At 39.0% G+C, this 57,671-nt stretch carries 59 protein-coding genes and 7 tRNA genes (2 of these 66 running past the window's edge); 13 read left to right on the forward strand and 53 right to left on the reverse strand.

Features of this window, described 5'->3' with window-relative positions; genetic code table 11:
• From KJ593_07505 to KJ593_07545, 9 genes are all read right to left on the reverse strand, one after another.
• A protein-coding gene (locus tag KJ593_07505) for a restriction endonuclease subunit S (GenBank protein MBU2541734.1) crosses the window boundary here: on the reverse strand, positions 1 to 71 show its beginning. It extends 1,318 nt beyond the left edge of the window; the window shows 71 of its 1,389 coding nt (coding positions 1-71); the start codon lies at positions 69 to 71; its stop codon lies off the left edge, out of view.
• Positions 71 to 2,842: an N-6 DNA methylase gene (locus KJ593_07510; protein MBU2541735.1), complete on the reverse strand. Its 2,772-nt coding sequence runs from the start codon at positions 2,840 to 2,842 to the stop codon at positions 71 to 73. Before KJ593_07510 ends, KJ593_07505 begins: the two co-directional genes overlap by 1 nt.
• A 122-nt stretch (positions 2,843 to 2,964) precedes the next feature.
• Positions 2,965 to 4,533, reverse strand: a complete 1,569-nt coding sequence (locus KJ593_07515) for an ATP-binding protein (protein ID MBU2541736.1) — start codon at positions 4,531 to 4,533, stop codon at positions 2,965 to 2,967.
• 9 nt (positions 4,534 to 4,542) lie between these two features.
• Positions 4,543 to 4,725, reverse strand: a complete 183-nt coding sequence (locus KJ593_07520; GenBank protein MBU2541737.1) for a helix-turn-helix domain-containing protein — start codon at positions 4,723 to 4,725, stop codon at positions 4,543 to 4,545.
• Positions 4,726 to 5,275: 550 nt separating this feature from the next.
• Entirely contained in the window at positions 5,276 to 5,539 is a 264-nt protein-coding gene (locus KJ593_07525) for a hypothetical protein (protein ID MBU2541738.1), read from the reverse strand.
• Between the two features lie 212 nt (positions 5,540 to 5,751).
• Positions 5,752 to 5,931, reverse strand: a complete 180-nt coding sequence (locus KJ593_07530; protein MBU2541739.1) for a hypothetical protein — start codon at positions 5,929 to 5,931, stop codon at positions 5,752 to 5,754.
• Between the two features lie 33 nt (positions 5,932 to 5,964).
• Complete coding sequence (locus KJ593_07535; GenBank protein MBU2541740.1) at positions 5,965 to 6,246, reverse strand: hypothetical protein; 282 nt, start codon at positions 6,244 to 6,246, stop codon at positions 5,965 to 5,967.
• Positions 6,247 to 6,355: 109 nt separating this feature from the next.
• Positions 6,356 to 6,628 (reverse strand): hypothetical protein, encoded by a 273-nt coding sequence (locus KJ593_07540; GenBank protein ID MBU2541741.1) that lies wholly within the window; start codon positions 6,626 to 6,628, stop codon positions 6,356 to 6,358.
• A 17-nt stretch (positions 6,629 to 6,645) separates the two neighbouring features.
• Positions 6,646 to 6,930 (reverse strand): hypothetical protein, encoded by a 285-nt coding sequence (locus tag KJ593_07545; GenBank protein MBU2541742.1) that lies wholly within the window; start codon positions 6,928 to 6,930, stop codon positions 6,646 to 6,648.
• Between the two features lie 115 nt (positions 6,931 to 7,045).
• On the opposite strand from KJ593_07545, the gene KJ593_07550 reads away from it, so the two are divergent.
• The 4 genes from KJ593_07550 (at position 7,046) to KJ593_07565 (ending at position 12,028) form a co-directional block, all read left to right on the forward strand.
• Positions 7,046 to 7,459, forward strand: a complete 414-nt coding sequence (locus KJ593_07550) for a hypothetical protein (GenBank protein ID MBU2541743.1) — start codon at positions 7,046 to 7,048, stop codon at positions 7,457 to 7,459.
• Positions 7,460 to 7,892: 433 nt separating this feature from the next.
• Entirely contained in the window at positions 7,893 to 8,495 is a 603-nt protein-coding gene (locus tag KJ593_07555) for a sigma-70 family RNA polymerase sigma factor (GenBank protein ID MBU2541744.1), read from the forward strand.
• Positions 8,492 to 9,205: a hypothetical protein gene (locus KJ593_07560; protein ID MBU2541745.1), complete on the forward strand. Its 714-nt coding sequence runs from the start codon at positions 8,492 to 8,494 to the stop codon at positions 9,203 to 9,205. The genes KJ593_07555 and KJ593_07560 overlap by 4 nt, the downstream gene beginning before the upstream one ends.
• A 6-nt stretch (positions 9,206 to 9,211) precedes the next feature.
• On the forward strand, positions 9,212 to 12,028 hold the full coding sequence (locus KJ593_07565) for a M48 family metalloprotease (protein ID MBU2541746.1): 2,817 nt from the start codon (positions 9,212 to 9,214) through the stop codon (positions 12,026 to 12,028).
• An 8-nt stretch (positions 12,029 to 12,036) separates the two neighbouring features.
• On the opposite strand, the gene KJ593_07570 is transcribed toward KJ593_07565, so the two are convergent.
• Entirely contained in the window at positions 12,037 to 12,720 is a 684-nt protein-coding gene (locus KJ593_07570) for a hypothetical protein (GenBank protein MBU2541747.1), read from the reverse strand.
• A 743-nt stretch (positions 12,721 to 13,463) separates the two neighbouring features.
• On the opposite strand from KJ593_07570, the gene KJ593_07575 reads away from it, so the two are divergent.
• The 8 genes from KJ593_07575 (at position 13,464) to KJ593_07610 (ending at position 19,741) form a co-directional block, all read left to right on the forward strand.
• Positions 13,464 to 13,844, forward strand: a complete 381-nt coding sequence (locus tag KJ593_07575) for a hypothetical protein (protein ID MBU2541748.1) — start codon at positions 13,464 to 13,466, stop codon at positions 13,842 to 13,844.
• Positions 13,845 to 13,863: 19 nt separating this feature from the next.
• Positions 13,864 to 14,283: a hypothetical protein gene (locus tag KJ593_07580; protein MBU2541749.1), complete on the forward strand. Its 420-nt coding sequence runs from the start codon at positions 13,864 to 13,866 to the stop codon at positions 14,281 to 14,283.
• Between the two features lie 152 nt (positions 14,284 to 14,435).
• Positions 14,436 to 16,424, forward strand: coding sequence for a topoisomerase DNA-binding C4 zinc finger domain-containing protein (locus KJ593_07585; GenBank protein MBU2541750.1), 1,989 nt, complete (start codon positions 14,436 to 14,438; stop codon positions 16,422 to 16,424).
• Positions 16,421 to 16,693, forward strand: a complete 273-nt coding sequence (locus tag KJ593_07590; GenBank protein ID MBU2541751.1) for a hypothetical protein — start codon at positions 16,421 to 16,423, stop codon at positions 16,691 to 16,693. Before KJ593_07585 ends, KJ593_07590 begins: the two co-directional genes overlap by 4 nt.
• Before the next feature lie 7 nt (positions 16,694 to 16,700).
• Entirely contained in the window at positions 16,701 to 17,531 is an 831-nt protein-coding gene (locus tag KJ593_07595) for a hypothetical protein (protein ID MBU2541752.1), read from the forward strand.
• A gap of 34 nt (positions 17,532 to 17,565) precedes the next feature.
• Positions 17,566 to 17,820 carry a hypothetical protein gene (locus tag KJ593_07600; GenBank protein MBU2541753.1) on the forward strand — a complete coding sequence of 85 codons (255 nt, stop codon included), beginning with the start codon at positions 17,566 to 17,568 and terminating at the stop codon, positions 17,818 to 17,820.
• Positions 17,821 to 17,849: 29 nt separating this feature from the next.
• Complete coding sequence (locus KJ593_07605) at positions 17,850 to 18,035, forward strand: hypothetical protein (protein MBU2541754.1); 186 nt, start codon at positions 17,850 to 17,852, stop codon at positions 18,033 to 18,035.
• A gap of 53 nt (positions 18,036 to 18,088) precedes the next feature.
• Entirely contained in the window at positions 18,089 to 19,741 is a 1,653-nt protein-coding gene (locus tag KJ593_07610) for a recombinase family protein (protein ID MBU2541755.1), read from the forward strand.
• 371 nt (positions 19,742 to 20,112) lie between these two features.
• On the opposite strand, the gene KJ593_07615 is transcribed toward KJ593_07610, so the two are convergent.
• A complete protein-coding gene (locus KJ593_07615) occupies positions 20,113 to 20,703 on the reverse strand; it encodes a hypothetical protein (protein ID MBU2541756.1) in 591 nt (196 codons plus the stop codon).
• A gap of 100 nt (positions 20,704 to 20,803) precedes the next feature.
• Here KJ593_07615 and amrB point away from each other — a divergent pair, with 100 nt between their 5' ends.
• Positions 20,804 to 22,279, forward strand: a complete 1,476-nt coding sequence (amrB, locus tag KJ593_07620; protein MBU2541757.1) for an AmmeMemoRadiSam system protein B — start codon at positions 20,804 to 20,806, stop codon at positions 22,277 to 22,279.
• Here amrB and KJ593_07625 read toward each other — a convergent pair.
• From KJ593_07625 to KJ593_07830, 42 genes are all read right to left on the reverse strand, one after another.
• On the reverse strand, positions 22,246 to 24,591 hold the full coding sequence (locus KJ593_07625; protein MBU2541758.1) for a fused MFS/spermidine synthase: 2,346 nt from the start codon (positions 24,589 to 24,591) through the stop codon (positions 22,246 to 22,248). The genes amrB and KJ593_07625 overlap by 34 nt on opposite strands.
• A gap of 16 nt (positions 24,592 to 24,607) precedes the next feature.
• The gene (gene amrS / locus KJ593_07630) at positions 24,608 to 25,627 is read right to left on the reverse strand and encodes an AmmeMemoRadiSam system radical SAM enzyme (GenBank protein ID MBU2541759.1); all 1,020 of its coding nucleotides are present in this window, start codon (positions 25,625 to 25,627) and stop codon (positions 24,608 to 24,610) included.
• A gap of 225 nt (positions 25,628 to 25,852) precedes the next feature.
• Positions 25,853 to 26,467 carry a recombination mediator RecR gene (gene recR, locus KJ593_07635; GenBank protein MBU2541760.1) on the reverse strand — a complete coding sequence of 205 codons (615 nt, stop codon included), beginning with the start codon at positions 26,465 to 26,467 and terminating at the stop codon, positions 25,853 to 25,855.
• Positions 26,468 to 26,470: 3 nt separating this feature from the next.
• Positions 26,471 to 28,048 (reverse strand): DNA polymerase III subunit gamma/tau, encoded by a 1,578-nt coding sequence (gene dnaX / locus KJ593_07640; protein MBU2541761.1) that lies wholly within the window; start codon positions 28,046 to 28,048, stop codon positions 26,471 to 26,473.
• Between the two features lie 111 nt (positions 28,049 to 28,159).
• A tRNA-Ser gene (locus KJ593_07645) sits at positions 28,160 to 28,244 on the reverse strand.
• Between the two features lie 6 nt (positions 28,245 to 28,250).
• On the reverse strand, positions 28,251 to 28,736 hold the full coding sequence (gene tadA / locus KJ593_07650; protein ID MBU2541762.1) for a tRNA adenosine(34) deaminase TadA: 486 nt from the start codon (positions 28,734 to 28,736) through the stop codon (positions 28,251 to 28,253).
• A 12-nt stretch (positions 28,737 to 28,748) separates the two neighbouring features.
• Positions 28,749 to 28,822, reverse strand: a tRNA-Arg gene (locus tag KJ593_07655).
• A gap of 77 nt (positions 28,823 to 28,899) precedes the next feature.
• Positions 28,900 to 31,890: a tetratricopeptide repeat protein gene (locus KJ593_07660; GenBank protein ID MBU2541763.1), complete on the reverse strand. Its 2,991-nt coding sequence runs from the start codon at positions 31,888 to 31,890 to the stop codon at positions 28,900 to 28,902.
• Between the two features lie 120 nt (positions 31,891 to 32,010).
• Positions 32,011 to 33,741 (reverse strand): hypothetical protein, encoded by a 1,731-nt coding sequence (locus KJ593_07665; protein MBU2541764.1) that lies wholly within the window; start codon positions 33,739 to 33,741, stop codon positions 32,011 to 32,013.
• A 110-nt stretch (positions 33,742 to 33,851) separates the two neighbouring features.
• Positions 33,852 to 34,733 carry a hypothetical protein gene (locus KJ593_07670; protein ID MBU2541765.1) on the reverse strand — a complete coding sequence of 294 codons (882 nt, stop codon included), beginning with the start codon at positions 34,731 to 34,733 and terminating at the stop codon, positions 33,852 to 33,854.
• Positions 34,734 to 34,837: 104 nt separating this feature from the next.
• Positions 34,838 to 34,931 (reverse strand) — tRNA-Ser (locus tag KJ593_07675).
• An 88-nt stretch (positions 34,932 to 35,019) separates the two neighbouring features.
• Positions 35,020 to 35,169: a hypothetical protein gene (locus KJ593_07680; GenBank protein MBU2541766.1), complete on the reverse strand. Its 150-nt coding sequence runs from the start codon at positions 35,167 to 35,169 to the stop codon at positions 35,020 to 35,022.
• Between the two features lie 53 nt (positions 35,170 to 35,222).
• Positions 35,223 to 35,310 (reverse strand) — tRNA-Ser (locus KJ593_07685).
• A 46-nt stretch (positions 35,311 to 35,356) separates the two neighbouring features.
• Positions 35,357 to 35,965, reverse strand: coding sequence for a hypothetical protein (locus KJ593_07690; GenBank protein MBU2541767.1), 609 nt, complete (start codon positions 35,963 to 35,965; stop codon positions 35,357 to 35,359).
• Between the two features lie 342 nt (positions 35,966 to 36,307).
• Positions 36,308 to 36,889, reverse strand: a complete 582-nt coding sequence (locus KJ593_07695; protein MBU2541768.1) for a MarC family protein — start codon at positions 36,887 to 36,889, stop codon at positions 36,308 to 36,310.
• Complete coding sequence (locus KJ593_07700; protein MBU2541769.1) at positions 36,886 to 37,878, reverse strand: diguanylate cyclase; 993 nt, start codon at positions 37,876 to 37,878, stop codon at positions 36,886 to 36,888. The genes KJ593_07695 and KJ593_07700 overlap by 4 nt, the downstream gene beginning before the upstream one ends.
• A gap of 41 nt (positions 37,879 to 37,919) precedes the next feature.
• The gene (locus tag KJ593_07705; protein MBU2541770.1) at positions 37,920 to 39,212 is read right to left on the reverse strand and encodes a phosphoribosylamine--glycine ligase; all 1,293 of its coding nucleotides are present in this window, start codon (positions 39,210 to 39,212) and stop codon (positions 37,920 to 37,922) included.
• A gap of 20 nt (positions 39,213 to 39,232) precedes the next feature.
• Positions 39,233 to 40,255 carry a hypothetical protein gene (locus KJ593_07710; GenBank protein ID MBU2541771.1) on the reverse strand — a complete coding sequence of 341 codons (1,023 nt, stop codon included), beginning with the start codon at positions 40,253 to 40,255 and terminating at the stop codon, positions 39,233 to 39,235.
• A 106-nt stretch (positions 40,256 to 40,361) separates the two neighbouring features.
• The gene (locus KJ593_07715; GenBank protein ID MBU2541772.1) at positions 40,362 to 41,303 is read right to left on the reverse strand and encodes a hypothetical protein; all 942 of its coding nucleotides are present in this window, start codon (positions 41,301 to 41,303) and stop codon (positions 40,362 to 40,364) included.
• 25 nt (positions 41,304 to 41,328) lie between these two features.
• Entirely contained in the window at positions 41,329 to 41,727 is a 399-nt protein-coding gene (locus KJ593_07720; GenBank protein MBU2541773.1) for a hypothetical protein, read from the reverse strand.
• Between the two features lie 27 nt (positions 41,728 to 41,754).
• Positions 41,755 to 42,093 carry a metalloregulator ArsR/SmtB family transcription factor gene (locus tag KJ593_07725; GenBank protein MBU2541774.1) on the reverse strand — a complete coding sequence of 113 codons (339 nt, stop codon included), beginning with the start codon at positions 42,091 to 42,093 and terminating at the stop codon, positions 41,755 to 41,757.
• Positions 42,094 to 42,170: 77 nt separating this feature from the next.
• Complete coding sequence (locus KJ593_07730) at positions 42,171 to 43,328, reverse strand: glycosyltransferase family 4 protein (GenBank protein MBU2541775.1); 1,158 nt, start codon at positions 43,326 to 43,328, stop codon at positions 42,171 to 42,173.
• Between the two features lie 420 nt (positions 43,329 to 43,748).
• Positions 43,749 to 43,958: an MFS transporter gene (locus KJ593_07735; GenBank protein ID MBU2541776.1), complete on the reverse strand. Its 210-nt coding sequence runs from the start codon at positions 43,956 to 43,958 to the stop codon at positions 43,749 to 43,751.
• Between the two features lie 34 nt (positions 43,959 to 43,992).
• The gene (locus KJ593_07740) at positions 43,993 to 44,712 is read right to left on the reverse strand and encodes a hypothetical protein (protein MBU2541777.1); all 720 of its coding nucleotides are present in this window, start codon (positions 44,710 to 44,712) and stop codon (positions 43,993 to 43,995) included.
• A 91-nt stretch (positions 44,713 to 44,803) separates the two neighbouring features.
• Positions 44,804 to 45,199 (reverse strand): DUF2845 domain-containing protein, encoded by a 396-nt coding sequence (locus KJ593_07745; GenBank protein MBU2541778.1) that lies wholly within the window; start codon positions 45,197 to 45,199, stop codon positions 44,804 to 44,806.
• 39 nt (positions 45,200 to 45,238) lie between these two features.
• Positions 45,239 to 45,430, reverse strand: coding sequence for a LapA family protein (locus KJ593_07750; protein MBU2541779.1), 192 nt, complete (start codon positions 45,428 to 45,430; stop codon positions 45,239 to 45,241).
• A 13-nt stretch (positions 45,431 to 45,443) separates the two neighbouring features.
• Positions 45,444 to 46,382 carry a translocation/assembly module TamB domain-containing protein gene (locus tag KJ593_07755; protein ID MBU2541780.1) on the reverse strand — a complete coding sequence of 313 codons (939 nt, stop codon included), beginning with the start codon at positions 46,380 to 46,382 and terminating at the stop codon, positions 45,444 to 45,446.
• 350 nt (positions 46,383 to 46,732) lie between these two features.
• Positions 46,733 to 47,797 (reverse strand): magnesium/cobalt transporter CorA, encoded by a 1,065-nt coding sequence (gene corA, locus KJ593_07760; protein ID MBU2541781.1) that lies wholly within the window; start codon positions 47,795 to 47,797, stop codon positions 46,733 to 46,735.
• A gap of 316 nt (positions 47,798 to 48,113) precedes the next feature.
• Positions 48,114 to 48,200 (reverse strand) — tRNA-Ser (locus KJ593_07765).
• Between the two features lie 58 nt (positions 48,201 to 48,258).
• Entirely contained in the window at positions 48,259 to 48,906 is a 648-nt protein-coding gene (locus tag KJ593_07770; GenBank protein ID MBU2541782.1) for a hypothetical protein, read from the reverse strand.
• Positions 48,881 to 50,152: a serine--tRNA ligase gene (gene serS, locus KJ593_07775; GenBank protein MBU2541783.1), complete on the reverse strand. Its 1,272-nt coding sequence runs from the start codon at positions 50,150 to 50,152 to the stop codon at positions 48,881 to 48,883. Before serS ends, KJ593_07770 begins: the two co-directional genes overlap by 26 nt.
• 2 nt (positions 50,153 to 50,154) lie before the next feature.
• Positions 50,155 to 51,618 carry an RtcB family protein gene (locus tag KJ593_07780; GenBank protein MBU2541784.1) on the reverse strand — a complete coding sequence of 488 codons (1,464 nt, stop codon included), beginning with the start codon at positions 51,616 to 51,618 and terminating at the stop codon, positions 50,155 to 50,157.
• 10 nt (positions 51,619 to 51,628) lie between these two features.
• Positions 51,629 to 52,045 (reverse strand): archease, encoded by a 417-nt coding sequence (locus KJ593_07785; GenBank protein ID MBU2541785.1) that lies wholly within the window; start codon positions 52,043 to 52,045, stop codon positions 51,629 to 51,631.
• A 101-nt stretch (positions 52,046 to 52,146) separates the two neighbouring features.
• Positions 52,147 to 52,219: transfer RNA gene (locus KJ593_07790), tRNA-Lys, on the reverse strand.
• A 53-nt stretch (positions 52,220 to 52,272) separates the two neighbouring features.
• A complete protein-coding gene (locus tag KJ593_07795) occupies positions 52,273 to 52,743 on the reverse strand; it encodes a 4Fe-4S binding protein (GenBank protein MBU2541786.1) in 471 nt (156 codons plus the stop codon).
• Between the two features lie 38 nt (positions 52,744 to 52,781).
• Positions 52,782 to 53,006, reverse strand: a complete 225-nt coding sequence (locus tag KJ593_07800) for a hypothetical protein (protein MBU2541787.1) — start codon at positions 53,004 to 53,006, stop codon at positions 52,782 to 52,784.
• A 17-nt stretch (positions 53,007 to 53,023) separates the two neighbouring features.
• Positions 53,024 to 53,097: transfer RNA gene (locus KJ593_07805), tRNA-Arg, on the reverse strand.
• Positions 53,098 to 53,211: 114 nt separating this feature from the next.
• Positions 53,212 to 54,027, reverse strand: coding sequence for a UDP-2,3-diacylglucosamine diphosphatase LpxI (gene lpxI / locus KJ593_07810; GenBank protein ID MBU2541788.1), 816 nt, complete (start codon positions 54,025 to 54,027; stop codon positions 53,212 to 53,214).
• Positions 54,018 to 54,788 (reverse strand): acyl-ACP--UDP-N-acetylglucosamine O-acyltransferase, encoded by a 771-nt coding sequence (gene lpxA, locus KJ593_07815; GenBank protein ID MBU2541789.1) that lies wholly within the window; start codon positions 54,786 to 54,788, stop codon positions 54,018 to 54,020. The genes lpxI and lpxA overlap by 10 nt, the downstream gene beginning before the upstream one ends.
• A 20-nt stretch (positions 54,789 to 54,808) precedes the next feature.
• Positions 54,809 to 56,122, reverse strand: a complete 1,314-nt coding sequence (lpxC, locus tag KJ593_07820) for a UDP-3-O-acyl-N-acetylglucosamine deacetylase (GenBank protein ID MBU2541790.1) — start codon at positions 56,120 to 56,122, stop codon at positions 54,809 to 54,811.
• Positions 56,123 to 56,133: 11 nt separating this feature from the next.
• Positions 56,134 to 57,201 carry a UDP-3-O-(3-hydroxymyristoyl)glucosamine N-acyltransferase gene (gene lpxD / locus KJ593_07825; GenBank protein ID MBU2541791.1) on the reverse strand — a complete coding sequence of 356 codons (1,068 nt, stop codon included), beginning with the start codon at positions 57,199 to 57,201 and terminating at the stop codon, positions 56,134 to 56,136.
• 2 nt (positions 57,202 to 57,203) lie between these two features.
• Positions 57,204 to 57,671, reverse strand: partial view of an OmpH family outer membrane protein gene (locus KJ593_07830; protein MBU2541792.1) — the 3' portion only. Its footprint extends 39 nt past the window's final position; the window shows 468 of its 507 coding nt (coding positions 40-507); the start codon falls outside the window, past its right edge — the gene reads right to left on this strand; its stop codon occupies positions 57,204 to 57,206.

Below are 57,671 nucleotides of genomic sequence, written 5' to 3' on the forward strand. Positions count from 1 at the left end.
GGTTTATAAAATTCACTATCAATTCTTGTATACTGAATGTCGGATATTTTTACTTCACTCCAAACAGCCATTATTCCGTCCTCCAGAAGTCGAATTTTTGTTTTAATGCAAATTTGACAAAGGATTCGGCTATGCAGAGTTTGTCTTCTGATAATTTTTTTGCGTTGGCAAGGTCTTCTGGTGTTAAGTTGAAGTTGACCAAATCCTGATTAATCATTGGTTGCCCTTCTTGGGGGTGACCATTTGGAAATTCGATTAGGTTTCCGTCTTCATCGATTAGGTGCTCGTAGTCTCCAGAATTATTTTTACCACCCCGTTCACTCACAGCCATAAAAATAGAATAGTCCAATTTCTTAGCAACTTCAGCGTCGATGTAGCGGTTTTTAAGTGTTCCAATAAGGTCACTATCTAATAACACAAGTTCCAGCTTTCCGCGAGTAGTTAGGGCTTTTAGTTCGTATTCTGCTTGAGGTATTGCTTTTTCCAACGCTTTAATTTCAGCTTTAAGTCGTTTCTGTTGACCTTTTATCTTTTCTTTAAGCTTTTTTTCTTCTGCCCTGCTATTTTCTTTTAGCTTTTTCTTTTCTGCGCTCAGCTCTCCATTGGTTCCTTTCCATCCTTTTTCTAATGCCTTTATTTCAGTTTGTAATTTCAGTCTTACTGCTTCTATGTCCGATTCCGTGTCAGAAAGTTTTTGTTTGGCTTTAATTAGTTCGCTTTTTAACGAGTTGAGCTTTTCTTCGGCTTCCTCTTTTTTCTCTTCAATACTTAAGGGATTGACATCCTCTTCACTTTCCTTAACGTCTTCGACTTCGTTTTCTTCATTTGTTTCGTTAATATGGTCAGCTTCTTCCTGTTCACTAAAGGTTTCTAGTAATAAATCCGCAATTGCTTCAGGAATGACGTCTTCAGGTATATCCGTTGCTTTCTGATATTTCTTAAGCAATGAATTAATGATTGCTTCGTAATCGGGGCAGGATGCGGCTATGGCCTGTTTTGCTTTTTCAATTTTTGCCAATTCGTCTTCAGTATATTTCTGCACGAATAGTACTGATGTTTTGGTGCCTGTATGAGGTTTAAAAGTATTCTGATGAAGTCCCACAACTGCTAAGAGTCGAGCCTTTCGGAGTATCCATTCTCGAATAAATGCCAGTGATGAGTTGTTGAATTTTCCTTGCGGAAGGACAATTCCTGCGCGCCCTCCCGGTCTTAAAAATTTCAGTATTCGTTCAATGAATAGAACGTCTCGTTCTTCCTTTGCTTGCTTGTCTTTAGCTCTCTTGAGCGCTGGTTTTGCGAGGTCATAGTGAGCAAGCATTTTCTTGTCTTTCATTTCTCCTGCAAATGGGGGATTTGCAAGGACGACATCAAACTTTAATTCGTCAAAGTATTTCCATGCGAGGTCTTCTTCTTTAAGAAGATTTGATTCATCTTGAGCTATTAATCTATTTTTAAGTAGTTTGGCGTCTTTGAGGCCTTGCATGAGTTTTTGGCCTGATTGTGTGCTGTACCATGTTTTTGGGTCTAGACTATTTACGTCTGGTCCAAAGATATTGGTGTGACCGTCGCCAGCGATGAGCATTAATGCACGTGATGTCTTTGCGGCTCGCATTTCGAAATCGATTCCCCAAAGGTATTTTGATGCATAACGGTGTTTGCGGAGTTCGCGCTGTGCAGTGCCGGCTGCTGGATAGCACCATTCCATAGCGTGGATTAGAAATCCTCCTGAACCACATGCGGGATCCATGACGTATTCGTCTTTTTTTGGATTGAGCATTCGAACACACATTTCAACGACGTGCCGTGGCGTGAAAAATTGTCCTTTTTTCTTTTTTGCTTCTGTCGGTAGCAAGTATTCAAAAGCGTCATCCATAATCCTGAGGTTTGAGCCTAGTAGTCTTACCCCTTCAATGGGACCTACGCAAACTTGCAGGTGGTCTTTTCGAAGTTTAATATCCTCGTTTTCGTCAAATATGCCTGGCCATTCTTCACTTGATTTATGGAATAGTTTATTGATGCGGTCATAGGTTATTTCTGGGTCTATTGACTTCCTGAATTCGACTTCTTGATTCCTTCTTTTGGGGTTTTCTACGGCTTCTTTTTCATCCCATATCTTAGCGAAAATAAGTTTAAATATTTCGTTGAATTCGTCGACTCCGCTGTCTGCCAAAACAAGTTCTTCCAAATCTTGAACTATTTTTTTGAAATTAAAACTCTTTTTGAGGTGGGCTAATGTTTTCTTTGCTTCAAGTACATCTTTTGGTTCCTGGCCTCTGCGAGGTATGTCAAATAGGGTGTCGTCAAATTCTTTTGGATATGGACGATATAGTATGATACTGTCGCTTCCATTCGACCATACACCAACGGGTGAGCCTTCAGCATTTAAATAACTCTTAAGCTGTTCAATTCCGTCTTTGCGTTTTGGCTTTTTAACTTCAACTATAATTTTGGGTGTTTGCTTTGTTGAATCAGTATAAACGATGATGTCGGCAGCTTTCGTGTTAACTTCAGTCCCAAATTGAACGGACTTTTCCAGCTCTATCTCTTCTGGTTTATATTCATAGGAATATATGAGCTTGTACACCCAAAGCTGCCTTACTATTTCTTCAGGATGGGATTTGCCATCAGCTGAATAAACAAGAACTTCTTCTTTGCCTGAAGAAAAGGGTATCATGCTTTTAACATAATATTTTGTTTTTCCTGCCTCGCGCCCTGATTCGACTACTTTAGGGTAAATCTTGATTATTTCGTGTATTGGTTTTTCTAAATTCTCAAATTCTGTTAATTCATACTGAGTTTTAGGATCTTTAAAAACCTTATCTAGCACTTCTTTTGTGTTCATCATAAATCAACCTCTTTGTATATCGTGTGTTATATTTACTCGCCTCTCACTTATTAATAGCTATAAATTATTTCAGCATTAATAAACTTTGGCAGTGTTTGTAGCCTTTCTTAATATTTCTTCTATAACTGTAATTTGAAAAGTTTCTTTAGTACTTTCTGCACGGTTTCTTGATAATCTTCAATTTGGCGTTCATCAATTCCTACTGTGGCGCGTTCATGAATTAGTTTACATCGCAATCCGTAGTAGTGGTTAATCTTTTTCCAGAGTTTCTCGCTAATCTTGACGTATTTTTTTATTTCTTTCTCAACTTTATGCCTTGCATTAAACAGGTCTAACAATTCTCTGTCCGTATAGTGATGTCTCGATTCATTGACCAAATACTCTTTAAATGCGATTTCTAGGGTGCTATCTAATAATATCAGGCAGATGCGGTTCTTTTGCTCTAGCTTTTGATGATAGATGATATCTACAGCAATCATTCCTTCATAAAGACCGCTTGTCCAAGGTTTATCCTTTGCAATCTTTCGATTAGCTTGCTTAATAATGTCACTATATCTTAAGTTGGCTTTAGGCAAAGGGGGGAGATATGACCTTTTTGCCTCCGGAAAATTGTCTATCTTCTTTGCCACAATATGTCCGGAAGGATATTTAAAAACTTTGTCTGACCAGTCGCCCTCCCATCTCCTAGAAAGTGACGCAAAATCTTTCACAACCTGAACAAGCCAACCACGCAACGCAACAAAAATTGGATGATTTTGATTAATCCCTGACTTACTGCTATTCCATGGCATTAAGTCAGCCTCTCCTTTAAGCGAAACAATGACTCTGGTGAGGGAAATGCTGGGATGCGGTCGTCCTGCTAATCCTTTTGTAAAACCAACTTCATAATTTTTGAGAGCTTTCGCAATTAATCGGTCATTACAGTAGAAGTAGACCCCATACTCACCACTAGCAGGACTTGACTCCATGCTGAGACCAGCAAGAACCTCAACTTTAACAACCTTACCTTCTGCGCTTGGTAAATCACCATGATACCTATGTGGTAAATACTCCGGAGGGTATGCCCAATTTTCAAAGATATGTGGTTTTAAAACGTCTGCATTAAGCTGAATTTTTAACTGCTTATTAAATAAAAATTTGGCGTAGGTAGCTTCTAAATGCTCTCTAAGGTATTTGAGACTACCATCGGTTATTACAAAACGAAGTTTATGAAGTTCAATTCTAGTAGTTCCTTCAGTTATCTGATCAACCTCATAAACAGGTAGCTCCCAATCATCATTATCAAGCCAAGTTTCATCAAATTCTATACTATAAGTTTTTTCTTTAGCATACCGAGTTATTATTCGTATATCCTGAGACAAAGCTACAACCGCCCTTTTGCTTCCAACTCCAAAAATCCCTATTGTCTCATCTGTTGGCAAATTACTAGTCTGCCCGGGCCCAACAATTAAATTAAGTTCGGATTTCTTAATTCCCCCGGCACTATCAGAAACATTAATCAACTGCCTGTCTTTATCAATATCTATATGGATTTCTAAAGACCTCTTTCTGCCGATTTTCACCCATATATCAAGGGCATTATCAATTAGCTCACAAATGGAGCGATTAAGGTCATAATCCGCAATAATGGAAAGAAATATCCTTTTAGAAGGGACAGCATCTATCGTATCTACTTCTTTCTTTACCAAATTAACCCCCTATGAAACAATGTTACTCCTGCTCTTAATAAAGCTTTCCAAGTCCTCGGGATAAACCCGCCACCTGCCAATCTTTGTTGCCTTTATCTGCTTGGCCTTGATTAGGTCGCGCACCCATTTCTCGGTTACGTCCAGTTTCTTAGAGACTTGTTTTACTGTGAAATATTTTTTTAGGTCATCCATAGCTTTGTGGCTCCGGAATTGAGGCAGATTATGAGATATTGACGACTTATCTTTACTTATTATTACTTCCTATTGTACAGGAAGCGCTTTAAAAGTCAACAGAATACTGAAAACAGAATACTGAAAACACGATTTGCTATTTGTTTCTATAGCTTCATTTATATAATACCACACCCAGAAACAAACCCAACCAATCACAAATCAAGCACTTACGCAGTAGAAACAAATCTACCACCGTAGAAACAATACCCACCACCAACATCGCCCCCAAAAATAAACCCATATAATAAAAAGGGGCAACACACAAAACGCCTTCAAGCCCATAAGGCAAACAAGCACCAACCCAAAAAAGGCTACATCACCCCAGCCCCCCTAGAATAATGCCATATAAGATAAAGGGGGCACATCTAAACGCCCACCCAAAAATAAAACTCCACATAAAAACAAGGAGGGCCAAGAATACAGCGCCAGCAAGCCGAAAGGCAATACAGCGCATCCAGACCACCAAACAAAAAAGAAGAAACAATGAAAGGAAAAAAAGGAAGCAAACCTAAATCAAAAGCTCCTCCTCCTTAAGAACCAACCTCGAAACCTCCCTGAACTCCGCCTGCTCAGCCAACCCAACCAGCTCAGCCTTCAGAAGCTCCTGCTCCCACCCCGTGAGAACCGCACATACACCGTATGACGCCAGGACACCCTGCAAATCATCCAAGACATCCTCAACATCAAACCAGACATCAAACTGCCTCACATACTCCACGACACGATACACCAGCCACGAACCAGACTCACTGACAACTTTGTCTTTACACATATCGAACACCTCCGAATTTCTTTTTTATAGCGCCAGCTATTAGAAAAAAGAAATGGAGGACACCCAACCAAACAAAAGCCACCACAAACTATGTAATGTTTTAGACGGCCCCTAAGGGAAAAGGTTTAGGAACGGATTTTGCGAACGAGCAAAAGCCTCCATAAACCTTTAGGCGTGAAAAAAACACAAGAAATCAGACACAGAAAAAAAGATTAAAACAGAAAAGAAAAATACTCCTGCATCTCACCCAGAAGCTGCTTTCCCTGCTCACTTTCAAATTCAACAAACTCAATCTCTTTCCGTTCATAATCCACTTTCCTAAACTGCATAAGCACAGCATCAACAGTGAAACCCCTAAAAGTCGGCAACTGAAACGGAACATTTTGTAACATCCTCAACACCTCCAAGCAAAAAAAGAGGGGGATTCACCCCTCAACATCACCGTCCTGCTCTCCCTCCTTCAGCACCAAGTACTCAAACGCCTTCTCGAGAACAAGAACAGCCTTGGGCAAATCATTCACTCCTAAAGAACTCGAACTCTGCCAATCACCATTGTTATCCTTGTAACGCCTCTGCAACGTCACAGAACAATACTCAACATCTTTGCCCTTAATGTTCCTGGCATTCTTCCAGACAGTAGCACTTATAGCTCCTGTGCTAAACTTCTTCTCAGGCTTGTTTCCATCTCCCATTTTCATAAACTCCATTCCAGCTCTTCTAAACGAGAGCAAGAATTTTATTTCTGCCAAGAAATAATAAAATTCGTGCGACAAAACTTAAAAAGGAAAAAATAATTAGAAAAAAGGAATAAGGCAATCAGTACCGGGAATAATACCGTTTATCTGACAGAAGCTTCTTCTCAACACTGCCAACACCTTCAGCTTGGCGGGAACCGGCCTTGCACTCATCAATAATCTTATCAATAGTGTCGCCCCTCAAGTCAGCCAAGCTAGTGTTCGGCAGCCGAAGACACATCTCCTCAGATATTGAATACGTCTGCCTCGCATAAACGATACCGCTACCATAAGAACTACTGGAATCGCCAACAGGAATCCTCCTGATGCGAGTAACTTTCTTCTTCCGCCACACCCTCAACAACGCGTCAGTCATCTATAGCCACCTCGATAATCAGGGCCATCATAAAGATTAACAGGAACGTCAGCACACCTCATAGTCTTCTCAGCTTCTTTCCAGGCACCTTTCAGCAAACTGTCAAAATAACTGGCAGGATCCCACGCAATCCTATTATCCTCAGACTCCTTCAGCCAAGCATCAAGGTCAACAATATTCCTCAAAATGTCATAATCCCCATTAGGAAAAACCCTGGCGTAAACCACGCCAGGCCTTTCCAACTCCTTCACGGAATGTTTTACACAGTCATTAATCCCCATGGCACCAAAAAAACAAGAACATGCTTAAAAAGGTTACGAAAGAAAATCCGAAAGATTTATGCACAAAAACAATAAGCCTTAAATATCCCGCTAGTATTTCAGGAAATATTAGAAAATGTATAAGAAAAGCAATTACGGCATAGGATTTTCGCCACTAGAAAAAGCAACCTACAGTGTTGGACTTAGAGCATACGCTCCGGAATTACAGAGTCAAGAACTCTTATTTGCTAGAGTCAAGAATCCGCAGGCATACGAGTCAATCCTAGCAAAACACTACAACAAATTTTTGGACTACATAAAAGGCATGACAAGATACAACCCAACCAGCAACACGGAAGAGACAAGCACGCTGGAAAAAAACATCACAAACTACCATTCCGACATCAAAGACAAGAAGCAAATAGACCCGCGAACTCATTACGCATTCCCCCTCGGCCCAGAAGCAGCAATAATCGTAGACATCGGACTAAACCCAACCGGACTAAAAACAAACAGCCTCGGCAATATAGAACAAATTCGACTTAAATAATAAAGCAAGTTTCTTTTTCTACCCGAAACTGAATTACAAACCCGATTGCGCACTAAGAACGGTCTGGATACCCGCGAGAAGATGTGGTATCATAATAGCCAAAATATAAAAGTGGACAAAAGATATGCCTGACTATTACGATAAATATTCATATTTAGAAAAAGCTTTCAAAAACGACACTCGCTCATTAGATCTCCTATACGAATTCCACGACAAGTCACTAGACTACTTCAAATGTACACTAAAAACAAAATTCGACTATATCAAAGAACAGGAACTCCTTGATAAGATAGAAATATCCATCGGCAACTTGAACGATTATATTCGGCAAACCAACATAGCAATAAAACAGCTGCCAACGCCAAACAAACCCGGCAAAATAATGCGTTTCACGCAAGAATGTTATCGGCAGGAAGAATAAAAGGGATTCCGTATGGAAGAATCGCAATACGCTAAAGACTACGAATTTGCTCAACACTGCATAAAAAACAGTGACTTTGATGAATTCTACAAACGCTACAAAGCAAACATAGAAAAAACTATTAAAAAAAGATTGTACGGAGAAATGGCAACCTACCTAGAAGACATAAGCCAAGAAATCATAATGTACCTACTCTACAAAGGCGGACTTGGAAAATATCAAGGCAGATCTCGACTAAGTACATGGCTGTTCGTAGTAGTAAGGGGACGCACCATAGACTTCATCAGAAACATCACGAGACACAAAGAATCATCATATGACCCGGTAGTACTTAATGGCAAAGCAAAAAAAGACAGGTCAGTAACTCGCAAACTCATAGAAGAAGAAACCACAAGCCTTGTCTGGAAAACACTAAAAGAAATGCGAGATACGTGGAATCTTCAAAAAACGGTATTTATGGAAAAACACCACCTCGAACGACTCACATATAAACAAATCGGGCAGATGTTCAACATAAAACAGACAACAGTATACAACCACATACTCAAAGCAGAAGATAAGTTTAGAGAACTGTTTAGCGACCTAAATCCGGATTACGAGGAGGAACAAATATGAATAAATTATGCAAAATAAGCGGGCACCTCATACGATTCTACCCCCATCTCCCCGAGAAGCTAATGCAACACATTCACAGCTGTGCGGAATGCAGCGAAAAACTAAAAACAATAAAGCTATTTGCAAAACTGCAAGGAGACAAACCAGACTACGCCAAGATAGAAAAAGCACCCACCTGCCCCGATGACAACACCTTCGCAGCACTCCTTGACGGACAACTTCAAGGGAAAGAATTGCAAAAAATGGAAAGCCACCTCCTCAACTGCGCCCAGTGCTTCCACATAGCCGCAGAATACATCAAAGAACACCAACCAGCAACAGAAACCATAGAGCAACTGCTGGCAGATGCAGAACCAAGCCTTGAGGCAGCAGCTCTCTTGGACAAAGTTCGCGGGCTAAGCGAAGCATTCATCAACAAGTATTATCCGGCTATGCAGGAATGGTTTGATGGCGCATTCGGAGCGATAAGAGAAAGTATCTTGGCAGGAGAACAACTGGCAACAGTTCCAGTAAGGGGAATGGGTTTCTCTCAGAATAAGCAACAAATAATTGCGAAGACAGTGCTGATAATGCAGGAAGTCCTCAAAGAAGCCAAGCCGGACTGGACACGCGAGCAATACAAGAAATGTATCGAAAAACAGTGCAAAAAACTCAAGGCCGACAGAAAACTGAAAAACGCTCTACTGGAATATTGTGAGCACCTTAAATAAAAAACCATGTCTATTTCAGTTGAAACATTCAACTTCCTTTATTGCACCATTCTTTTCATTTTAATCGCATGGCATGGATTCTCAAAAAAATCCGTAACTATCGACCTTAGCGAATCTTCAATAAGAATTATCCTAGCCTATATCGTAACGGGGCTTATAATGACAAGCTCGCTCATAACCATTGCCCATTCCACCTTCATTCTCAACATGCGAATACCCACGAATCACCGACTGCTTCTAGCCGCGCTACCATGCCTCATATTAGTTACAACCCTGCTTGTCAGCTTAGTAAGGCTGTCAAAATATCTCAAAAAAATTATACGGACATCCAAAGATTACGAAGACGCAGAAATAGTTGAAAAAGCCAATGACCTATCCGATGCGATAGGCTTGCCAAAAGCACCAACCATCCTCTTTGCAAAAGAAAAAAACCGAACACCCGAAGTCCAATCTTACCCGTTACTCAGGAAAAGCTTTGTGATATTCCCCTCTAACTTACGACAATACATCGAAAGGTTTATGACAAAAGAAACCGGGATAGAACCCACAGATGCAAATTGGAAAAAACACTATGAAACATTTCGCGATTTTATAATTCTTCACGAGCTATCACACATAAAAAACAAGGACACCAGCTACTGGACACACTCATCGTCGCTTATAACTCAAAGTATCCTCTGGTTTCTGGCGTCTGTGATACTCTCTGCTCACGTATATTTTGGCAAAATAAATAAGTTTGGCATCTCACCCCTCACTTCTATATCAGGCATAGCATTACTCTTTTTGCTAACAGCATCATTTAGACGAACAAGGGAATACCTGTCTGACGCCTCAGCCATGCTCTACCTCTCTTATAGTAAAAGCAACTTGTTGTCCCAAAAAAAGCCGGGCACAAACAAAACGCTAATAGAAACTTTCCTGAATTGGCACGAACACCAACCCGAAACAGTAAGCCCTTCCCGCGGACCCGGCTTTTCCTCACTAAACAGGCTGGCACACCCCTCACACAAGAAGCGCTCGGAAGCTATAACCAAACAAGAGTATATATCACCCAAAATCCCATACCCGACCAACGAATCAATTATTTTCATAGCAATACTAAATGTCATATTAACATATGCCCTGCTTGAAGGCATTGGACAATTCTTCACTCATTTCATGCCATTAAAAAGTGTTATCGACGGCTGGGCGGGCTCAACAACCTATATGATAGCCTTCATTACACCACCCTTATTAAGCGCCATGTTCTTAACCCTCCCAATAAAGAACACCATAAGCCCACTAAATAACATGAATACGTACCTTAAACCAATCGTTGTTAAAACGCTGATTTTCACTGCAATCTCAACACTCACATTTATATTTTTAGGAAACACTACAAGAGCAATGGCATCTATTGCTGAATCCCGAGGCCCATATTTCTTCTGGTTCCTGACATCTTTCAGCGCGCTGACAGTCATAGCTGCCACACTTCTTCTTACATTAATAATATCCTTAGTTAACGAAACAAATCCTGCATCAAAAAAACTTCTTAAAACGCTATTAGCAGTAACACCCATTGTAATCGCATTCATAGTGGCGCCACCCCTGCTGCTGGGATTTCTTTTCAAACCCAATTATTTCCTTGCAATATTCTCATTCGTAATCGCATATGGCATATGGCTACGCATACCTCCCAAGAAAAATATCATCATATGGGATGACCGCTCTTTTTACCCAAAAATATTCAACCGCTCGATATGCTGCGAAGCTAAAGGACACGGCATATTATCCAGGCTTCGCTTTGCCGCACTTATAGCCCTTTTCGACTTCAGCATCCCTCTACTTTTATGCATACCAATATATTTATTCCTCAACACCATTCTAGACAGCAACACACTCGAATTCACGAGAAACCTAATTAGCGCATCAAGATCATCAGAGCTGTACTCTTCCAAACAATTTATTATTCTCGCAGTTTTCTTCATAGGTGCTTTTTGGACGCTGTATGCCCGGGAAAAAGACCACATTCCATCCAAGATAGTTAACTGCTCTGAAATGATAGGCATATCCGAACTCGTCCAACACAAAGATTTCTCAAGAATCTATAAAACAATTCTTGCCAAGACCAAAAACCACTTGGAAAAAAATAAATTCGTTGAATTCCCAAACAGCAACTTAGAAACCGCATATATCGCGTTTTGCGCAACAAACATCATCAAGCATGACACACATGAAACATCCCTAATAAAAGAACAAACGACACATTTCCTGACCTCACTTTACAACAACAAAGGAGGCTTTGGCGCAGCAAAAGGCGGGGAGCCCAGGCTAAGGGAAACATACTACGCGGTAGAAATAATCAGCGTGCTCCAGACCCTGAAAAGCATCGACAAGGACAAAATATCAGAATGGATAATATCATGCCAGAATATTAATGACGGCAATTTTGTCACACCGTACTTCGGCCAGCCAAGCATAGAAGAAACATTCTACGCGATTAACACTCTAAACCGTCTTTCATCCCACATCCCAAACTATGAAAAATGCAAACAATGGCTCCTGACAACATGGCGGAAAAAAGCCGACATCGAAAACACCTTCTACCTGACAAGCGCTCTCCCGCAACTTGAGCCCCAATACATCGAAGAAATCACAAAAAAATATCTTCACATAAACAATGACCGTTTTTTCCGATTCCGCTACGACAAGGACTTAAGAAAAATACGCATGCACCTGCATATAGCACGCCAGTGCTATGGGCTTAATTCAGACGAATTCAAGCAGTTAACCAAAAACACAGAAGAAGAAATTGAGAAAATAATAGCGTCGTCCCAATTTTAGCTGGTGAATCACAAAAGCGACATTAAATCATTCCTCATAAGCTTGCAAACCTCTATAATCCTGTTAGTAAACCGCAAACGATTATCTTTCACGTAAACAGCTTCTACAACAAGATCCTCTGCTGCAGCAATACCAGAAGCCCTAACATCATGCCTATCACACTGATACAAAGAAACTATCCGTTTCTTGTCATAACTGTTTACGGGCAACGATAAGTGCTCAACACTCTTACCCGCGATGTACTCACGTAAAGCTTTTACTCTAGAATCCCACCGCACTGCTTCATCTTTAGTCAAACGCACAATCCTTACTTCAAACAAATCAATATCCTTTAGTAATAACTTAATCGCGTCTTCCCCATTACCTTTCCTTATTAATACCGGAATGCGCCTATAAAGAACCACCATCTCACCCCAAAGCTTCTTAAAAAGCTTTTTTTCAAAATACAAAGATTTACAACCAGGCTCAGGCTCGTTTTCAGCAAAATGAATATGCGGACTGAAATAGTGATTAAAATACCTGATAAGTCCTCTAATAAAACTCTCATATTTAAGCTCGAGCAGGAAATCCTTATTCTTGTAACTCCCATCCCACTCCTGAATAAGTACCGCTAACTGCTTCTCAACCTTCTCTATAAGCCGCACTTCTTCCGGACTCAACTCGCGTCTCCTGCCAAACCATCCCATATTCATAACTCCTATATTAACAATATATATACTTATCTATCTGATCCCGTATTCCTACAAGTAGGCACACCCTTTGCTATTAGTCGTTCGGAAAGAACTATATTTTCCAAAGTTTCTGATAAATATTTCTCTCAAAAAAAGCACTTTTCTGGAAAATTTGGCTAATTCAACACGACTAAGGAGTAGAAAAATAAATGTGGAAATTGAAAAAAGTTTGGAAAATCTTGCGGAATGATTCGACTATTAGGTGAAGAACAAAAAGTCAAGCTGAAAGGGGGTAAAAATTCTTGGAAAAAAGAGGGTGTTCGATACAACAAATAGTTGGAACGAAAAAAGAGGAGGTAAAAATATGTACTGTTCATTTTGCAACTCTTATTCTTGTAAGTGCGATGACGACAAGTTCAGCCCGCTAACCCCGAATTATCTTTGGCCTGATAAACCAAAGAGTCACAAAAAAATCTTCGGTGAAACCTTTGATGACCCCGGAAGAAAGATTTTGCACGAGAAGAAACCAATAGAGCGTGAGCCAGTATTTCCTCCGAAGCCTGATTTGCATTACATGAGACCATTGCACAGACCTCTTGGGATAGATAGCATGCGGTGGCAGATGATGCCCACTCCCCCAGGGTTCATCAAATTCTAAACGTAGGATCAACGAAGCATCCAGCAGAAGGAACTACCAATAACCGGTTAGCTAGGGGGGCGCAAGCAGCCCCCCCCATTACTTTCTCAAGAAGGAAAAAGAAATCATGAAGGTAATCAATTACACAAATATTAAAGCAGTAGAAAGAATTCTGCGCATCCTAGCAACTGGCGTGGATACCGCAGACCTCGTCGTTTACATCACGTTCCCCAACATCGAAGAGGAAAAATTTAACGGATTGTTCATTGATGATAAGCCGCCTACAATAAAAATATTTATGCGCAAAAACAACAACGTCTACTACAAGCCTGCAAAACGCCTGATAGCGATAAGAAACTACTGCCAATTCATTGCATACATATTCCTGCACGAATTCTACCATTACGCAGCAAGACTCAAAAACTTTCGCTATGCTAATGAACGCGAAGAAAACCTTGCAGACCAGTACGCCTACGACACACTCAAAAAAGCAGGACTCACGCTATAAAAACGGGAGAAGTAAGACTATGGAAAAAAATAATGAGCTTGAAAAAATCATGCAGGAATCAATGGGACAGGATCTGAGCGAAAACACAATAAACACCATTCCTGTAGACGCTTATGTCCAGCAAAACTTCATTGGAAGCTCATTCAGAGACAAAGAAAAAACCGAAGCCGACGGCTCCAGCAACCGCACACGAAACTTTTTCATAAAAAAATTTCACTGCGGATGCTACACCGGCACCATCAAGACCTACGGAAGATACTGCGACAACCCCGTGCCACCAGGCAGAAAAACGTGGAAAGAACCCTACCACATCCTGTGCGTCAACTGCGCCAAAATCCTCGAATGCGAAGGGTGCGGAAAAACCGGCGACAGGATATGCTTTACCAAGCGCGGTCAGAAATGGTACTGCCTTGACTGCCTCAGAACGCTAAGACTATAAGAAAGGAGAAAAAAATTGTGAAGGTAAGCCCCAGATTCCAACAAGCGCGGAACACAATAGAATTCTTCGGCCTGCAAAACAACGAGGTCATACTTCGCCTTTTCAAAACTTTTGCAAGAAACCAGCGCAACACCACAGCATACCATACGCTAATGCGCGCAATCCACAACCACCCTTATGTAATGAACAAACAGATCAGCCAAAGCCCATTCGCCACGCCACCACCCCCCACAACACAGCAAGGCAAAATGCGCATCGGCTTAGACGAACACAACAGGCCATACCACCTTGAAATAAAAAATTTCACCAAACACCTCCTGATAACAGGAACAACAGGCTTTGGAAAAACATCATTTTTCCAAAACACAATGACCTTCCTGCACAAAATGGGAACAAAGTTCTTGGCGATTGACATAAAGAAAGACACGCGCGAACTGCTCCACCGCATTCCAATGCTCATCCTGCGCTTCAAAGAAAACACCAACTTCAAACTCAACCCCCTACAGCGACTGCCAGGCGTAAGCCAGATAGAACAGGACGACCTCTTTATCAGACTGCTCGCAGAAACCACATTCTTGGCTGAAGGCTCCACAAGCCTATTGCTTGACTCTCTCTGCGAACTACGAAACAAAAAAGGCGCCATAACCGTCTTTGACCTTTACCAATCAATCGAAGAAAAAGGAAAAAAATTCCGCACATTAAGACAGCTGGGATGGCGGGACAGCTGCCTCCGAAGCCTAAAAACACTAGTCCTATCATTCGGGCCAATGCTAGACTGCGCAGAAGGACTTCCCATCCACCGCATAATCCAAGAACACAACGTCGTAGCAGAGCTTGACTCGGCAGGCTCATACAAAAGCTTCTTCGGCACCCTCCTCCCAGCCTACTACCTGAAATGGAAAATCAGCAACAACATCAAAAGCCCGTTTCACGCAAACTTCTGCGACGAAGGAAACATGCTGCTAAGCAAAACCATAGAGTTCCACAGCGTCACAAAAAAGCTAAGCATCCTCACACTCATAGAGCTTGGCAGGGAATTCCAAGAATCATGGTTCATCTCAAGCCAAGAACCAAAAAAGCTGTCAGAAAGCGTGAAGTGCAACACAGCCACAAAAATCCTCCTTCCCCTGGAAGACGGGCCCAGCAGAAATTACATGAGCGATACCGTAGGCATGACACAAACACAAACAATACACACAACCCTGTTCGTCACAGGACAGTCAGTCGTAAAACAAGAAGGACAAAAACCACACAAAATAACCCTGGACCCCCCTCCTGAAAATGCCGGGCTCACAGAATTCAGCGACCAAGAAGCCGAACAAGAAAGCCAACCCATCATAAACCAGTACCCCACAAAAATGAAAAAACAGACAATAACTATCGAGGAATTCAAGCCGGCACAAAAGTGCCCCAGATGCGGAACCGGAGAACTAATAATTAAAGAAGGAAAATTTGGAAAATTCATAGCCTGCAATCAGTACCCAAACTGCAAACACACGGAGCAACTCAAAAACGAACAGCCACAAGAACTCACACAACAACAAAAAGAACTATTATGGCACATCAAACTACACCCCGAACTTTCCAAAACACAACACTACAAAAGCCTCAATCTCTCAGCCGGAAAAGCAGACAACCTTATGAAAAAAATGCGTCACCTCGTAAGAGAAATCACCATTCCCACACAACAGCGCGGCAGACAACCAATCCTACTCGCGCTCACCAAACAGGCATGCCAACAGCTCGGCGTAGAACAGCCTCGCACCAGAGGAGCAGAAATAGAACACGACTTCCACGTAGCCCGCTACGTCGCACAGCTCAAAAAAGCGGGACACAAAGCAGAGCCGAACTTCAAGCTCAAAGATAAAGAAGCAGACATCGGCATAATGCTCCCCAACGGAGAAATAATCGCAGTAGAAATAAGCACGACAACAACGCCCGAATGGGAAATGCAACAAGCCATCAAAAACATCAAAGCAGGATTTGACAAAACAATAATCATAAACACCAACCCTGACAAATCTCAGGAGTTTAACATAAAAGCGCAGTTTCAGCTAAGCCCCGAACAAGAAAGCAAAATAACCATATCGCAGCTGATACCAGACATAACAGAACTGATACGAAAGGAGCAAGAAACGTGATAGATGACAAAAAATTACAGGACGAGCTGCTCGAACTGCTGACAGAACAGCAAATACCAGAAGAACTCAGATCCCACCCGCCACCATATGACTGGAAAAGCCTTCTCCGTCCCCTGGGAAAATTTGTGCTGGTAATCATCGGTATCTGCGCAGCCCCTTTTGTGGCGTCAATCATCATAGCAATAGTAACGCTCTGCCCCGTCATAGTTCCAATCTGGATACTGATGTACATTGCACAACAAAAAACCAATCCCACCAACAGGAGATAAAAAAATCATGGAAGAAACTGAAGGAATGGAAAACATGGAAACACCTGAAGAAATGGAAGGCATTGAAGAAGCAGAAAACATCTCCCTTGATGCAACAAAAGAAGCTGACGAACTTATCGAACAGTCAATGCAGGAAGGCATCTCCGAATTCAGCGCGGACGCAACAAAAGATACCATAGCTAATATTATGCACGAAGAAGGAATTCCGGAAGAAAAAATTGAAGCACTAACAGAAAAAGGACACGAGCTGCTCAGCAAAGAACCAGCAAAACACGAGGTCTCTGAAGAAAAAGAAATACAAGGACTAAAACAAACCTCTGGCCGTGAAGGATCGCCAAAGCCATACAACTATCCATCAGAACCCGGGAAAAAAGCTCAGCACAACATTCCTTATCCTTTTGGCAAGAACACAGAAGAAATCAGCCAAAGAGAACGGCTTGAAGCCATGAAAGAAGGGCTTGAAGAATTCCTAGAAACACCCCACAAGACACCACATCAGGAAGAAGCGGTAATTGAAAAACTGGAAGAAATACAACAGCAACTAAGCGGGCTGCCACCAGACCCGCCAGAACCAGAAGAGCCAGAAATTGAAGACGTAACAGACAAACAAGCACAAGCTGAAGGATGGCAAGACGCAAGAGAAAGAAAAACATGGCTGGACGGCACAGAAAGCGTAAAACAAATACCTAAAAACGTATACAAACCCGCCAAGCTCAATACCATCAAAGGCATGTACAGCCAAGGCTTAGAAAACAAAGGTAAAGTGGGATATGACGGATTCGGAGAACTAATGGACGACCTAGACGACACAATAAATGACATGGGAACAATGTTCTAATAATTTTCAACACTTAAACAATAAGGAGGACGTTATGGCAAAACCACAAAAGCTGACAGAAGCAGAACAAGAACTGGTAGTATTTCTTGCAAATTGTCCCGAACCTGAGTCTATACACGGCATAGCCGACATTTACCACCTATCGACAGAACAAACGTTAAACATGCTTGCAAGATTAAGTAAGAGTTTGCGGATTTACAGAAATAAAAAGCTCGAAATCAGTCTTGCAATTGACCCTGACGCAATCACGAATCAAGAAAACGAAATACCAACAGACGAAACTCTATAAATCCAAAACCGAAAAAAGGGGCCGGAACAGTGAAGAAAGCAGTAAGCAAAAAATGCAGAAGCAGAAAAATGAAGCTTCACAGCTTCACGTGGGAACTTCTGCCTCCCGGCACCCTCAAACGAGATAAATCAAAACACCAAAAGCCCGAAGAACGATGGAACGAAATACAAGCCATAGGCAGCCAGATAATAGCCGAAAGCAAAGAAACTAATTGACAAAATGTCTTATTTGGACTACCATATGATACAGTTAATAACAGGAAAGAATTATGAAAGACAAAAAGTGCGCCCTATATATTCGAGTTTCTACCCCCCGCCAGGCAAGCGTTGAAGACGGCAGCCTCGACGCCCAGGAATCCAAGCTAAAAGCCTACGTCAACTACGAAAACACATCCAAACAAGACAAGTGGAAAATAAGCGGAACCTACCGAGAAGAAGGACGCAGTGCCAAAGACCTCAAGCGCCCACAATTCCAGCGCATGATGCAAGACATCAACGACGGCAAAATAAACACCATAGTCGTCTGGAAAATCGACAGGCTCACCCGCAGCCTCAAAGACTTCTCCAACCTATGGGAAACATTCAAAGACCAAGGCATACAACTCATCAGCCTAAACGAAAAATTCGACACAAGCACAGCAATCGGCAGAGCAATGCTCACCATCATCCTCGTCTTCGCTCAACTCGAACGCGAGCAAACCGGAGAAAGAACCTCAGCCACAATGCAATACCGCGCAGAACAAGGACTCTGGAACGGAGGCAGAATACTCGGCTACGACCTTGATAAAGAAAAAAAGGGCGTGCTCAAAATCAACAAAGAACAATCCAAACTGATAAACAAAGCTTTCGAGCTATGCATGCAAAAAGGCAGCGCAGGCCAAACCCAACAAATACTTAACGAACTCGGCCACAGAATGCCAACATACGAATCACGCAGAGGCAAAAAACACGGCAATACCCTCTTCACAAAACAAGCAGTAATAAGACTTCTGACAAACTCCGCCTATATTGGAAAAATCAGTTGGGCCGGCAAACTATACAAAGGAATACAGAAGCCCATCATAGATGCAAAAACATTCGATAAAGTCCAGACAATACTAGGAAAGAACCGTAAAACAAGAACCAATGAAAGAGCACCCAAGCAACACGTCTACATCCTCCAGGGCATTCTCAAGTGCGGCAAGTGCGGCTCAATGCTCACTCCAAAAAGCGGCAAGAACGGCTCCGGACAGCCATACCATTATTATCAATGCACCCAGAACAGCCACATAGGAAAACAAGCGTGCAAAGCCAAATATGTTCCTGCTAAAAGCATTGAAGACTTTGTTCTCGAAAGAGTCCGCGAGCTGTCAACCAAGCAAGAAGAAATTGACGCAATGATAGAAAGGGCTAGCAAGGCAGGAAACAAACAGATAACCCAGCTTGAGGAGAATAAAAAAAGGCTTCTGGCAAAACTTCAAGAAGTCAAAGGCAGGCTCGGAAAGATAGTGGACGCCATAGAGGCCGGACAGGCATTCAGAACATTCTCTGAACGCGTCAAAACTCTTGAAGAAGAACGCGAAAGCCTAGAAAAAAAGATAGAAGAAACTTCTTTCGAAATAGAAAAAGCCAGTCAGGAAATACTGAGCGCAGAAACAATGAAGCAAAACTTCCAACAGCTCAGGGACGTAATAGATAAAGCTAATCCTCAGCAACTGAAAGACCTGCTCTACAACATCATAGAAGTCATCGAATACCACGAATCAACAGACGACAAATCAACAGGACACCTCAAAATAAGCTACTTCGAACAACCCAACCTCACCATACCCGACCCCAAAAATACAAAGAGCGAACAACACCCAAATGGGGCATTGTTCGCTCAGAGTATCAAATGGCTCCCCCGCGAGGACTCGAACCTCGGACATGGTGGTTACAAGTGACCCGAAATTACTTTCGGACTTGGACTATATCATTGCCCTCGACTTTACGTTAGGGCAGCGGGTATATAGTCTCTGCACATTTAGGCTCGGCTCTTTAGCCTCGCACACTTAGCTCAGGATTATCCTTGGTTTTGAGGACTTCCCTGAATTAGCCCGCTTTGTCAACTGCGGTTTCCCGCAGAAGCTGCGCTTTCTAAATCCCTTGGCTTTACCTCAGGATGTTCATCCGGCTTTGACGGACTCGCACAGCCACCCGCTCTACCAACTGAGCTACAGGGGAATTTTATTCATCATTCATATTTAGTATTTCGCTTTAAAAGAACGTTCTACTATTTTATCTGAATGCCCTATTTAGTCAAGAAGAAACCTTCTTAGTAGCCGCGGGAGATAATATACAGACGTTCTAAGATAAAACGTATATTATCAAGTGTTATATCCTCTCTTATCCTGTAATTAGGCTTGCTGATGGAAAATTCTTTCTTTGCCCTTAACTGAGTAAAGCCCCTTGAAAATATATCCCTTATTGCCTGCTTTACTTCTAGTCTGCTCAAGATACTTAAAACCGTGCCTTTATTTTTAGATATGCATAAAAACTCTTTATCAAAATCCGGATCACGAGTCTTTATAGCCTGAACCATGCCAAACTTCTTACCAAAACGCATCAGGGATGATTCTTTGCGAATAATAAGATTAAAGGATGGCCTTTTGTAAAAATAAACATACAAATATGGGGGGCTATGACGACTTGCAGGAATAAGCCAAAGCTTAAAATTTACGCCATTAAATTTCCCTTTTAAGGTAACCACGGGAAAAATCGAAATTTTACCCGAAAACTCCTTAGCTAAAGACTGTAATATCTTCGACTTCTTCTTACCGGAAGCAAACGCAACGACAATCAAAACTACCGCTATGAGCAAAAATGGTAAGAATTCAAAAATAAGATGCATTATTTTCTCATCCATAATGCAATATTATAGGCCTAAAGAATAGAACATTCAATTCAAAAAAGCCTATTTATTCTATTTGCCTCAACTATCAGCTAGCAGTATAATACATATTACTATGCGCAAAGTCCTATTCTTAACTACTTTCCTTGTAATTGCGATTGCCTTGCCACATGCATCCCTTGCGCTGGATATCAAAAATGCTGATTTATCTGGAAGCTGGTATCCGGCTAACAAGCTCATCCTCTCCCATCAGATTGAAAATTATCTGAAAAAAGCTGAAATTGCTCCGGTTAAGGGAGAGGTAATTGCCATAATCTCTCCCCATGCAGGCATTAAATATTCAGGCCAGGTGTCAGCTTATGGCTTTAAAGCAGTCAAAGATAAACAGATTAATACTGTTATAGTCGTGGGCTTTAATCATGCCATTGACTATGATGGCATTGCTGTATTTGACAAAGATGGAATAAAAACCCCTTTGGGCGTTCTCCATATTGAAAAAGATTTAAGTACTAAACTTATAAATAGCCATAAGAAAATATTTAGTAAAATCGATGCATTTCAAAATGAAAATTCTATTGAACTTATATTGCCCTTTATCCAGACTGCCCTGGGGAATCCAAAGGTTGTACTTATTGCTATTGGCAGACAAGATCTCAAAAATTGCGAAATTCTAGGCGCGAGCCTTTATCAGGTGTTAAAAGATCGACAAAACTTCCTCATCATAGCAAGCACTGATATGAGCCATTATCTTTCATACAACCAAGCAAATGAGACTGATGCAAAGACTATAGATTTAATAAAAAAAATGGAGCCGGAAGAATTATTTTTATCCAGCCACGGGAAAAACCGTATGTGCGGAACAGCTAGCGTGGTCTCTACGATGATTGCTGCTAAAAAATTAGGTGCCAATACAGTGCAAATTCTAAAGCAGGCTAACTCAGGAGATGTCCTCTGGGATAAAAATCGTGTGGTTGGATATCTAAGTGCAGCATTTATAAAAGAGGATAAGAAAAAAATAGCGGAGAATGAAAAAATGGAAGAAAAAGAACTCTTAAGCCAAGATCAGAAAAATAAACTCTTAAAACTTGCACGTGATACGATTAGGCATTTCCTTACTACTGGTAAGACCTTGGAAGTTAAAGAAGATGATCCTATTCTGAAGCAAACTATGGGCGCTTTTGTCACTTTGCATAAAAAAGGACAACTACGGGGTTGCATTGGAAACATTATCGGGACAAAAGCGTTGTATTTAACGGTCAGGGATATGGCGATCGCATCTGCAACTGAGGATCCGCGTTTTAGTTCAGTCACAAAAGATGAGTTGCCCGATATCGACATCGAGATCTCTGCCTTATCGCCATTAAAAAAGATTACTAATCATGATGAAATAATTCTAGGAAAACACGGTGTGCTTGTTAAGGATTTCTTTAGAAGTGGTGTATATCTGCCGCAGGTAGCAACCGAAACCGGCTGGACTAAAGAACAATTTATGAGTTCACTCTGCGCTAGTAAAGCAGGAATAGCGCCTGATGCCTGGAAAACTGGTAAATGCGAAATCTATATCTTCTCTGCAGAGGTATTTAGAGAGTAGCCTTTCAGCAATATTAATCCTGCCAAGTTTAATCCCGCAACTAAAAGACATGTCAGGGGTATCCCAAGCATAGGAATTAAAAATATAGAGGTTAGAATTGCACCTAGACATGAACCAAAAAGATCTATACCATAGGTAAGGCCAGCTGAACGAGAAACTCCCAGAGCGTTAGCCTCAAGATTTAAGCTATTGGCTAAAGGAAACTGGAATCCGCCAATAAAACCAGGGATTAGAGGCAATAGCGGAAATATAATATTTGAGCCCAGCCAAAAACTAAATCTACCTTTTAGATTTAAAAATAGCCAAAATAGAAGCGGCAGCATTAAAGGATAGATAAATATTGCTATCTGCGTCTTGGAAAACAATTTATAATTCTCTGTTTTGATTTTGAATGAAATTTCATAATCTTGTTTTTCCAATCTCTTCGTAATACACCAGCTGCCAAAGATTAAACCTATCATATAAGAAGTTAAGATAATCCCCAATTTATAATAGACGTATCCGTAGAGAACCTGGAATGAAAGCAAGGTTATAATCTGAAATGTTATTTCCGCAAAGCCCGTAGTTCCCATACAAGTCAGAACCCCCCAATTAGCAAACCTCCTGCCTTTAATCCTAAACCATATAGGCCAGAGCAGAAGAACATAAATAAATGCTGTTGCAATATAAATCTTTTTAGGGCTTATAAATTTGAATAGCTTTTTTAAATTATATTTAAAATATGTGTTCCAGAGGACTAAATTATAGTAATAAGCAATGGGCTTAAAATCTGTATTGATAGCCCCTGCCTTTGACTGAGCCAACATTTTCTTAAAAGAATCTATCCTTTCTTGGGAGAATTCGCTAAAGAGATAGTACTCCCTCACATACCTTGCTTGAATGCTTCTCTTCTTAAGCCTCTCTATCAGGACCTGCCAGTCTAAAGTAAGTATTCCCTTCTTATTTGAAGCAAAAAAGAAATTTGTCTCACCCGGAGTTATCTCTACTTGAGAAAAAACACTCTCTAAGGTCCTTTCTAATGTAAGGTAAAGTTGCTTCTGCTCTGTGCTGATATAATTAGGGTTGGATTGCATCGAAAAACATAAGATTCCATCGGACTTTAGAACATTTTCTGCCTCAGCATAAAATTCTTTAGTATAGAATCTATTAAGCTGGGCAGTATTGGGAGACGGAAGATTTATAATCACCACATCGTAACTCTCCTTTGACCTCTTGATAAATAACCTTGCATCCATATTCGTTATAATCCTAACCCTGGGATCATCTAATGCCTCATTCGGCGGAAGAAATTCTCTTGCCAAGCTAATTAGCAAAGGATCTAGCTCAACATAATCTACTCTTTCTACCGGATGTTTTAATACCTCCTGCAATTGCCCGCTTGAACCACCTCCTATCAGCAAAACCTTTTTAGGATCAGGATGTTGAAGAAGCGGAAGATGAGCCTTGCTTTCACTGCTAAAGTCATCTGGCACAGTAAAGCTATATAATCCATTGCTAAAAACACTAAAAAGTTCTTTCCTCCTGGTAATGGCGATATTTCCATATACTGAATTTTGCGATGTCAGAAGTTTGTAATCCCTCCATTGCAGACTTAAGGAGTGCTGACGTAGTAAATATAGCTGGCCTGAGGAAATAAGGAAAATGAATACAATAATAAGCGCTGCGCAAAAAATAGCCAAAGTCCTCCTCTTGCGCAACAGCAAAAAGGCAGAGAATAAATTCAATATACTAAGTAAAAACATAATGTAGATAGGTGAAAGCAAGCGGATTAACAAAAGACTGGTTATCAACCCTCCCACAGAAGCTCCTATGGCTTCTAAAATATATACGTAACCAATCTGGCTTGCCCCTCCTCTAGCAGGACCTGCCTTGATTCCATTAGAATCATCAAGCTCTACGTGAGTCTTATAGGTTTGGCAACCTAAAACAAAAAGAAATCCTCCCAATAGACAAATGGGTGCTAATAAAATAAAAGTAGCCAAACTCATAGGAAGAACCCCAATAATCTCACCTGGTAAGTAATGTAGCCATAAAGGAACGAGCCTGACTGCTAAAACACTTAGAGGCAAGATAAATGCTAATATTATTTCACCCAGGCTTAAAATAACTAACCTTTGACTAATCCGCTCAACCATCCACCTGCCTAGCCCCCAGCTTCCTAGCGCCATCCAGAATAACCAGCTAGCCAATGTAATACCCAGGGAAAGTTCGTTTCCGTAGAAGACTACCAGAAACTCACGCATCAAGATGATTTGCCCGGCCATGGCGCTAAAGCCGATTAATATCAAGGCAAAGCTAAGCTGTTTCTTCATTTATTTAATCCTTATTTTACCAAACCCCTGATATGTCTGTTTGACAGAATTTGCACTTTCCATTTACAATATTATTCTCTAATATCTTGTAGCCAAGTCTGCGAATCAATAGCTTGCCGTCAGTTGGGCAATATGTGTTTTCAGCCTCATGTCCAGGTACATTGCCGATATAAACAAACAAAAGCCCTTCTTCCATCGCTACTCTTCTTGCCTCCTCCAGAGTCTTTAGGGGAGTAGGGGAAATATTCTTCAATTTATAAGTAGGATAGAATCTGGAAAAGTGGACAGGGACATCTTTACCTACTTCACTCTTCAACCACTTGCACATCTTTCTTATCGTTGCCATATCATCGTTAAGAGAAGGAATTATTAAGTTAGTAATCTCTACATGAACTCTATTCTTTTTAAGAATCTTTATAGTATTTAATACTGTATCCAGATCCCCTTCTGGAATTTTGCTGTAGAATTCCTGTGTAAAACCTTTCAGGTCAATATTAGCTCCGTCCAGATAAGCTGCGAGTTTCTCTGCCGGCTTGGGGTTAAGAGATCCGTTGGAGTGATAGATGTTTCTCAGGCCGTGGCTACGTGCAATCTCCGCTGTATCTAACATATATTCGTAGAATATAGATGGCTCACTATAAGTATAAGCTATGGTAGGACATCTGTATTTCATGCTGGCTTCAACTGCAGCCTTAGGCGGTAGATATTGATTTGAGGTTTCCTCAGGAGGAAATTGTGAGATCTGCCAGTTCTGGCAATATTTACATCGGAAATTGCAACCTGCTGTGGCAATAGAGAATGCCAAGGTTGCGGGCAAAAAATGAAACAATGGTTTTTTCTCAATGGGATCAACATGTACTGCAGTAGGATTCCCATATACGAGGGTATAGTGTTTACCATCGTGTGGTTCTCTTACCTTACAAAAACCCCTCATTCCATTTTTGAGCACACAATTCCTCGGACAGAGATGACATTGAATTGTTGTCTCATCTAACTTCTCATAAAACATTGCCTCTTTTGAATTGAGAAAGCCCATGCCTCCTTTTCCTTCTTCGGCCTGGCTAGATCTGTTCAATAAATCCAGAACTAACGGAGAAACCACAAGACCTGCTCCTGTTAGAAGACAGGCCTTACAAAAATCTCTACGGGAAATCACTTTCTCAAATAAAGTTCTATTCATGATAGTAAAATCATCCTATCATACTATTCTAATGGGCTTGATTCGAAGTGCTTATAACAATCAGATAAGATTTTACTTAAATTAGGCTCTTTCGCTACAAATCTCTTTTCTGTGTTCTAAGGCTTGGCTTATTGTGTGGGAATCTGCGTATTCGATATTACCTCCCATAGGAATGCCTAAGCCTATACGAGTAATCTTTACGCCGGTGGGTTTAAGAAATTTGGTTAGGTATAAAGCGGTGGTTTCACCCTCTGTATCAGCATCAGTAGCTATAATCAATTCATTTATCCCCTCTTGCTTTATGCGCTGCAAGAGATCATCAATCTTTAAATCCTCTGGCCCCTTACCTTCAAGAGGAGCAATCGAACCTAACAATACATGATATCTGCCTTTAAAAGTACCTGCGTTCTCAATAACAGCTACATCATTGGGACCTTCAACAATACAAAGACCGGTTTTGATCCGAGCCGGGTCCTGACAAATAGAACAGATTTCTTTATCGCTTAAGTTATTACATACCTTGCAGAAACAAATAGATTCCTTTGCCCTTATAATTGCCGAAACCAATCTTTTAACTTCGGGACGCACAGAATGCAGTATGTAAAAAGCAATGCGTTGCGCGCTCCTTCTGCCTATCCCAGGCATCTTTACTAATTCCTTGATAAGATTTTCTAAGGTAGGAGGAAAATTTGCCATTATCTAAATCACCCTGCCTTTAAATGTATCTAAGACATCCTTTAGAAAATCATCTGTCCCGCCCGGCTCTTGAACCTCTCTATCACCGATAATAACATCTATTCTAATTTTAGCCTGCAGCAGAACTCCTAAAGTCTGCTCAATAAGTTCGCGGTTCTCCTTATGCACTAAGAATTCTTTGTGGAAATCTGAGGTCTTAGGAAGAACTAAGGTAATTAGATCCTCCTGGCACTTCTGAGGCTTAGCATCTGCTAGATATGTGGCTACAGACATCTTCTTCTTGCCAATAGCAATCAGGCATTGCTTCCAGATAGAATTTATCATTTCCAGGCTAACGCTAGCTGTCTCCTTGTTGCCTACATCAGGAGTATCCTCTTTAGTAGGCTCTTTCTCACTTGAAATCATAAACGAACCACGTTCACTCTTTATAACAGTCGGTATTGTTCTTATAATCGGCTCGACATCAGGAGCTTTCTTATCTTGATTATGCGCCTTATACGTTAATTTTACAAGAGATACTTCAAGTGGTATACGTAAAGAATTAATTCTCTTTCCCAGCGCCTTAACATCAATCAAGACTCCTAAAATATGCAAGATTCTGTCTAGGCTCAATTGTTGGCTCTGTTTGGAAATCGCCTCAATAAATTCTTGAGGTAAATCAACAATGCCTGTTAATTTAGACGAATCACTAATTCTTGCTATCATAAGATTTCGAAAATGTTCAATTATATTATCCAAAAGCTTACTCAAATCTTTACCACCAGCGATTAAGGTATCTAACAGTTTTACCAGTGCAATGCTATCACTTTGAATAATCCTCTTGCTGAATTCAAAAAGTACATCCTGTTCAATTAGGCCTAAGACAGAACTTACATCTTTAAGCGATATCTTATCGGCGCTATAAGAGATAAGCTGATCAAGAATCGATTCTGCGTCGCGTAGCGAACCTTCGCAGGCCTTTGCAATGGAAAGCAGGACTTTTTCATCAATCTTGACATGCTCAGACTTGATTATTTCTTCTAACTTTTGTGTAATCTTTAAGATAGGGATCTTCCTGAAATCAAAACGCTGACAACGAGACAGGACTGTTGAAGGCACTTTATATGCTTGAGTCGTAGCAAAAATAAATTTAACATGTTCGGGTGGTTCTTCCAGGGTCTTTAGAAGCGCATTGAACGCCTCAGTAGTAAGCATATGCACTTCATCTATTATATATATCTTGAATCTTCCGGAAGAAGGAGAAAACTTAACATTTTCTCTCAATTGCCTTATCTCATCAATGCCGCGATTAGAAGCACCATCTATCTCTAAGATATCAAGGTTTGTGCCTTTAGAAATCTCTTCGCAAGTTGAGCATTTATTACAAGGGTTGGAAGAAATCCCTTTCTGGCAGTTGAGGGCCTTGGCAAGAATGCGGGCGGTAGAAGTCTTTCCCACTCCCCGCGGACCGCAAAAAATATAGGCGTGGGCTATGCGTTCTGAACTGAGAGCATTCTTGAGTGTTTTTGCGACATGCTCCTGACCTAAAACTTCATCAAAATTTTGTGGTCGCCATTTACGGGCAAAGACTATATAAGACATGAGATTGGGTAAGATCTAAAGATAGCTTAAAGGAACAACAAAAAAATTATAGCACAACTAAAAAATTTAAACAAGAATAAGTAATCTTTTTCATCAACATTAAAGGATCATCGGAGAGGGTGGGATTTGAACCCACGGTACCTTTCGGTACACGAGTACTCCAGACTCGCGCGCTAGGCCACTACGCGACCTCTCCTGTTTATCAATTATTTAGCGCAGCCTGCTTTAATCTCTGCTTCCTAAAAAATTCTTGAAGCAATGCAGCGCAGTCTTGGCTCAAGATCCCGCTTTTTACCTTAATGCGATGATTTAATTTTGAATTGTTAGCAATATTAAGCGCAGAACCACAAGCGCCTGCTTTAGGATCGGCTGCTCCGAAGAATACTTCTTTAATACGTGCCAAAACCAATGCTCCGGCACACATAGAACAGGGCTCTATAGTAACATACATAGAACATTTTTTCAGCCATTTGGCCTTAAAGAAATTAGTCGCAGCTGTCAAGGCAATCATCTCTGCATGTGCTGTTGGATCGTGCAAAAGTTCGACCTGATTGCAGGCTCGAGAGATAATCTTATCCTCATAGACAATAAGCGCTCCTACTGGCACATCCTCATGTCCGCTGGCCTTCTTTGCCTCTCTCAAAGCCTGGTGCATAAAAAGTTCATGTATTTTCTTCACTTCATTCATCCTATCATAAAACGCGCCCAGTAGGATTCGAACCTACAACAACCAGTTCCGTAGACTGGTGCTCTATCCAATTGAGCCATGGGCGCATTTGTCTCTATTAATATTGATTATATTACATCGTTTGTCAAATTTTTACAAGTCTAAACTAGACAGGCGGAAATAATCAAGGAATTAACTTAAGATAATCTTCTAGGAATCTCTCCTCTTTAGAATTTCTTTCTAGTCTGTACAACTCTTTTGCTTTTTGTAAGCTATCTCTTGCTTGCTCGAAAAGCCCGCCTGCCTTTTTCAAATTTCCCTTGATCTCTTCGATTTGTGCCAAGTCTCTATAAGACTGTCCAAGATATCTATAGGCAGAGGCCTCATCAGGGTTTAATTGTATAGCCTTTTTCAAGTAGGCTATAGCCTGCCCTCTTTGTGCAGCGCCAGGAGAATAATAGAGTCCCATTTGAGCTGATTCCCTATAAGTTTTACCTAGTAGTACGTAGGTTTGAGCAAGATAATTATAGATAACAGAAATTTCAGGATCTAACTCTATAGCTTTTTTAAAGTTAATTTCTGCCTGTTCATACAGTTCTTTGGCCTTCAATAAATCTCCATCTCTATACTTGAATCCACCCAATACCTTGTAAGCCTGAGCAAGGTTACAACAAGAACTGCTATTTTTAGGGTCTAACTCTACAGATTTTTTAAAGTAAATCTCTTCTCGCTCATGCAGCTCTTTGGCTTTCACTAAATCTCCCCTAGCTTCTTCAACCTCGCTTAATTCCCTGTAGCTACTGCCGGTCAAAAAGTAAGCCTCACTGTCTCCTGGATTTAATTGGAGGGCTTTCTCAAAATAAGGTATGGCCTGTTTCTTTCTGCCTGAATAATAGTAAACACCACCAAGACCAACATAGGCCTCGGCATAATTAGGGTTTATTTCCATGGCCGCCTTGTATTCTTTAATCGCCCGTTCATGATCTCCTGTCTGAAAATCTTCCAAAAAATACTTATCACCTTTAAACAAATGAATGACATAATCTTTATCTATGACTGCCTTATTAAGATCCTTTAGTACCTTTAATGCCCTTTTAGAAGCAGCGCTTAATCTGTTGTTTTCTACATTTTTTTTATACTGCTTTCGTGCCTCTTTGAATTTACCCTCAGAGGCGTAATCTATAGCTATTACCAAATCAGATTGATCAACTCCAGAAATATAACCTAGACGGTTCTCATCTCTTTTAATAAGGATATTACTACTGACCAGAATAAACAGAGACAAAACAAACAACAGTAAGACTATCTTAAAGCTAGATAATCTCCTTCCTCCTATTAAATTATTAAATTCCGCTGCAGTCCTGCTACGGGTCTTCAATAATAAAATTATAATAAATAAAAATGTTATTAAACTTATAGTCGATCCGATTATAAAGCTATCAGATAAATAATAAAACTCTATTTCTTTATCTTCTGGAGTAATTACAGTCCCCACCAATCCATTTAGTGATACTGTCTTATAGTCCCTGCCTCCTTTTATTTTCCATCCAGAATTGTAATTCTGATTGAACACTAAATAACCTTTACTTAACGCATTAACATCTACCCTGACCCTGTTGGGTGACCATTTGCTAATCTGTACTTCACCTTGTGTCCCTCTAAGGTAAACCTCTCCTTTGTAATTATTAGAATGCATTGAGGCGACATTCGTAGGTACAAAAAGTGGTTCGTATGCATTTATAACTCCGATGTTACACAAAAAACCAGGATATAATCCCCATCCATCATCCTTATAGTAGAAAAAATTTCTATTTGAGCTGATACAAAAATCTTCCTCATATAGTAATACGGTTGTTTCAACCTGTCGAAAGGTATCACTTTTTAGTGTTTTTAGTGGAGGAAATGGAAAGGCATCTTTTAATACGTCTGAATTAACTAACATAAGGTCAACTAAAACAACAAACAGGATGGTCAGCATAATAAATCGCACTATGAATCTATTGACAATAATGCGTCTAATATACAAACTCACTGCATCAAACCCAAATCCAGCAAAAATTGATAAACATAACATAAACACGAACCGAAATCGTTGCGCCACCCGCATTGAGTTATATATCGGCAGACGATGAAGCAGTTCCCAAAGACTAAACGGGATACGATTACCAAAACCAAGCCATAGAAAGATTAGAAAAGACAATACCAAAACTATTCTCTTTTTGAAGAATAGCCCCAGTCCAATCAAAAACAGCAGAAACGGAATTATCCCAACATACATACCATTCTCATCCATAGCATAGCTGACACCATTAATAAAACCAGACATGCCTTCTGGGAGTTTAGCTATCGCAGCTAAGGATTGATCACGACTAAATAAACCAAAACGTAAAGAATTTAGACTGAAACCATCGTATTCAGTAGTAAATCGATAGCGTTGCAACACAAGCTCTTGAAAAGGAAGAGATTTAACGGCGCTTAAACAAGAGACGATAATCAAAATAATGACTAGAGTCTTTAGTGCTCTAATTAATCTATGTTGCCTACACAATACAGATAAAAAAGAATGCGCTGCGATAAAAGTTAAAGTAATAATTAATACTTGAACTCCGCCAGCAAAGAACATTAACACGCAAAATAAACTACTTAAAAAGACGTATTTTAAATTAGAAAATGATTCCAAATAGTAAAGAATTGCCCATGGTATAAAGGCTATCGTCAAAAAGGTACTCATTCCTGCAGTAATGCTTAAGGCATACATGCTGCTAAGCATGAAAACAAAAGAAGATAGGACTGCTGCAGCCTGACTCTGTCTATAATATCGTGCTAGGCGAAAAACGCCAAACATTCCAATAACAAGATGCAGCCAAATTTCTATCTTTATGCCCCTTATAACGCCGAATAGTAAAACTAAAAGAAATGCTGGAGAAAGGAATGTTGACTGAGGATTTGCCAATAAATCCATTCCACCACAATAATATGGATTCCATAGAGGGAACTGATGATATTTTAGAATAGTAGCCCTGGGGACGGCATTATAAAACAAATGCTGATCCCAATCTTGAATACCCCAATTATCGAAATTATGAAATACAGGAAGGGTAAAAATAAACGCAATTAGAGAAAATAACAAAATTATACTTAATTTGCTTTTATAGAAGTCAGGAATATTAATCATTTACTCTTACCTGGGCCTCGATAACCCTATTTAATAACCCTATTGCCCTTCCCTCATAGATAGACCTTATTAACTAGAGTAAATATAGCTAGTGGTATCTTATTTTTTTAATAATTTTTCCTATTTAAAATCGCTAATCTGATAAGCAACCACTTTATTATCTTCGTATATTTTATTTAAAGAAAAAACATCTTTTATATACTTATGAACTGGGCTATCTAGATATGGTGCATGAATTATAATATATTTTACCTTAAAGAAGTTTTTGAAATTTTCTGCCATCTTCTGTTCTTCAATAATATCTGCGGGAAAAACATAATCTTTCTTATGCTGTAGGTTTATGATGCTACTGATAACCGGCAGATTACTGTAATAATCTACTCTATTGTCAGGAAACCTTGAGACAAGACCGCCAAATGTCCGTTTTTCATGGATAGTTTGAAAATACATAATATATGTGCTATCGGCACCGAGTAATTGAAAGCTATTCTGCCATCCTAGCGGTATCTCTAAAACAGTAATATCCTCCTCATCTTCTCTGATATGCTCATAAACAGAAGGGGCCTTTGTGTATTGCATGGGAATTTTCGACAGATACTCAAATGAGATTAATGCTATTACAGCAAGAGCGACAAAAGTCTTTTGCGATGCTTTTTTCAATCTATCAAAGATAAAACTCAGGAAAAAAGACGATAAAATTGCACAATTTAATATAGCCATTATGATAAACCGCCCTGGGGCCCTAAGATTCTTTATAAGTGGGAAAAAATAAATAATGAAAAAAGGAAGAGGGACAATGGTCTTTCTGCCTCCGACATGAAGATATAGACCTAACGATAGTAAAAGAAATATAATAAGAGTAAGAGACCAAAATTTAACTTCTCTTTTTTTGTAAAATTTAATTATTGCTAAAACTGTCAAAATAATAACAGTAAAGCCAAGAAAAGCCATTTTTTCTCCGGAGTTAAATCCTAGATATCTTCCCATAAGGAAATGTTGGTCCGAGGAAACAAAAAAACTAAATAAATCTGCAGCGTAAAGAGCTTCTTTTAGACCTCTTGGTTCAGTACGGCCTTCTTTAATTGTATAGCTAATTGAAGATATTAGAATAGGTAGAAAAAGTATAAAGAAAGTTATAATGAGTGCTAAAAAATTTTTAAGGAATAAGGAATTTAAGATAAGTTTCCTATCTGATAAACGTACATATACCAGATAAAATCCTGTAAAAATAATCAAAAAAACAAAATAATAATAGGCGGATAAGGCATTAAATAACAAGAAAAGCCCGGCTAAAATCCCATTATATAATCTAGCTTCCTTCTCCTTCGTCATGCGAATTAGAAAAAGGATATAGAATGGAATCCATTGAGTAGTTACTAAGTCCATATGGCCTAACAGGTGCACAAATTTATATGGACAGAATGCAAAAATAATACCACCAATAAATGATGCCAGTTTGTTACGCGTAAGATAGTTTATTAATAAATAAGCTCCTAGGCCTGAGAGGACAAAGCTTAACACAGCAATGATGTTATATGAAATAGTTAAGCCAAAGAGTAATTGCAGGGGAATAGACATCAATCCATTCAAGAATGTAAATTCATGTAAGGCTAAATTTATACCCTGAGGATAGAAAATATAGTCTGTATAGAAAGGATTTGTCTTAAGATCTAGTAGGGCAAATTTTACCCACCATAGATTCCAAAGAAAAAGCGCAGCCTCTCCCTTATCGCCGACAATTGCCCTAGAGAAATTAGCAGCCAAAGGATAGGTAAAAAAGACAGTTAAAATTAAATATCCGATTAAGACTAGACAAATTATTGTTAATGGCTTCTTGAAGATTCTATACATTTCTTTTATCCAATCATCCTACATTGGAAACAAAAAAGCAACTTTCAAACTTAGAAAGTTGCCTCTTCTGCATTAAGCTGTCCACATTATATATTACCACTTTATATCTTCTACCAAATTAGCGATACTTTAAGGCCATATTCCTTAGTTCTGTTTGCCGGTTCATAGCCTGCACTAACAACTGTACCAGAAACTGTAATCAATGCCAGATTAGAATCTTCGATCTCCCAGTAGCGGAAAAATGGTTCTATCGATAGTTGGAATTTTTCATTGATTTTCTTTTTTAAATAAACTGAACCACGCACGCCATAACCATTATCCTGCTCATTCCTTAAATCGTTAAGGCTGGCGTCGACATCGCTAAGATGACTCTTTACAACGCCGGACCAGAAGATATCGTATTCTGCCCGCACACCCCATGTCCAATCCTGGCCCAAGGGAGTCGACGTCTCAAAACCAACAGGGCTATAAAGATACGTTATCTCGCGTTCGTATGCATAGATAGATTCAAGCTGGTCATTCAAATAGCGATATCCGAATCCAACAAAAGGAGTTATAGTAGAATCTGCTCTTTGAAAATCCCGACCTAATAGGCCTCGAATTTCAGCAGTATAATCGTCTCCTTCATCTGTATGGGGGGTACCGTTACTTAAAGAACCATCGTAATCAACACGGCCGTATGCAAAGCGTCCTTCTACACGACTTATTAGACAATCGCTTTTTGAACGACGCGTAAGTACACCGAACACACCATAGAAATCGCCTTCATCTTCTATATTTATGGGCGGTTCTTCATAACTAAAAGAGGTATATTCTGAACCCATCTCAAAATCATAGCTAATTTCAAGGCCTGCTATAGCTTCTTCCTCGCTATAAACCTGGCCCCTTTTCTCTATTTGATCCAATAAATTCTCTACCCCTTTTCTCTCTTGAGCATAGGATAGAGAAGCAATAAAAATTAACAAAAATACTGCTATACCGAATCCTCTCATACTCCCTCCTATATAGTCTCTTTTAATTATATCATCAATCGCCAAAGAGAAAAATCAAATTTGCAGAATTATTGCTAGAGAAAAATGGTAGGAACCAAAAGGTATGGCGGAGAGACTGGGATTCGAACCCAGGGGTCCGCTTGTGGCAAACCAATCGCTTAGCAGGCGACTCCATTAGACCAACTCTGGCATCTCTCCGATTTTATACACAGATCATCGCAGATGCTATAGAAAATGTGTCAAAATTGTATCATAATTAAAGGATTTAAGCAAGCTGGGAACTGTTCTATTTCCTCTTCAGCTTCATCTGTTCGCCGCAGCAAATAACATCACACTCTTCAACACAGCCGCATATATTATCAACCTTCAAAATAAGTCCACATACGTTACAAGTTATTTTTTTGTCTTTTGAGATTCTCTTTTTAGTTTTTACCATTTTCTGTCTCCTTCTAATAACCAATATCTAATCCCTCTAAATTAAAAGATTATCGGAGAGGGTGGGATTCGAACCCACGTGAGACTTACGTCCCAACCGCTTTTCGAGAGCGGCCTGTTATGACCACTTCAGTACCTCTCCAAAATTTATACATAAATTTCGGATCTTAAGGTAGACGAGGGAGCTCCTATTTTTTCCTCACAAACAATAGCGGAAATACTATATCACTTATACAACAGGGTATCCAGACGGCAAGAAATATAAACAGAAAGATAAACACATATGAGAGCCAACCTAAAGTACCGCTCATTGCCATAATAACATGAAAAAGCGAAGCCCAGGTACTTAACAATACGTGGCCAAAATGAGGAAACTTAGTTGCTGGTTTAAAATAAGCTATTGCTATACCTAAAATTGCCGAGGGATTAACTAACCACCACTCTTCTATAAAACCTAAATGGACGTCCCTTGCTGGCAGGTTAAGCAAGGTTTCTCCTAGATACGGAATCAAGGAATCACTTAAAGTAGCTATACCAACAGAACCCACATAACCGATAATAAATAAAGTCCCTAAATTACATTTCGCTCGATTAACGCTGCATCTATAGAATTCATACATCGAAGCAGTAACAATGGCGCTTAAAACAACGTGAATCGGATGAAGTATATAAAAGACATTGTAAGAAACCTGCTGAGGCAATTTATGAGCAAACAACATAACGATTATTCCAGTAAGCGCCCCAAAAAATGTAAACGGTGCATGATGCCTTAATTCTTCAATTATTTTATTAAACATTTTCTAAACTTCCTTACTAAATAAATCAAGCCTTTTAGCCTTATTATTATCTAAGATAGAAATTAGTTACGGCATGATTTGCTGATCCATAATTTATTAATATTGCTTCTCTTCCGTAAGCTATATATAGAATGGCGGAAAGGAAGGAAGTCTTCTAAGTTAAATTCTCTAACTCTCGGTAGGATAATAGTTTATAACATAAGTCTTTTATTGTCAAATAATTAACCTTTACATATGTTACACAACTTTATACAACTTTTTCCTGTGTATTCACTTTAGATGACCCTGTGAAAATCCCCGATTTTCACAGGATTAGTCCTACACAATTTAATCACAAATAATCTACAAATTCAAAATATAAACTATGCCCTTTCTTATCATCATAACAGCAATAGCAGCAAGTAGCAGACTTGTAACTTTTGATAGGGCTTTACTTCCTGCTTCGCCTAATCTCTTTATCAAAATCTCTGATGACGAGAAGACTAATCCAGCCAAAAGAATGTTAAGAAAAATTGCGATCAATGTTGCAAATAAGCCGTATTCAGGAATAATTATTAAAGAGGTAGTAAGAACAGCCGGACCAACAATTAAGGGGGTGCCTAAAGGAACTGCTCCTAATTCTTTAGCCGGCAGGCGACGACGCTTACCGGGGCTAAGTATGTCAATTATAGCTATACAAAATAAAATTGCACCGCCTGCTACCATAAAATCCCCTAGACTTATACCAAGAAATTCAAAAACACCTTTGCCTAAAAATATAAAACCCACGGCTAAACAAAGAGCAGTTATAATCGATTGAATTATAATCTTGGATTTATCTTCTTTTATTAAACCACGAGTAAGAGAAACAAATATTGGCAACACTCCAATTGCATCAACTGCTACAAATATAGGTATAAAAGCTAATAGTATATTTTTAATCATCTCTTCTTGTAAACCGTAACTTCGTTTCTTCCATGTCTTTTAGCCAAATACAAGGCCTTATCTGCATTGGAAATCAAAGTTTCTCTATCTGGATGCTGCTCATTGAGCTCTCCCACGCCTCCGCTAATGGTTACGTTAACCTTTTTTCTTTTTATACGGAACAAATTATTAGCTATTTTAACTCTTATCCTGTCAGAAATCAACAGGGCTTCTCTTCTTTTGGTTTCGGGAAAAATAATACTAAATTCTTCTCCTCCATAACGAAATACGCTATCACTAGAGCGTAAAGACTCCTGCAAAATCTTTCCGATGCCTTTTAAAACTTCGTCTCCAAAAGGATGGCCAAAATTATCATTAAAATTTTTAAAGTGATCAACATCGAATATGGCAATTGAAAAAGGCCGCTTATATCTTTTTGCTCGCGATATTTCCAAATCCAAAGTATCCAAAAAATATCTATGGTTATAGCAACCCGTAAGCCCATCTCTAATGGACGTTTCTTTAAGTTTTAAATTTGCGTGTTCTACCTCATCAACATATCCATCTATTTTTTCATTCAGCCTCTTATAATATGCCTCTGATAATTCAAATAATGTATCAATCATAATGCTACTTACTCTCTCTATTGATCCTTCTGGCACTCTTGCCTTCTTTTGCCACTGCTCTATCATCGGCCTTACAGACTCATAAAATGAGTAGTAAGCCCGCTGTACTTCAGAAAGCCTAAATCCCTGAGAACTGCGAAGTTGGCTAAGCTTTTCTAAAAACATGCGTAGTTTCAAGAAATTATTTTTTTCTAGAATCTCAATGAATGCAGATAAAAATTCAGAACATAAATCATGCAATTCAGACTTCGATACATTAGAATAACTTCCGCCTTGCGCCTGAATAAGCTTAATCCAATTAGACAATATTTCTGTCTTTTCAGAAGAGATTAACTTTGATAACCCTTTTGGATTAACTTCATTTTTTTTGTTTTTTACTCTCACGTTAAGACCCTCTAAAATAAAAGCCTAATTTATTTTTAAGCTTAGGCTTCTCTTAAATAACCCCATGTATGCAGTTTATCTGAATCTTCAAACCATCTATTCCCTATATCTGTACGGTAATACATATTGGGTATTATGATATTCTTTATTCTGCTATAGGCCTGAGATTGAGCTTGCTTCATAGTCTGGCCAATACCAACTACTACAAGGACCACCCCCATAGTACCAGCAACAAGCCATTGTCCATCTATATTCTTTACATCTTCAATATGAATGCCATCGTAATACTGCTTCTTAAAAAGTATAGCGGCATTATTTGAATACCTATCAAAAGTGTCTTCGTCTTTAAAAGGATATGGGGGTACTACAATCCTCACGCCTACCTGAAATCCTTTTTTTGTTTTGAATTCTTTTAAATTGCCGCAAGCTAAATTAAATAAAAATTCAGCCATAGGCATTTGGATGCCTTCCTGCTGAATAAATATAGTAGGGTAACCAAAACGAGCCGTAAATTCTAAAGGATAAATACCATTTGCATTAACTATGCAATTAATATCTATATATCCTGCGTATCTCTCTTTCCTTAATTTACTTTCCAGTCTAGCTAATGTGGCATTAAAAAGCCTATTGGCCTTACTCCAATACATAGAAGTACCCATCTCACCTGTAGATGGGCCTATCTGGCCAGGGAAAAGCTTTTTGTGTTCAAAATTTATGTTAATGGGGTGGACGAATTGCGAACCGTTAAAAAAAGCCCCAACAGCTATTTCAACGCCAGTCACTCGTCTTTGAAGTTGAAAAACTTTTATGTCATCTGTAGAAACCTTTCTGTAGGCCTCCAAGACTTTAATCACATCTTTGCCATCTTCTTCTTCACCTACAAATAACATTCTCTTTAAATTTTGTGCCTCTCCGCTTGGTTTTATTACATATCTGTTTGGGTTTTTTTCTACATATCCTATTGCATCTGTAAAATCACTAAATTCCTTATAAGGTAATATGCTAATCCCCGTTCGCTTTAATTCTTCTTGACCAAAGGTCCTATCATCTTCGAGTCTATCCGTATATTCTGTGCCACCGATTACGAATTTTCCGTTTTTCCTTAAATTTTGCGCCTCTTTACCCAATCCTAAAACATCATCAAAAATTACAACATCAGCCCAATCAACTTCCTTTCTCCAATCCTCAACTTTAGGAACGAACCCATCTGCTATATCCTGATTGCTCTCATTTCTTATAAAATATCTTGCTTCATGTCCTTCTTTGATAACTTGCCAGGCAATATCACCAATAAATCCATCCAAGGATACAAAAAGGAATTTTTTCTTATCCATTTCCTATATCTCCATTTAGCTTAAGGATAACCCTGCCTTAACAAAGACGACGGGACACTTAAGCCTTTTAATTCAATAGTAGCGCCTTTAAGGAAAACTTTATATCTTCTATCCACTGACTTCTTATGAATAAAATCATAAGTTTTCTCTACAATATGGCGCGTAATATATTTAACTATATTATCAGGTAGCCCGCTGCTTGTTTCGGATTTTGTATTTAAGCAGCATTGATCATTGATATAATCTATACATACAAAACGTCTCCTATCTTTCTTTTTATCAATTGCTATCTCGCTAGAAAACCAGACCATTTTTGACAAAGATGCGATCTTTGCAACTATCTCTACAAGCTTAAGAAAATCATGAGTATAAAATTCTTTTTCGCTAACATGTTCGTAGATATTTGTCTGGTCATCCCACCAACAAGGTATTATAGCATCAAAGACATGCAATAGGCGAAACCAGGCACGCTTATTGCCAAGCCTTATAGGAATAATTTTCTCTTGAAGCAAAAAATTATCTTCATAATCAAAACTGCGCGCTTTTGCAATCTCTTCTATAGTTCCGCGAGCATCTTTAATTAATCCCTTCTGTCCGTATCCGCAAGCAGGTTTTATTATAAATGGTATTCCCAGCCTCTTTTTTGTCTCTTGAGCTAGTCCTCTATTTCTAGGCTCCCAACTACGAACTATAACTGTATAGGGAGTTTGAATTCCTGCGTTAATAAGTTCAAAATGAGAAACAGACTTGTCTATAGCTATCCTTGTTCTATCCGGATCATTAATAATTGCCGCCCCTGCATCCTTGGCAGCATAACATAGCTTAGCGTATATATCTCCTTTTTTATTATATGTCGCCTCGCCGTCAAGAAGAGCATCTATCTTCAATCTATTCTCTTTAAGTTGCTTGATTATTGAAATGATATTTTTTTTGTTTATCCATAAAAAAGAAAGCTTGCGGTCTTCACAAGCTTTCTTAAGAAGCGTTATAAATTGCTCCTCTAATGTATCCTTCCAATTTAGAGCAAAATTATAATTATACATATGGCTATCAGCACCCTTCAAAACTTTTACTCACCGGTGCCTAACTTTATAATATAGACTTACTCACTCTAAGTCATAGATAGAGACAAAATTTCCGCTGAGAACATCATGAAGCATCTTCTTTCAATAACCTAATTGCTAAATAATAAATCTTATCATCCAATTGTTTAATTATTCGATACTGCTCTTTTAATCTGTCTATGCTTCCATTTATCTTAAAATTGAGCAAACTATCTTTGTAGCCACAATAACTAGATAAAACTCCTAGCCAAAACATAAATTTACCCTTTAAATTTTGATTTTCGACTAAAGAAAGCAGAAACTTTTCTGCTTGAGAAGCAAGAGGGGACGAAGTTTTCTTAAACCATCTAATTGTAGCATATAGATAACCCAATTCCCAAAAACAATTAACAGTATCGCAGAAGTAGTCAAAGTCGGTAGTCAAAGCTTCAATTTTACTTTCGCTTCTTACAATTCTAAAATTCCATATATGAGGGTCTTCTATGCCACAACCATAAATGAATTTAATATTTGATTTCTCAAGTTTATCTATAATAGCCCTAACCTTGGGTAAAAATTCAAAATCTTCTGAGAATTCTTTGCTCAACTGAAGTGAGGCTTTAATATTTGCGGGAGCAAGGAATTCCTTATAGTCTAGATTAATAGAATTGATATCTCGAAGATAGCTATAAACTGAAGTCAGACTCATAATAATATCAGAGGGATTATTTAGTAAATAATCAGATAGAAATTCACCTATATAATCACAGATCACAGTCTTATCTTTAGGATATATCATTGTAATTTCAGGACATATCTTATTGATACACTTTAAATAGGTTGTAATCTCAAGAAGCCTTAAATAATCATCTAGCTTTGCATAGGTCGTGGATACATATTGCCTAGAATCTCCATTTAAAATGCTACAGACTATCTTAGTATGCCATCTGTTCTTATTGTTTAAGACTTCCTTAAGGAAATAACCATATCCTTCTAAGGGGAAAACTAATTGCAAAGTTGAATTCGCTAAAATTTCCATTTTATCCATAATTAACTTTTTGCCTTTAGCCTCTTTAATATTCTATTTCTATGGAAGGCTCTTCGCTTTCTGAATTCTCTATTTCTGAAGATTTGTATTCCTCTTCATAAGATTCCTTATAAACGATGATAATCTTGGCTACCCTTTTCTCGTCTCTAATTATATAATCAATACCGACATTGTCACCCATATTGATGTTCTCAAGCGAATCTACGTTGCTTAACTCTGTTGCAGGATCTATAACGTAGGTAGTATCTATTTCCTGCTCATTAATATAATCATATTCAGTCACTGTGATATAATCAGGGGAAACGCTTTTTACTATGCCGTAGATATATCCTATTTCCTCCTCCTGAGCAAACAATACGCCGCAAATCGAAACCATCATTAAACTCAACGTCAATACTAGAACAACTAATAAGTCTCTGCTCATTGCTTTTTGTCTCCTCTTGCGATTTTTTTATTTTCGGTCTGTTTTTAATTTGCTTAACTTAGCTAAATCTTGCTTAAAAATCTCTAATTGCGCTAATCCTATCGTGATAGAGTTAAGCAATGAATTGTAGGCCTTATCTTGTGACCTCAACAAGCGATAATAAACGTTTAAGCCTCTTCGTTTATCTGATGCCAGACCCGTCAAACGTAATCGAGTCAAATGTTTAGATATATTTGGCTGAGCTTTATTTAGTATTTTACAAAGCTCACTAACAGTTAACTCTTTTTTGCTTAATAGATTTATAATTCTGAGGCGAGTGTCATCAGCTAAAGATTTTAATATTTGGCGCGCTTTTTTAAGTTGCATATACCACCTTCTTACTCTCTTAAAAAATCTAGATTAGATATTTTAATCTTGAGAATAAAGACGTCTTATTTTTCATATTATGATTTACTTAGGATTTTTTTGTAAACTTCTATGGTATTCTCTGTCATAACCTCCTTCGTATATTTTTCATTCACAAGAGTCCTGCCATTTTCTCCTAGTTCGGTTCGCAATTTTTTGTCTCTTAAAAGTAGGAGGCATTTTTCAGCAAGTTCTCTATAGTCTCTTATTTTAATAATAAACCCATTATGGCCATCTTTAATAATCTCGGGCATGCCCCCCGCTGCTGTAATAATTATTGGAATGCCGATCGCTAATGATTCTAGTATTGTTATACCAAAAGGCTCTTGTGAATTAGAAGGGTACATACACACATCTGCAATATTATAAAATTGGGGCATAATATCATATGGTATCATATCTACAAATAGATTCTTTTCTACATGTATTTTTTTTGCCAGATGAACTAAATAGGCAATATCTTTCTGTTGGGTTGCACCCCAGTCTATAATATGTTTTGTCCCTGTAAGTATAAGTAGGATATTCGGCATTGATTTCTTTATTATTCTCAAGGCTTTAATACTCACATCGCAGCCTTTGGCTAATCCTAATCTTGCCGGATGAAAAATAATTCTGCGATTCTTAAGCGCAGGGTATTTGTTGAGAATTTGGACGCAATCTTTCTTTTTAAATTTATCCACATCTACCCCATGATAAACAACCGTAATTTTATTATCCGGGATACCGATACCCATAAGTTCAAACTTTATATATTCACTTACTGCAATAATATGGTCCCAGCCAATATTCAAAGTCAGGTCTAAAAAATTACCTTCATCCCATACATTATGCGCAGTCAAGACAAGTGGAATACTATGCGATTTTGCATAGGTGCTTAAAACTTCAGCATGAAGTTTACTAAAATAATGCATATTGTGGGCGTGGATTATATCCGGCTTTGTCGTGTCCAGAAACATATTGATCAAATCCCTAATTTCTTTTTCTAGTCCTTCAAGTCCTCTCTCGAATAGCCAATTAAGATCGAATAAAGGAGAGCGTTTTATAGTCATGCCCTTATATTCATAGTCTACTCTTTCATTGGCAACAGTCCCTGTCAAAAGATTAACCGCATATCCTCTTTCTACTAGTGTTGGGCCCAATAAAGACAAATGGGTTTCCACGCCACCTATAATCGGCGGGAAACCCCAATGTAGCATTGCAATTTTCCCCTTACGTGCTTTCTTCAAGAATTATACGGAAAAGAGCATAATTAGCTCTTGTTCCACCCTTAAAAAATCTAATAATAGTTACGATTAAACAGGAAAATTTTCATAAAATTGGCCTATATAATTTATCTAGGAGCTCTCTCGTTAAACGGCGCTTCTCCTCGTTGCTTTCGGTGCTGCTTTTGATAATGAGTTTCTGACGCCTTACATATTTCCTTAACCCCTGCGACAATCGCTTCTTACCCATGGCATTTAACTTTCTTATAAAGTTCTAATAATATATGTAACTATATGAGTATATGTACATATAATATAAATAAAAAATTGGTTTTGTCAAGTAAATTTTAGCTTTGTCTAGGCTACCGGCTACCCTTAGGAAAACTCCCTTTAATCATATTATAAAAAAGCTCTCTACTGCGTGTCTTCTCTACTAGACGCACCTCTTCTATTTTTGTCAATAAGATCAAAAAACCGACTTCTCCAGGCAGGATTAATTAATGCTCCGTCAGCACTAAAGAAAATCACAAGTATAATAAATAGCGAAGGAGTGACGATCTTAAAAAAAGCAATAACTGCTAGAATTAATACTATCACTCCTTGGAAAAAAGTAAAAATTAACACGATCTTTTTTCTTGAGCGTAAACTAGCGATAATATCAGCGCTCCAAGCAGACAGCCTTTCTTATATTCTCAAGTTTCCCAAAACATATAATTCTGTCGCCTAAATTAAATTTCTCATTTGCAGAAGGATTGGGAATTGTTGCTCCCTCTCTTTCTATAGCCAAAACATTAATATCCCTCACTCTTAAATCAGACTCCATAATTGTTTTATTCTTTATAGGACTATCTTTGCAAATTTCAATCTGGCTTATTCCATAGCCACCGGTTGCGACAACAAGCTCCTCAAAAGATACAGGCTTAACCAACTCTTTCTTTACAATATTTCTTCTTAAAAAATCTGTTAGTTTCCTGGCAAATTTAGTGCGAGTAAATACTTTATAAATAACATAAACTGAAATTAAAATAATCGCAAGATTAACTAAGGGCAAAAAACTCACTGGTAAAACTAAATGTAAAATTGGGATTGTAAACTTTGGTATAACAGTAGTTACTCTTAGAGAATTAGCAAAAGTAGCAATTAGTGTCACAAGACCGGCATTTCCTAATACCATAAGTACTGAAGCAATTCTGCGCCTTTGAGGATTTCCCGTAATAGATTCTGCTTCTTTTGTAGTAAAGCCTGTTCCAGTAAAACAAGATAGTGCCTGAAACTTAGCCAAAGACCATTCTAAGCCTGTTAATTGAAAAGCAATAGCCCCAATTCTTACTGCTATGAAAGAAATAATAATCGCGACTATGAATAATAATAAATTCATACTATCTCCTTTTTATAAAAGAGACGGCTCAGCCTCTTTAGTTGATACCCACCTTAGCTGAACACAAAAAACTACAGAAATACTAAATTTTTTAATCTTTCTCGAAAATTTTAATTGTTCTTACCTGTGTATCGCTTGAGGACGGTTCTTCAAGCTCATAGGAAGACTGTGCAAAAATCTTTACCTTATTCCATCTGCTAACCTTTCCGTTTAAAAATAGCACCCGATAATAATAAGAACCCATGGGTTTAAATTTGCCAGCCCATAATCTTTGAATAGGATAATTCCAAACCTCATACTCCTCCTTATCAATACTTATTGTGCTTCTTGCTTTAGGCTCTCCTATTAGCTTTATTACTTCTTCCTTACTCATCTCTCGTTTAATTCCCCTGATCTCCAGCTCTCCATCATTTATACTTTGAAAGCCAACGGCGCATCCATAAAGGCCTAACAACAACACTAAAAGTACTAACATCTGTCTCTTCATCTTTAACCCCCCTTTTAAACTTAACTATAACAACCTACTTTATTTTTCTTTTAGATAATGACTAGCCCATCCCACAATAAAGCCTATTGCTAGAGTTGAGAAAATTATAATCGCTCTGCTGGTTTGAAAAGACCATAACAGAAACTTAATTTCAACAATCTCGTAATTTTGAGCTGCAAAAATTACTAAAACAAGCAGCAGAATCAATATGAGTATCAATTTCCAATTCATAATAGCCACCTCTTTAAAACTGCTTTTTAAACTTTAATAATAGTTTGTCGTCTGCTTGTGGCCCTTCCTCTTCTTTGGTAGATTCATTATATTTTGTTTCTCTTTCTCCTTCAACGGAAATACTCTCAGTTATTTTTTGACCTACACCTATTTTATGCGTTGTGTCTGCGCCTTCATCTCCCTCTTGAGTCTGTTCGATTCCATAACTTACTTCTGTATTACCAGACACCTGTTTTGTGATTCCGATTCCTTTTGTTTTGCCATCAAATTTTACTGATATGCCAAATTGATTCGCTATTTTATTTCCGGCACCACCAAAGACAAGATAATCTATTAAATCACCTGCCAATTCAGGCGTTACTCTGCCTTCTGCTATGGCTGTCTCAGAACTCTTCCAACTCTTTCCCGTTGCCAACATAACTAACAGTTGTGCCTGCGACTTAGGCGGTTCTGATGCTAGCCTTATCTGGGGCTTCTCAATCGCCCCCCTCAATACTACTTGAATCTTAACGCCTTCTACTACTGAATTGCCTTTAAAATCGATTACTGGCTTATTGGGTTTGCCTGAAAATAATATTTTACAGTAGGTTATATTCATAGTCGTGCTCCGTGCTGAAATCAGGCCCTGTTGGAGATTTAATTCTCCATTGAGTTTAATATTATTTTCAATATCTTTAATGCTTATGTTGAAAGCGCTAGGGCAATTTAACAACGAGAAACCATCTCGCGAAAGCCTATCAATATGAAAGTGGCCGCTAAACTGCGGCTGTAAAAATGAACCTTTTATATAAACATCCAATTCGCTTATTGAACCTGATATATTTTCTAAGGCTTTATCTTTAACAAATAAATCAAGGGTCTGGCGAACGCCTAGATATTTAGAATATGCATTAATATCAAATAGGCCGTTTTTATACTCTCCATTAAAAAGCGTTGCCTCTGAATCAGGCAATCTTAGCCTCCCATTAAATATATCTACATATAACCCTGATAGATTAAAAGGGTTTATACTGAATTGGAGCTTTTGTATTTTAAGGGTACTGCCTTCAGGCAAATATTTTAAATCTTTAATTTCCACCTCATGAAAGTATAAGCCTTTAATTAACGTCCCTTCTATTCTTTCGAAATTGACAGCTTTTGCTTGCAAATAGTGTCTTAGAAAAAAATTCACTATAAATGCCGAAGCCTTAGTTGTAAATAATAACCAAAAGGTAAGCAGAAGAAAGGTTAAAATAAGAAAAATAATGCAAATAGATAGAGTTTTCTTAGTGGGCATGTATTAAAAATTAATCTTGGGCTAGATTATAACCACTTTTTTCTTTTAAAGTAAATTAACATGTAAGCGCCGCTTAAAAACATAACAGCTAATACGCCAAAATATCCCCATCTCCAACTTAACTCTGGCATATATTGAAAATTCATTCCATAAACTCCGGCAATAAAAGTAATTGGAATAAATATAGTGGCGATAATAGTCAGGACCTTCATTACCTCATTCATTTTATTACTCACGCTTGATAAATAAATATCCAGCATGCTTGAGCTCATATCTCTGAATGTTTCTATTACATCAATAACCTGAATTGCATGGTCATATACATCCCTTAAAAAAACGCCAGTCTGCTTTTTAATTAGTTTAGACTCTGTCCTTTCCAATCTGTTAACCACTTCCCTTAAAGGAAAAATTGATTTACGCAAGAATATGACATCGCTTTTTAAATCGTGAATTGCCTGCAAGGTCTTAGGTACGGGGTTAGTCAACGCCCTGCCTTCCATTGACTCAATATTTTCGCCTATTCTCTCTAAGATAGCATAATAGCCATCAACTACTGCATCAAGTAAGCTATAAGCAAGGTAATCTGCGCCCATCTTGCGTATACGCCCCTTGGCATGACGTATCCTTTCCCTTATTTGGTTGAAACAATCCCCCTCTTTCTCCTGAAAAGAAATTACAAAGTTGGTTCCGACAATTAAACTTACTTGTTCTGCCCTTATATCTTTGTCTTTTTCGTCGACATAAAGCATCTTTAATACAATGAATATATAATTATCAAAGTCTTCTAGTTTTGGACGCTGACCAGTATTTACGATATCCTCTAAAGTAAGAGGGTGCAGCTGAAAGCACTCTCCGATTTTCTCTATAACATCAATCCTATGTATTCCATCTATATTAATCCAAGTGACTGTAGGAGTGTCCTTAAAAGAAAAGCATTCTTGCGCTTCCTTGGCCACCTTCTCTTGAAACTGTGTCTCGCTATAGTCAATAACTGTAATTTTCACTTCTCCTTCCCTCTTATCGCCTATATGAACTAAAGTCCCTGGCGCAAGACCGGCGGCTTTTGACAATTTCTTAATAAGTTTTGGCATTTTTATCCCCTCTTTAAATATTTATAGAAACACTACTATTCCTCTTTTCATTCTCTGTCTCCCTGTTTTTTTAATTATACTCCTGAAATGGGTAGTTAGAAAGGTGAAAATTTGGTGTCTATAAAAATGGTCGTTAATTGGACACAAGAAACAATTAATTTCGCAATGGTATTTGTAACTACTTGGAAAGCAATGAATCAGGAGTGGTAAAAGATAATAATTTATTGGTGGCGGCGTCGTTTCGGTTTGCTCGGCTTGTCGCCTCGCGAAAGCCTCCACGGCATCCGTTAAATTTTTGCTTGTCGTAAAAATTTAACGGAGAGGGAGGGATTCGAACCCCCGGTGGACTTACGCCCACAACAGTTTTCAAGACTGCCGCTTTCGACCGCTCAGCCACCTCTCCAAAAATTTCTAAGAAATTCTTTAACTTCCCATCTCTTAAATAAGATGGAAGATCTATACTAAGCAAATAATTGCCTGAATATATTCTGATATATTACTAAAGATCCACTGCCGGCCTGACTTAAAAATTCTAAAAACGAGAATTTATCAAACATGAAATGCAGGCCTGCAGCGAGCATCAAGATATTAACCAAATAGATAATCGTGAAACCAAAAAAGTAATTCGCTCTGGCTAGGCCTACTTCCTTATCGCGTAATTCTTCCGCTGTTATTACAAGATGGAAAGTCAGACTAGAAGAGATAAAGAATAAAAATATATTAGCCCCTGGATTAAGACTAAAAGCGAGCTTTAGAATAAGAAAACAGCTAATAACAAGTATAGAATAAATTGGCAAAAGATATGGGGCCACTTTTACCAGGGGTGAAAAAAAACCGAATAGAAACCGCAATATCAACTGTCCTCTTCTATAGAATGAAATGGGCCTGTAAATGAAAAAATGTAAAATAATATAAGAGATAATCCCATAGAAAAAACATTGCGAAGAATTTCCGCCTAAAGAAGAAAGCCTATCCCGAAAAGAAACTGTTAGAGAAATAATCAATGGAATAGAAACAAAGGCTAGTGTCAGCTTTAATATAAGAGCACTAAGGCGAGAAAAGGCCCGGGTTTGAGCCGTTACTTTATTTGCTAATTCTTGTCTTCCCATCCATATAAGGGATTAAGGCTTCCGGAATCTTGATTGAGCCGTCAGCCTGCTGGTAATTTTCTAAAATTGCAATCATTGTCCTGGCTGTGGCAATACCAGAGCCATTGAGAGTGTGTACATAGGATAACTTCTTATCAGAGGTCCGTCTATACTGAATATTGGCTCTCCTGGCCTGAAAATCTGTAAAATTAGAACAACTTGATACCTCTAAGTATGTATCGCTCCCCTTTGCATAGGCCTCAAGATCATAGCATTTAGTTGCGGCAAAGCTTAAATCCTGTGTTGAAAGCAAGACCAATCTATAAGGTAGGCCTAATAATTGCAAGACCTTCTCTGCATCAAGAACCAGTTTTTCTAGCTCACCGTAAGAATCTTCTGGCTTTACAAATTTGACCATTTCTACCTTATTGAATTGATGAACGCGTGTAAGCCCTTTTGTATCTTTGCCGTATGAACCTGCCTCGCGCCGGAAACAAGCAGTGTAAGCTGTATAATAAATCGGTAAATCAGCCTCTTTCAACACCTCATCTCTATGCATGTTTGTAACCGGTACTTCTGCCGTAGGGATAAGGAATAAATCATCATCTTTTAGATGATACATATCTTCTTCTAATTTTGGAAGCTGGCCTGTGCCAGTCATTGCAGCCCGGTTAACAAGAAATGGCGGAAAAATTTCAGTGTAGCCGCCTTCCTTAGTGTGTAAATCAAGCATAAAATTAATCAGGGCACGTTCAAGCCTTGCGCCATCCTTTTTATAGAGGATAAAGTTTGAACCGGAAATCTTTGCTGCTCGATTAAAATCAATAATATCCAGATGCTCAACAATTTGCAAATGAGTCAATGGCTTAAAATCAAATTTTTCGATCTTACCCCAGCTGCGAACAACCTTATTCTTCTTGGCATCTCCAACAGGCAAGGATTCATGGGGGATATTGGGGACATTTAAAAGTAGCCCTTTTAATTTACCATTAATCTCTCTTGTCTGCGCCTCTAATTTGCTAATCTCTTCTGCTACGACCTTCATTTTTTTAATTTTTCCCTTGGGGTCTTTCTTTTGTTTCAAAAGAGCTGTTATCTCATTATTTGCTTCATTTTTTTTCTGACGCAAACTATCGAGTTTTTGTATTCTATCCCTGCGTGTCTCATCCGCTTTAAGCAAAACATCAATATCTAGCTTCATGCCGCGATTTTTTATCGCCTTTTTAATTATGTCTGGATTACTTCTGATAAATTTTATATCTAACATTTTTACCCCTTTATAACGCCTAACGGCCGCATTCTGCATACCTTCTTGGCAATGCCAGCCCTATGCACTACATCTACAACATCATTAACATCTTTATATGCTCCCGGCGCCTCTTCTGCAATTGTGCCGCGACTGGAAGCCATTACAACAATGCCTTTTTTCTTTAACTCCTGAACCAATTCAGAAGCATTATAATTCCTTTTTGCCTCATGCCTGCTTTTAAGACGGCCAGCCCCGTGACATGAACTGCCAAATGTTTCGTCCATTGCCTTCGCCGTACCAACCAACAAGTATGAATTCCTGCCCATGTCTCCTGGGATTATAACTGGCTGACCCATGTCTTTATAATCACTGGTTAATGCAGGATGACCTGGCCCAAAGGCACGCGTTGCTCCTTTTCGATGAACGCAGAGTTCCCTATCTTTACCATTAACCTTATGGGTTTCAATCTTAGCAATATTGTGGGCAACATCATAGATTAAGTTCATGCCCATCGAAGCATATGACTTATTAAACACTCTTTCAAATACCCCTCGCGCCAAATACATAAGGCACTGCCTGTTTGCCCAAGCGTAATTTGCCGCACATTTCATAGCTGCCAAGTATGACCTTCCTTCCACAGAATTAACCGGTGCACAAACTAGTTGTCTATCAGGAACTTTTATATTGTATTTGTTTAACGCGGGCATTAATCTCTTTATGTAATCATCACAGACCTGATAGCCAAAACCACGTGAGCCAGAATGAATCATTAAAGTAATCTGGCCCTTAAAGAGATTTAGTCTATTAGCTATTGTATCATCATAAATCTCATCAATCATCTGGATTTCCATAAAATGATTTCCAGAGCCCAAAGTACCGGACTGTGCCTTACCTCTTTCAAAGGCCCTCTCTGAAATCATATCCGGATCAGCGCCAGTCATCTCGCCTCTTTCCTCTGTGTGAGCTAAATCCTCATCGCTGCCAAATCCCTCCTCCACTGCCCAGCGCGCACCCTTAACTAGAATCTGCCTTTCCTCTCTTTGGCTGACTCGAATCTGACCTTTTGAACCAACCCCAGAAGGTACATTTTGGAAAAGAGCAATTACTAACGTCTCTAATTTACTTTTTATATCTTCAAAAGTGAAATTTGAGCGCAATAATCTGACGCCGCAGTTGATGTCAAAACCTACGCCGCCAGGCGAAATAACTCCATCTGCCTCAATATCTGTCGCTGCTACACCGCCAATTGGAAACCCATATCCCCAGTGGATATCAGGCATAGCAAGTGAGGCCTTAACAATCCCCGGCAGAAAGGCAACGTTAGCAACCTGTTCTGCTGCCTGATCATTGCGAATATCTTTGATTAGCTTTTCATCAGCATAAATAATGCCCGGCACACGCATACCAAACTTATAACTCTTTGGTATACGCCAGCAGTAATCATCAATTTTTTCTATCGGGCCTTGCCAGGTTTTGCCACCCATAAGCTATTCTTTATATGTCAAAAATCAGCTGCGCCTGCCAACAATTATCTTTTTTAACTACTTCCAGCATATGATAGGTAACTGCTTTAATTTCAGTCTCTATCGAATAATTTCCTAAATCGGTTCCGACAGCAACAGCCTTTATATGCCTTTGGTCTAATTCTTCTATATTAAATGTTTCAAAAACTATATTCTTGATAGAGGATAAGAATAACAACTCTCCCAACCACTCAACTAAAAGATCCTCAACGCTCTCTGCTTGCTTCTCTATCTCAAATTTTTGGCTTTTGCCTGTCGAGTCTCGTTTCTTACCAACTATAATATCAAACATCCCAACTGCAGCATTGGAAAATAACCCTTTCAGGTCTTCTCCATATGCCTTAATGCCAATATCAGCAGTGTGCTCGATAATTTCGTATTTTTTCACTTTCTTTGCCCCTCGCCTAAACGCTTGTAAATTTTTGACGCTTTGCGTCTAACATTGATTAGGTAGGCTTCGGGATGATTTTTCGCTTTGCAAAAAATCTATGGGCCACGAAGGAGTCGAACCTTCGACCTTGACATTAAGAGTGTCCTGCTCTACCGATTGAGCTAGTGGCCCATTTGCAATATTATAAACTAATTATCTAAAACTATCAACGCTTTAACTTACAACTACTTCTTTATTTTCAAGCTAGACGCCTTACCTATCCTCTCCTGCAAGAACCCCATAGGACATATTGCACACCAGCCTCTATGCCTTGTTATAATACCTAGGATAATTGCAATAACGGTTGTCAACAAACACATCAAAACAAAGACCGAGCCAATAAGAATTGGATTTTGGCCTGCGCGAATGAGACGAAATATCAGAAAACTCATAAACAAGATAAACAAAGAATAACGAAACCACTGCTTCAGGAATATCTTAGGCAAAGGTCTTTTTAGGCTAATCTTGGATAGAACAATATCCAAAAAAGCTCCCCGCGGGCATAGATTCCAGCACCAGTAACGGCCTTTAAAAAAGGATAACGTAAGAAAAAATACCATCATCGCAACAACAAGATAGCCCAGGATAGGAACAAATAGTCCTCCTATTACGATAAGCGGCAAAAACCACATCATTATCCACTGGCTCTTTTTCATATAAACTGCGCTCCTTGCATGAAAAAATCTCTGTCTTTCTAGTTGCTGCTCATTACTTTTACTATTGCTGTGGCGATTATAGCCAATATTGCGGCAATAAAGAGAATAATGGTCTTGTATTTAGTCCAGCGCTTGCGGCTTGCCTCATAGCCTGCGCCGTATACATTCTCGGGCCTATTGCAGCCTACGCGCCATCCTACAATCAGATTAAGGCTATAAGCAATGATAAAGTATAGAACGCAAAATAAAATAAAGATTTTCATTGTTTAGCTATCAACAACGCGCCTGGCAGGACTTGAACCTGCAACGCTCAGTTCCGAAGACTGACGCTCTATCCAATTGAGCTACAGGCGCATTTCCTCATTACTTATAACACACTAAGGCCAAAAACCTCAAAATTAAAGGAATAGGCCTCTGTCTGGAAACCTATTCCTTAATTATAAGCTGAAATTTAATAAAATTAAAGAATTAAACTGCAGTTATTGCTATATTAAATCTATTGGCTAAATTGACTGCCTTTTCGCTTTCGATGACAACGGTCCTGCCTGCCTCAATCCCTATTGCAGTCGCACCAACAGCCTTCATAAGTTTTATTGTTTCAGGCCCTATAACAGGGACATCAAAACGCATATCCTGATTCGGCCTGCTTACCTTTACTACAACTGTACCCTTGCCAACTAATCTAGCAGCACGCCTTATTGTAGCGTTGGTCCCTTCAAAGGCCTCAACAGCAATAATACACTTGTCCTTAATAACAACGCTCTGGCCTATATCTAAACCTGCGATCCTCTTTGCAATATCTAATCCAAAATTAATATCATCTGATTCTTCTCTTGAAGGATTCCTTGCAGTCAAGACTCCTTTTTGAGGCAAATCTTTCTCATTCAAAAAAGAGGTTGAATCTATCAACTCTATTGACTGCCTAGAGAGTAAATCCGCAATAGCAGAAAATATAGTATCTGCCTTCTTATTGGAGATATTAGCTAACAGATGCCTTAACTCCTCGTCCCAGTTAATCCTTTTATCAAAAAGTCGACGTGGACTAATCTGACCTGCCATGACAGCGCGATTTATGCCTTTTGATTTAAAGAACTTTACCATTTTCTTAAATTGCCCGACCTCGACCCAAAGCATATCATCAACTATTGTCTTTAATCCTGGCTTTGTCTCCCCTTTAACTGCCGCAGCAAAGACTTTATAGCCCTTAGTCTTGGCAGCAGAGGAAAACATTAAAGGGAATGCTCCGTTTCCAGCAATTAAACCAATCGAGCCTTCTATCGACATACGCCTCTTTTAGAGTTTTTTATGAAATCAATAAGATAGGATATACTCTGACTAACGCGAATTTGAGCCTTAACTTTTTCGATGGCATGAGGAAAGCTTAATTTTGACATGAACAGTATCTTGAACGACTTTTTTAACTGCATAATTTCTTCCTGACTAACTCCGTTCCTCTTAAGGCCGACCATATTTATTCCGTAGACGCGGGTAGGATGACCATCGCAGGTTGAGAAAGGAGGAATATCCTGAACAACTTTTGAACAACCGCCAATTATAGATAGCCTTCCAACTGTAACGAACTGATGTACAGCAACAAGGCCGCCAATAACAGCCTTATCTTGAATAGTGACATGACCTGCTAACGTTCCGCAATTAGCAATAATACATTCATCACCTACGATACAATCGTGGGCAACATGAGAATAAGCCATAAGCAGATTATTCTTACCGATAACTGTCTTGGAACCGCTTTCCGTGCCCAAATTAACAGTGACATATTCGCGAAATATATTATTCTCACCAATCTCTAAGTAGGTCTTCTCTCCCTGATATTTTAAATCCTGAGGGATACTGCCTAAACAAGCACCAGTAAATATCTTGCAATTTTTGCCAATGCTCGTATGACCTTCAATAACAGCATGCGCCCCGATTCTGCTACCGCTTGCAATTTTAACATCAGGACCAATAAAGCAATAAGGGCCGATTTCAACATCATCGGTCAATTGTGCCTGTTTATCGACTATTGCTGTTTTATGAATGTCCATGTTGATTCCTATCTATAATTCTAAGCTTCCACAAGTGCAAACATCAGATCTGCTTCAGCAACAACCTTGCCGGAAACCAAGGCCTTCGTGTGCACCTGGCCTGTCTTTTTCTTGATCCTTCCTAACTCGACTTCCAAGAATAATGTATCACCCGGGACAACTGTCTTTCTGAATTTTACATTATCTATAGCCATAAAAAAGGCAAGTTTGCCTCTATTCTCTTGCGGATAGAGCATCAAAATCCCGGCAGTCTGCGCCATTGCCTCTACAATCAAAACACCCGGCATAAGAGGCCTACCAGGAAAATGACCAACAAAAAAGTTATCGTTCATCGTAACATTCTTAATGCCTACGGCGCGCTTGCCCTCTTCTAATTCAACAATCCTATCCACAAAAAGGAACGGATAACGATGAGGCAATATCTGCATAATCTCTCTTGCTTCCAGAGTTGATCCTTGAAATTTAACGCTGGATGCAGAAGTAACTCCTCCTAATTCGTATCTATCCTTCTGTTGCTTAAGACGCATTAATAATTTTATATTCGAAGGGTGGCCACTTTTAAAAGCAATGATATGTCCTTTTATAGGAGAACCTAATAAACTTAAATCACCGATTAAGTCCATAATCTTATGGCGCGCAAACTCATCAGCAAAACGCAGTTTATTTTTGATTACCTCTTTATCTCCCACAACCAATGTATTTTCATAAGTTGCACCTTTTCCTAGGCCTTTGCGTTTTAAATCATCTACCTCTTCTTCCAAGCAGAAGGTACGCGAAGGCGCAATCTCCTTTTGAAAAACTTGCGGATTTATAACAAAATCAAGACACTGTGCCCTTAAAAGGTCATGCGGATAACTTAACGTATAAGAAATGCGAAAATCGCCAGCAGGCAAAACAGCAAGAGAGGCCTCATCCTCTTCGATCCAGATAGGCTCTTTTACGCTAAAATATTTCCGAGGTGCTTCCTGAACAATTACACCCGCATCTTGCAAAGCCTGCATAAAATTAGTCCCGCTACCGTCTAGGCCCGGAATCTCATTATTATCTATTTCTACAATAACATTATCGATTTCCAATCCAGAAAATACTGCCATAAGATGCTCAATAGTATGTATCTCGACTCCATTCTGACCAATGCTTGTTCTGCGCGGGTTTTTGTCAATGGATAAGATGTAATTTGCATCTGCGCGAATTACAGGTCGATTTGGCAACTCTGTGCGAACAAACAAGATTCCAGTATTTATAGGTGCGGGCTTAAACCTGACCTTTACTAAATTCCCCGTATGTAGACCTGTTCCTTTCAGACTAATCTCTTTTTTTATTGTTTTTTGCATATCCACGGATTTCACCTATTTTTTCGGAGTCTTTTAATCTCCTCTTTTAACTCTTTAATCTGTTTCTCTAACTCATCTATCTTATTATAAAGTTTAGGCAATCTCTGAACGCAGGCATGAATCCGCATGGCAGTAGCATAAGGCTTGGCAGGAAAACCAAAGACCTTTGTTTTAGCTGGGACAGACTTTGTCACTCCAGATCGTCCTGCCACAATAACGTCATCGCCTACTTCAATGTGGCCAGCTAAACCTGCCTGGCCGGCCAATATTACATTCTTTCCGATTTTAGTGCTTCCGGAAATCCCTACCTGAGCCACAATTATTGAATTCTCACCCACAATAACATTATGAGCAATTTGAACAAGATTATCAATCTTCGTGCCCTTACCAATAATTGTTTTATCAAACCTTGCCCTGTCAATTGTTACGTTAGAGCCGATATCTACATCGTCCTCAATAACCACTGTTCCGATCTGGGGTATATGTTGATGTACCCCTCCAACTGTAGTAAAACCAAAACCTTCAGAACCAATAACACTACCGCTGTGAATAACTACTCTATTGCCGATCGTGATCTTTTCTCTTATGGAAACATTGGGATATATCAGTGTCTGCTTGCCGATTTTAGTCTTAGTGCCAACGAAACAACCAGGATAAATAACTGTTGAATCTCCAATCTCGCACCCATCCTCAATAACTACATAGGCGCCAATACCTACATCCTTACCTAACTTGACTGCCTCTCCTATAATTGCCGCAGGATGAATACCCTTAGGCCTGACCTGTTCATCATTAGAAATAAAAGAAACTACTTTAGAAAATGCCAAGGAAGGATTTTCTACCCGAACAATGGGTTTGGAGGCACTATTTACTTCTTTATCTGTAATTATTGCCGAAGCCTTTGTATCATCCATTAAGGCTAGATATTTAGGATTTGCTATAAATGTTATATCTCCCTTTTTGGCCTCTTTTATGCCGCAGACGCCGCTGATAGTTATGTCGGCATTGCCCACAATCTCTCCGTCAATCAGCTTGGCAATTTCCTTTAATGTCTTGTTCAATTTAAGACTCTGTTGCATTGTTACTTCTTATATTTTTTGTTTAAGGTTTCTATAATCCCGTCTGTTATGTCACTATTTTTTTGGCCATAAAGGAAGAGAGAGTCCACTAAGACAAAGGAACATGCTTCCTTCTTTGCGAGCTCCTCTGCAGACTTTCTGATATCCGCATCAATCTCTCTCAATTTCTCATCTCTTAATTTCCGCAAATCTACACGCATCTTCTGATCAAATTCCTGCAGATTTCTGCTCTTGGTGGCAAGTTCCTTCTGTTTTTTCTCCTGCTCTTTATCTGAAAGAAGGGTAATCTTATCCTGGATTTCCTTTAATTCCTCTATCAGCTTATTTCGTTCTGATTCCTTTGCTTTCATCTTTGTCTCAAGCTCAGCATCAAAGTCCTTGCGCTTGCTGTATTCATCCAAGATACGCATCAAATCAACAGAGCAAATCCTATCTTGCGCAAGGCAAGGATAAGAAAGAACTAAACTCAA

It is taken from the genome of Candidatus Omnitrophota bacterium, assembly GCA_018830005.1.
Lineage (GTDB): Bacteria > Omnitrophota > Gorgyraeia > JAHJTE01 > JAHJTE01 > JAHJTE01.

Excerpts from the sequence above, each read along its gene's own strand:
- KJ593_07510 (MBU2541735.1), bottom strand. The coding sequence starts at position 2,842 with ATGAACACAAAAGAAGTGCTAGATAAGGTTTTTAAAGATCCTAAAACT.
- KJ593_07520 (MBU2541737.1), bottom strand. The coding sequence starts at position 4,725 with ATGGATGACCTAAAAAAATATTTCACAGTAAAACAAGTCTCTAAGAAA.
- KJ593_07525 (MBU2541738.1), bottom strand. The coding sequence starts at position 5,539 with ATGTGTAAAGACAAAGTTGTCAGTGAGTCTGGTTCGTGGCTGGTGTAT.
- KJ593_07530 (MBU2541739.1), bottom strand. The coding sequence starts at position 5,931 with ATGTTACAAAATGTTCCGTTTCAGTTGCCGACTTTTAGGGGTTTCACT.
- KJ593_07535 (MBU2541740.1), bottom strand. The coding sequence starts at position 6,246 with ATGGAGTTTATGAAAATGGGAGATGGAAACAAGCCTGAGAAGAAGTTT.
- KJ593_07545 (MBU2541742.1), bottom strand. The coding sequence starts at position 6,930 with ATGGGGATTAATGACTGTGTAAAACATTCCGTGAAGGAGTTGGAAAGG.
- KJ593_07550 (MBU2541743.1), top strand. The coding sequence starts at position 7,046 with ATGTATAAGAAAAGCAATTACGGCATAGGATTTTCGCCACTAGAAAAA.
- KJ593_07555 (MBU2541744.1), top strand. The coding sequence starts at position 7,893 with ATGGAAGAATCGCAATACGCTAAAGACTACGAATTTGCTCAACACTGC.
- KJ593_07560 (MBU2541745.1), top strand. The coding sequence starts at position 8,492 with ATGAATAAATTATGCAAAATAAGCGGGCACCTCATACGATTCTACCCC.
- KJ593_07565 (MBU2541746.1), top strand. The coding sequence starts at position 9,212 with ATGTCTATTTCAGTTGAAACATTCAACTTCCTTTATTGCACCATTCTT.
- KJ593_07570 (MBU2541747.1), bottom strand. The coding sequence starts at position 12,720 with ATGAATATGGGATGGTTTGGCAGGAGACGCGAGTTGAGTCCGGAAGAA.
- KJ593_07575 (MBU2541748.1), top strand. The coding sequence starts at position 13,464 with ATGAAGGTAATCAATTACACAAATATTAAAGCAGTAGAAAGAATTCTG.
- KJ593_07580 (MBU2541749.1), top strand. The coding sequence starts at position 13,864 with ATGGAAAAAAATAATGAGCTTGAAAAAATCATGCAGGAATCAATGGGA.
- KJ593_07585 (MBU2541750.1), top strand. The coding sequence starts at position 14,436 with ATGCGCGCAATCCACAACCACCCTTATGTAATGAACAAACAGATCAGC.
- KJ593_07595 (MBU2541752.1), top strand. The coding sequence starts at position 16,701 with ATGGAAGAAACTGAAGGAATGGAAAACATGGAAACACCTGAAGAAATG.
- KJ593_07600 (MBU2541753.1), top strand. The coding sequence starts at position 17,566 with ATGGCAAAACCACAAAAGCTGACAGAAGCAGAACAAGAACTGGTAGTA.
- KJ593_07610 (MBU2541755.1), top strand. The coding sequence starts at position 18,089 with ATGAAAGACAAAAAGTGCGCCCTATATATTCGAGTTTCTACCCCCCGC.
- KJ593_07615 (MBU2541756.1), bottom strand. The coding sequence starts at position 20,703 with ATGGATGAGAAAATAATGCATCTTATTTTTGAATTCTTACCATTTTTG.
- amrB (MBU2541757.1), top strand. The coding sequence starts at position 20,804 with ATGCGCAAAGTCCTATTCTTAACTACTTTCCTTGTAATTGCGATTGCC.
- KJ593_07625 (MBU2541758.1), bottom strand. The coding sequence starts at position 24,591 with ATGAAGAAACAGCTTAGCTTTGCCTTGATATTAATCGGCTTTAGCGCC.
- amrS (MBU2541759.1), bottom strand. The coding sequence starts at position 25,627 with ATGGGCTTTCTCAATTCAAAAGAGGCAATGTTTTATGAGAAGTTAGAT.
- recR (MBU2541760.1), bottom strand. The coding sequence starts at position 26,467 with ATGGCAAATTTTCCTCCTACCTTAGAAAATCTTATCAAGGAATTAGTA.
- dnaX (MBU2541761.1), bottom strand. The coding sequence starts at position 28,048 with ATGTCTTATATAGTCTTTGCCCGTAAATGGCGACCACAAAATTTTGAT.
- tadA (MBU2541762.1), bottom strand. The coding sequence starts at position 28,736 with ATGAATGAAGTGAAGAAAATACATGAACTTTTTATGCACCAGGCTTTG.
- KJ593_07660 (MBU2541763.1), bottom strand. The coding sequence starts at position 31,890 with ATGATTAATATTCCTGACTTCTATAAAAGCAAATTAAGTATAATTTTG.
- KJ593_07665 (MBU2541764.1), bottom strand. The coding sequence starts at position 33,741 with ATGTATAGAATCTTCAAGAAGCCATTAACAATAATTTGTCTAGTCTTA.
- KJ593_07670 (MBU2541765.1), bottom strand. The coding sequence starts at position 34,733 with ATGAGAGGATTCGGTATAGCAGTATTTTTGTTAATTTTTATTGCTTCT.
- KJ593_07680 (MBU2541766.1), bottom strand. The coding sequence starts at position 35,169 with ATGGTAAAAACTAAAAAGAGAATCTCAAAAGACAAAAAAATAACTTGT.
- KJ593_07690 (MBU2541767.1), bottom strand. The coding sequence starts at position 35,965 with ATGTTTAATAAAATAATTGAAGAATTAAGGCATCATGCACCGTTTACA.
- KJ593_07695 (MBU2541768.1), bottom strand. The coding sequence starts at position 36,889 with ATGATTAAAAATATACTATTAGCTTTTATACCTATATTTGTAGCAGTT.
- KJ593_07705 (MBU2541770.1), bottom strand. The coding sequence starts at position 39,212 with ATGGATAAGAAAAAATTCCTTTTTGTATCCTTGGATGGATTTATTGGT.
- KJ593_07710 (MBU2541771.1), bottom strand. The coding sequence starts at position 40,255 with ATGTATAATTATAATTTTGCTCTAAATTGGAAGGATACATTAGAGGAG.
- KJ593_07715 (MBU2541772.1), bottom strand. The coding sequence starts at position 41,303 with ATGGATAAAATGGAAATTTTAGCGAATTCAACTTTGCAATTAGTTTTC.
- KJ593_07720 (MBU2541773.1), bottom strand. The coding sequence starts at position 41,727 with ATGAGCAGAGACTTATTAGTTGTTCTAGTATTGACGTTGAGTTTAATG.
- KJ593_07725 (MBU2541774.1), bottom strand. The coding sequence starts at position 42,093 with ATGCAACTTAAAAAAGCGCGCCAAATATTAAAATCTTTAGCTGATGAC.
- KJ593_07730 (MBU2541775.1), bottom strand. The coding sequence starts at position 43,328 with ATGCTACATTGGGGTTTCCCGCCGATTATAGGTGGCGTGGAAACCCAT.
- KJ593_07740 (MBU2541777.1), bottom strand. The coding sequence starts at position 44,712 with ATGAATTTATTATTATTCATAGTCGCGATTATTATTTCTTTCATAGCA.
- KJ593_07745 (MBU2541778.1), bottom strand. The coding sequence starts at position 45,199 with ATGAAGAGACAGATGTTAGTACTTTTAGTGTTGTTGTTAGGCCTTTAT.
- KJ593_07750 (MBU2541779.1), bottom strand. The coding sequence starts at position 45,430 with ATGAATTGGAAATTGATACTCATATTGATTCTGCTGCTTGTTTTAGTA.
- corA (MBU2541781.1), bottom strand. The coding sequence starts at position 47,797 with ATGCCAAAACTTATTAAGAAATTGTCAAAAGCCGCCGGTCTTGCGCCA.
- KJ593_07770 (MBU2541782.1), bottom strand. The coding sequence starts at position 48,906 with ATGGGAAGACAAGAATTAGCAAATAAAGTAACGGCTCAAACCCGGGCC.
- serS (MBU2541783.1), bottom strand. The coding sequence starts at position 50,152 with ATGTTAGATATAAAATTTATCAGAAGTAATCCAGACATAATTAAAAAG.
- KJ593_07780 (MBU2541784.1), bottom strand. The coding sequence starts at position 51,618 with ATGGGTGGCAAAACCTGGCAAGGCCCGATAGAAAAAATTGATGATTAC.
- KJ593_07795 (MBU2541786.1), bottom strand. The coding sequence starts at position 52,743 with ATGAAAAAGAGCCAGTGGATAATGATGTGGTTTTTGCCGCTTATCGTA.
- KJ593_07800 (MBU2541787.1), bottom strand. The coding sequence starts at position 53,006 with ATGAAAATCTTTATTTTATTTTGCGTTCTATACTTTATCATTGCTTAT.
- lpxI (MBU2541788.1), bottom strand. The coding sequence starts at position 54,027 with ATGTCGATAGAAGGCTCGATTGGTTTAATTGCTGGAAACGGAGCATTC.
- lpxA (MBU2541789.1), bottom strand. The coding sequence starts at position 54,788 with ATGGACATTCATAAAACAGCAATAGTCGATAAACAGGCACAATTGACC.
- lpxC (MBU2541790.1), bottom strand. The coding sequence starts at position 56,122 with ATGCAAAAAACAATAAAAAAAGAGATTAGTCTGAAAGGAACAGGTCTA.
- lpxD (MBU2541791.1), bottom strand. The coding sequence starts at position 57,201 with ATGCAACAGAGTCTTAAATTGAACAAGACATTAAAGGAAATTGCCAAG.